General features: G+C 75.5%; 49 protein-coding genes and 1 pseudogene. 25 read left to right on the top strand and 25 right to left on the bottom strand.

Translation table 11 applies throughout. The features are described 5' to 3' along the window. Window positions 1–380: 380 nt before the first annotated feature. The 5 genes from O7628_RS03305 to O7628_RS03285 all read left to right on the top strand — a co-directional run bounded on the left by O7628_RS03305 (window position 381) and on the right by O7628_RS03285 (window position 4034). A complete protein-coding gene (locus tag O7628_RS03305) occupies window positions 381–734 on the top strand; it encodes a hypothetical protein (protein WP_091278453.1) in 354 nt (117 codons plus the stop codon). Continuing rightward, entirely contained in the window at window positions 731–1816 is a 1086-nt protein-coding gene (locus O7628_RS03300; RefSeq protein WP_278128243.1) for an oxidoreductase, read from the top strand. Before O7628_RS03305 ends, O7628_RS03300 begins: the two co-directional genes overlap by 4 nt. A gap of 87 nt (window positions 1817–1903) precedes the next feature. Continuing rightward, on the top strand, window positions 1904–2473 hold the full coding sequence (locus O7628_RS03295; RefSeq protein WP_043967222.1) for a type IV toxin-antitoxin system AbiEi family antitoxin domain-containing protein: 570 nt from the start codon (window positions 1904–1906) through the stop codon (window positions 2471–2473). Further along, on the top strand, window positions 2470–3456 hold the full coding sequence (locus tag O7628_RS03290; RefSeq protein ID WP_278128240.1) for a nucleotidyl transferase AbiEii/AbiGii toxin family protein: 987 nt from the start codon (window positions 2470–2472) through the stop codon (window positions 3454–3456). The genes O7628_RS03295 and O7628_RS03290 overlap by 4 nt, the downstream gene beginning before the upstream one ends. A gap of 227 nt (window positions 3457–3683) precedes the next feature. Beyond that, entirely contained in the window at window positions 3684–4034 is a 351-nt protein-coding gene (locus O7628_RS03285; protein WP_074474845.1) for a DUF2203 domain-containing protein, read from the top strand. Between the two features lie 7 nt (window positions 4035–4041). Here the strand turns inward: O7628_RS03285 and O7628_RS03280 are convergent, their stop codons facing one another. After that, entirely contained in the window at window positions 4042–4989 is a 948-nt protein-coding gene (locus O7628_RS03280; RefSeq protein WP_074474846.1) for a threonine/serine dehydratase, read from the bottom strand. Between the two features lie 110 nt (window positions 4990–5099). Further along, complete coding sequence (locus O7628_RS03275) at window positions 5100–5933, bottom strand: exonuclease domain-containing protein (RefSeq protein ID WP_278128239.1); 834 nt, start codon at window positions 5931–5933, stop codon at window positions 5100–5102. A 224-nt stretch (window positions 5934–6157) separates the two neighbouring features. Between O7628_RS03275 and O7628_RS03270 the strand changes: the two genes are divergently transcribed. Continuing rightward, the gene (locus O7628_RS03270; protein WP_278128237.1) at window positions 6158–6961 is read left to right on the top strand and encodes an SGNH/GDSL hydrolase family protein; all 804 of its coding nucleotides are present in this window, start codon (window positions 6158–6160) and stop codon (window positions 6959–6961) included. Window positions 6962–7028: 67 nt separating this feature from the next. Here the strand turns inward: O7628_RS03270 and O7628_RS03265 are convergent, their stop codons facing one another. Beyond that, window positions 7029–7517 carry a glutathione peroxidase gene (locus tag O7628_RS03265; RefSeq protein ID WP_278128235.1) on the bottom strand — a complete coding sequence of 163 codons (489 nt, stop codon included), beginning with the start codon at window positions 7515–7517 and terminating at the stop codon, window positions 7029–7031. Window positions 7518–7678: 161 nt separating this feature from the next. Between O7628_RS03265 and O7628_RS03260 the strand changes: the two genes are divergently transcribed. The 4 genes from O7628_RS03260 (at window position 7679) to O7628_RS03245 (ending at window position 12525) form a co-directional block, all read left to right on the top strand. Continuing rightward, window positions 7679–9301, top strand: a complete 1623-nt coding sequence (locus tag O7628_RS03260; protein WP_178065877.1) for a glycosyl hydrolase family 18 protein — start codon at window positions 7679–7681, stop codon at window positions 9299–9301. A 202-nt stretch (window positions 9302–9503) separates the two neighbouring features. Continuing rightward, on the top strand, window positions 9504–9989 hold the full coding sequence (locus O7628_RS03255; RefSeq protein ID WP_278128234.1) for a hypothetical protein: 486 nt from the start codon (window positions 9504–9506) through the stop codon (window positions 9987–9989). 90 nt (window positions 9990–10079) lie between these two features. Next, entirely contained in the window at window positions 10080–11486 is a 1407-nt protein-coding gene (locus O7628_RS03250) for a 3-deoxy-7-phosphoheptulonate synthase class II (protein WP_074474852.1), read from the top strand. Next, a complete protein-coding gene (locus O7628_RS03245) occupies window positions 11479–12525 on the top strand; it encodes a GntG family PLP-dependent aldolase (RefSeq protein ID WP_278128233.1) in 1047 nt (348 codons plus the stop codon). Before O7628_RS03250 ends, O7628_RS03245 begins: the two co-directional genes overlap by 8 nt. A 32-nt stretch (window positions 12526–12557) precedes the next feature. Here O7628_RS03245 and O7628_RS03240 read toward each other — a convergent pair whose 3' ends face one another. Both O7628_RS03240 and pknB read right to left on the bottom strand, forming a co-directional pair. Then, a complete protein-coding gene (locus tag O7628_RS03240; protein ID WP_278128232.1) occupies window positions 12558–13427 on the bottom strand; it encodes a deoxyribonuclease IV in 870 nt (289 codons plus the stop codon). Next, on the bottom strand, window positions 13424–15409 hold the full coding sequence (gene pknB / locus O7628_RS03235) for a Stk1 family PASTA domain-containing Ser/Thr kinase (RefSeq protein ID WP_278128230.1): 1986 nt from the start codon (window positions 15407–15409) through the stop codon (window positions 13424–13426). The genes O7628_RS03240 and pknB overlap by 4 nt, the downstream gene beginning before the upstream one ends. 177 nt (window positions 15410–15586) lie before the next feature. Here pknB and O7628_RS03230 point away from each other — a divergent pair, with 177 nt between their 5' ends. Next, window positions 15587–15979: an Rv2175c family DNA-binding protein gene (locus O7628_RS03230; RefSeq protein WP_278128228.1), complete on the top strand. Its 393-nt coding sequence runs from the start codon at window positions 15587–15589 to the stop codon at window positions 15977–15979. A 162-nt stretch (window positions 15980–16141) separates the two neighbouring features. Here O7628_RS03230 and O7628_RS03225 read toward each other — a convergent pair whose 3' ends face one another. Beyond that, window positions 16142–17224 carry a polyprenyl synthetase family protein gene (locus tag O7628_RS03225; protein WP_278128226.1) on the bottom strand — a complete coding sequence of 361 codons (1083 nt, stop codon included), beginning with the start codon at window positions 17222–17224 and terminating at the stop codon, window positions 16142–16144. A 393-nt stretch (window positions 17225–17617) separates the two neighbouring features. On the opposite strand from O7628_RS03225, the gene O7628_RS03220 reads away from it, so the two are divergent. After that, entirely contained in the window at window positions 17618–19171 is a 1554-nt protein-coding gene (locus tag O7628_RS03220; RefSeq protein WP_278128224.1) for a non-reducing end alpha-L-arabinofuranosidase family hydrolase, read from the top strand. 120 nt (window positions 19172–19291) lie between these two features. Here O7628_RS03220 and O7628_RS03215 read toward each other — a convergent pair whose 3' ends face one another. Further along, window positions 19292–19705, bottom strand: a complete 414-nt coding sequence (locus tag O7628_RS03215) for a helix-turn-helix domain-containing protein (RefSeq protein ID WP_278128222.1) — start codon at window positions 19703–19705, stop codon at window positions 19292–19294. A gap of 284 nt (window positions 19706–19989) precedes the next feature. Here O7628_RS03215 and metF point away from each other — a divergent pair, with 284 nt between their 5' ends. After that, complete coding sequence (metF, locus tag O7628_RS03210) at window positions 19990–20907, top strand: methylenetetrahydrofolate reductase [NAD(P)H] (RefSeq protein ID WP_278128220.1); 918 nt, start codon at window positions 19990–19992, stop codon at window positions 20905–20907. Window positions 20908–20950: 43 nt separating this feature from the next. Next, window positions 20951–21640 carry a CDP-alcohol phosphatidyltransferase family protein gene (locus tag O7628_RS03205; RefSeq protein ID WP_278128218.1) on the top strand — a complete coding sequence of 230 codons (690 nt, stop codon included), beginning with the start codon at window positions 20951–20953 and terminating at the stop codon, window positions 21638–21640. A gap of 105 nt (window positions 21641–21745) precedes the next feature. Here the strand turns inward: O7628_RS03205 and crtI are convergent, their stop codons facing one another. The 10 genes from crtI to O7628_RS03155 all read right to left on the bottom strand — a co-directional run bounded on the left by crtI (window position 21746) and on the right by O7628_RS03155 (window position 30937). Continuing rightward, complete coding sequence (gene crtI / locus O7628_RS03200) at window positions 21746–23236, bottom strand: phytoene desaturase family protein (protein WP_278128217.1); 1491 nt, start codon at window positions 23234–23236, stop codon at window positions 21746–21748. An 11-nt stretch (window positions 23237–23247) separates the two neighbouring features. Next, window positions 23248–24375 (bottom strand): glycosyltransferase family A protein, encoded by a 1128-nt coding sequence (locus O7628_RS03195; protein WP_278128216.1) that lies wholly within the window; start codon window positions 24373–24375, stop codon window positions 23248–23250. Further along, window positions 24372–25214, bottom strand: a complete 843-nt coding sequence (locus tag O7628_RS03190; protein WP_278128215.1) for a carotenoid biosynthesis protein — start codon at window positions 25212–25214, stop codon at window positions 24372–24374. Before O7628_RS03190 ends, O7628_RS03195 begins: the two co-directional genes overlap by 4 nt. Further along, a complete protein-coding gene (locus O7628_RS03185; RefSeq protein WP_278128214.1) occupies window positions 25211–25837 on the bottom strand; it encodes a GNAT family N-acetyltransferase in 627 nt (208 codons plus the stop codon). The genes O7628_RS03190 and O7628_RS03185 overlap by 4 nt, the downstream gene beginning before the upstream one ends. After that, a complete protein-coding gene (locus O7628_RS03180) occupies window positions 25834–26571 on the bottom strand; it encodes a monooxygenase (protein ID WP_278128213.1) in 738 nt (245 codons plus the stop codon). The genes O7628_RS03185 and O7628_RS03180 overlap by 4 nt, the downstream gene beginning before the upstream one ends. Next, window positions 26568–27056: a YbaK/EbsC family protein gene (locus O7628_RS03175; protein ID WP_074474476.1), complete on the bottom strand. Its 489-nt coding sequence runs from the start codon at window positions 27054–27056 to the stop codon at window positions 26568–26570. Before O7628_RS03175 ends, O7628_RS03180 begins: the two co-directional genes overlap by 4 nt. Window positions 27057–27121: 65 nt before the next feature. After that, window positions 27122–27934 carry an FAD:protein FMN transferase gene (locus O7628_RS03170; RefSeq protein ID WP_278128211.1) on the bottom strand — a complete coding sequence of 271 codons (813 nt, stop codon included), beginning with the start codon at window positions 27932–27934 and terminating at the stop codon, window positions 27122–27124. Window positions 27935–27951: 17 nt separating this feature from the next. Further along, window positions 27952–28428 (bottom strand): FMN-binding protein, encoded by a 477-nt coding sequence (locus O7628_RS03165; RefSeq protein ID WP_278128209.1) that lies wholly within the window; start codon window positions 28426–28428, stop codon window positions 27952–27954. Window positions 28429–28448: 20 nt separating this feature from the next. Continuing rightward, entirely contained in the window at window positions 28449–29849 is a 1401-nt protein-coding gene (locus tag O7628_RS03160) for a ferredoxin reductase family protein (protein WP_278128207.1), read from the bottom strand. Window positions 29850–29953: 104 nt separating this feature from the next. After that, the gene (locus tag O7628_RS03155) at window positions 29954–30937 is read right to left on the bottom strand and encodes an EamA family transporter (protein WP_219824940.1); all 984 of its coding nucleotides are present in this window, start codon (window positions 30935–30937) and stop codon (window positions 29954–29956) included. 421 nt (window positions 30938–31358) lie between these two features. On the opposite strand from O7628_RS03155, the gene O7628_RS03150 reads away from it, so the two are divergent. The 8 genes and pseudogenes from O7628_RS03150 to O7628_RS03115 all read left to right on the top strand — a co-directional run bounded on the left by O7628_RS03150 (window position 31359) and on the right by O7628_RS03115 (window position 42068). After that, the gene (locus tag O7628_RS03150) at window positions 31359–31808 is read left to right on the top strand and encodes an SAV_6107 family HEPN domain-containing protein (protein ID WP_074474473.1); all 450 of its coding nucleotides are present in this window, start codon (window positions 31359–31361) and stop codon (window positions 31806–31808) included. 86 nt (window positions 31809–31894) lie between these two features. Continuing rightward, window positions 31895–32635, top strand: a pseudogene (locus O7628_RS03145) (hypothetical protein); the annotation flags it as partial. 149 nt (window positions 32636–32784) lie between these two features. Next, window positions 32785–34560, top strand: a complete 1776-nt coding sequence (locus O7628_RS03140; RefSeq protein ID WP_347405143.1) for a DNA polymerase Y family protein — start codon at window positions 32785–32787, stop codon at window positions 34558–34560. A 90-nt stretch (window positions 34561–34650) separates the two neighbouring features. Continuing rightward, window positions 34651–38145, top strand: a complete 3495-nt coding sequence (locus O7628_RS03135) for an error-prone DNA polymerase (RefSeq protein WP_278128203.1) — start codon at window positions 34651–34653, stop codon at window positions 38143–38145. A 67-nt stretch (window positions 38146–38212) separates the two neighbouring features. Further along, complete coding sequence (locus O7628_RS03130; RefSeq protein ID WP_278136191.1) at window positions 38213–38980, top strand: methyltransferase domain-containing protein; 768 nt, start codon at window positions 38213–38215, stop codon at window positions 38978–38980. Continuing rightward, window positions 38977–40194, top strand: coding sequence for an alkaline phosphatase family protein (locus tag O7628_RS03125; RefSeq protein ID WP_278128201.1), 1218 nt, complete (start codon window positions 38977–38979; stop codon window positions 40192–40194). Before O7628_RS03130 ends, O7628_RS03125 begins: the two co-directional genes overlap by 4 nt. A gap of 100 nt (window positions 40195–40294) precedes the next feature. Then, complete coding sequence (locus O7628_RS03120) at window positions 40295–41554, top strand: DNA polymerase IV (protein ID WP_278128199.1); 1260 nt, start codon at window positions 40295–40297, stop codon at window positions 41552–41554. 115 nt (window positions 41555–41669) lie between these two features. Further along, window positions 41670–42068 (top strand): DUF3040 domain-containing protein, encoded by a 399-nt coding sequence (locus O7628_RS03115; protein ID WP_043967266.1) that lies wholly within the window; start codon window positions 41670–41672, stop codon window positions 42066–42068. Between the two features lie 431 nt (window positions 42069–42499). Here O7628_RS03115 and O7628_RS03110 read toward each other — a convergent pair whose 3' ends face one another. The 3 genes from O7628_RS03110 to O7628_RS03100 form a co-directional block, all read right to left on the bottom strand. Next, window positions 42500–44977: a DUF3488 and transglutaminase-like domain-containing protein gene (locus O7628_RS03110; protein ID WP_278128196.1), complete on the bottom strand. Its 2478-nt coding sequence runs from the start codon at window positions 44975–44977 to the stop codon at window positions 42500–42502. 67 nt (window positions 44978–45044) lie between these two features. After that, window positions 45045–46343, bottom strand: a complete 1299-nt coding sequence (locus tag O7628_RS03105; protein ID WP_074474467.1) for a DUF58 domain-containing protein — start codon at window positions 46341–46343, stop codon at window positions 45045–45047. A gap of 2 nt (window positions 46344–46345) precedes the next feature. Continuing rightward, window positions 46346–47401, bottom strand: a complete 1056-nt coding sequence (locus O7628_RS03100) for a MoxR family ATPase (RefSeq protein WP_278128193.1) — start codon at window positions 47399–47401, stop codon at window positions 46346–46348. A gap of 484 nt (window positions 47402–47885) precedes the next feature. Between O7628_RS03100 and leuS the strand changes: the two genes are divergently transcribed. Next, complete coding sequence (gene leuS, locus O7628_RS03095; protein WP_278128191.1) at window positions 47886–50723, top strand: leucine--tRNA ligase; 2838 nt, start codon at window positions 47886–47888, stop codon at window positions 50721–50723. Between the two features lie 75 nt (window positions 50724–50798). Here the strand turns inward: leuS and O7628_RS03090 are convergent, their stop codons facing one another. Both O7628_RS03090 and O7628_RS03085 read right to left on the bottom strand, forming a co-directional pair. Further along, on the bottom strand, window positions 50799–51641 hold the full coding sequence (locus O7628_RS03090; protein WP_278128189.1) for an ABC transporter permease: 843 nt from the start codon (window positions 51639–51641) through the stop codon (window positions 50799–50801). Further along, the gene (locus tag O7628_RS03085) at window positions 51638–52549 is read right to left on the bottom strand and encodes an ATP-binding cassette domain-containing protein (RefSeq protein ID WP_278128188.1); all 912 of its coding nucleotides are present in this window, start codon (window positions 52547–52549) and stop codon (window positions 51638–51640) included. The genes O7628_RS03090 and O7628_RS03085 overlap by 4 nt, the downstream gene beginning before the upstream one ends. 131 nt (window positions 52550–52680) lie before the next feature. On the opposite strand from O7628_RS03085, the gene O7628_RS03080 reads away from it, so the two are divergent. After that, window positions 52681–53859: a histidine kinase gene (locus tag O7628_RS03080; protein WP_278128187.1), complete on the top strand. Its 1179-nt coding sequence runs from the start codon at window positions 52681–52683 to the stop codon at window positions 53857–53859. Continuing rightward, window positions 53856–54512 carry a response regulator transcription factor gene (locus O7628_RS03075; RefSeq protein WP_278128185.1) on the top strand — a complete coding sequence of 219 codons (657 nt, stop codon included), beginning with the start codon at window positions 53856–53858 and terminating at the stop codon, window positions 54510–54512. Before O7628_RS03080 ends, O7628_RS03075 begins: the two co-directional genes overlap by 4 nt. A 95-nt stretch (window positions 54513–54607) precedes the next feature. Here the strand turns inward: O7628_RS03075 and O7628_RS03070 are convergent, their stop codons facing one another. The 3 genes from O7628_RS03070 to O7628_RS03060 all read right to left on the bottom strand — a co-directional run bounded on the left by O7628_RS03070 (window position 54608) and on the right by O7628_RS03060 (window position 57366). After that, complete coding sequence (locus O7628_RS03070) at window positions 54608–55339, bottom strand: VTT domain-containing protein (RefSeq protein ID WP_278128184.1); 732 nt, start codon at window positions 55337–55339, stop codon at window positions 54608–54610. 70 nt (window positions 55340–55409) lie between these two features. Then, a complete protein-coding gene (locus O7628_RS03065) occupies window positions 55410–56129 on the bottom strand; it encodes a glutamine amidotransferase (protein WP_278128182.1) in 720 nt (239 codons plus the stop codon). Next, window positions 56119–57366, bottom strand: coding sequence for a MurT ligase domain-containing protein (locus O7628_RS03060; RefSeq protein ID WP_278136190.1), 1248 nt, complete (start codon window positions 57364–57366; stop codon window positions 56119–56121). Before O7628_RS03060 ends, O7628_RS03065 begins: the two co-directional genes overlap by 11 nt. Window positions 57367–57671: the final 305 nt, after the last annotated feature.

Genomic DNA, 57671 nt, shown 5'->3' with positions numbered 1-57671 from the left:
TGTTGTCGCGGGCAAGCCTTCCGCCGCAGCGGGGACAGCTTGCGTCACGTCCCGGCGATCTCGCCATGGTCGGGCGTCTCCGTCCATCGTGGGCCGTGCTGAGCCTATCCATTCAACTCATCGCGTGAGCGCTCGACATACGCCGTGTGCATATCGGAGAGCTCCACTTGCGTGGGATGCGTGTCGACCATCTGTTGGCAGTCATGACGCTGGCTCTCGCGTGCCGCGAACCTGTCGGCATGGCCCGGGGCGGGTGCCGGCTCCGGCAGGGCGCGGCCCCCAGCGCGTCCGCCGTCCCCGCCCGCCCCGGTGCCGTCTCACCTCGCGATCCCGACGGAAGGACTCTCCATGACAACGATGCCGGGCACCTGGCGGTGGGCGTGACCGGGCTCGGGCCGTACCCCGTCGAAGCGCTCGGATCGGCGGGGGTGCGCGACGCGGTGGCCCGCTGGCTGCGGCTGGTGGCGGCGGACGCCGAGCTGGCGCCGTACCTCATCGGGGTTGATCGGGCCCGGCTCGCCGGGCACCTGGCACTGACCCTCACGGTGGCGCTCGGCGGGCCGGCGGGCGACATCGCGCGGCCGGCGGCCGGGGCGTGGCGCGGCCTGGGCCTGACCGAGGAGCAGCACCGCCGCGTGGTCGACTATCTGGCCGGGGTGCTGTGGGCGCTCGACGTGCCGGCCGGCGCGGTGGACGCGGCCCGGCGGGCCTTCGCCGACGAGGCCGGCGCGTGACCGCCGCCCTGGCCGCGTCGTGGTCCACCCTGCTGCGGTACGCCCGCGCGGCGGCCGACGACTTCTGGTGCGCGGTCGAGGAGCGCTGCCCGGGGCGGCTGCCGGCGAAGGAGGCGCCCGTGTTCCTCGCGGCGCTGGGGCGGCTGGCCTCCGGCGGCGACGACCCGGCGGGGCGGGCGGCGCTGCTGGCCGTGCTCGGCCACGCCTACCGCCGCCACCGCCTGCTGCCGCACCAGCATGCCGTGGAGGCGGCGCTCGCCGCCACCGTCGCCCGGCACGCGCCCGGCACGCCCGAGCTGGCGGCGGCGTGGGCGCAGGCCGCGCGGCGGGCGTCGGCGGCGGTGACCCGCGCCGCCGAGCGGGCCGGCGGCGGCCCGGCGTGGTGGCCGGCGCAGGTCGTCGGCCACGACCGGCCCGCCGACGGCGTCGCGATCCTGACCGTACGCCCCTGGCGACGCCTGCCCTTCCGGCCCGGCCAGGCGGTGCCGGTCTGCACCGAGCGTTGGCCCGGCCGGTGGCGCTGGTACTCCCCGGCCAACGCGCCGCGCCCCGACGGCACCGTGGAACTGCACGTCCGGGCGGTTGCGGCCGTCTCCCGCGCCCTGGTCCACGCGGTACGCCCCGGCGACCCGATCTGGCTCGGCCCGCCGCGCGACGTCGGGCTGGGCCTCGACCCGGCCTCGCGGGCGGACCTGCTGCTGGTGGCCGGGGGCACCGGGCTCGCGCCGCTGCGCTCCCTCGTCGAGCAGGTCGCCGCCGCGCCGGCAGGGCGGCGGGTGACCCTGGTCGTCGGCGCGCGCGCCTTCGTCGACCTCTACGACTCGGTCAGCCTCGACGAGCTCCAGCGCGCCCACGACTGGCTGACCCTGGTGCCGGCGTTGTCGCACGACCCGCTCGCCGGGGCGGGGGAGCGGGGCGACGCGCTGACCGTGGCCCTGGACCACTACCGGCCGGGGCAGGAGGTCCACCTGTGCGGGCCGCCGCCGATGCTGGCCGGGTCGCGGCTGCGGCTGCTCGCCGCCGGGGTCCCGGCCGAGCGCATCCACCTGCCGTTTTGTCCGTTTACGAGGTCTGAAGCCTAAGGAATTCCGGAGGAATTCCTTACAGGTCCCGCAGGGGTGTGTAGGGTTTCTCCGGTGAGGCGAGGGGGAGAGGTTGAAGAAGCGTCAATGCGTTCGTTGCCGGTAACCTTCAGCTACTCGCAGGCCCTGGAAGCCGGCCTGACACGGTGGCGGCTCTACCGATTGCGGGACCAAGGGCTGATAGAGCGCATGGGCCATGGGCTCTATCGACGCCACGACGCCGAGGCCGCAGACATCGACCTCGTCGAGCTTGCCCACCGGGCTCCGCCTGCCACCCTGTGCCTGACGAGCGCACTGGCTCGTCACGGCCTCACCGACGAGATTCCCTCCCGCATCGATGTCGCGCTGCCGCGCGGCCGACATCGACCGGCGACGGCCGCCCCGGTCGCCTGGCACGCGTTCGACCCGGCCACCTTCGAGGTCGGCCGCGCGGAGTTGCCACTCGATCCGGAGACCTCGATCGGCCTGTACGGGCCCGAGCGCAGCATCATCGATGCCCTTCGCCTCCGGCACCGCGAGGGCCCGGAGCTGGCGTACCCGGCTTTGCGTCGGTGGCTGAGACGCGACGGCGCGGCACCGGCGAAGTTGCTGGCGATGGCTCGATACTTCCCGCAGGCCGAACGACCACTCCGAGAGGCTCTGGAGATCCTGCTGTGACCGTGCGCCCGACCCGAGCCACCCCGGCCGGTCGCGCCTACCTCGACCTTCAGAATCTCGCGCGCCGCACTGGCCGCCCCACCGATGAACTGCACCAGGTCTATGCCCTGGAGGGCTTCCTCGCCCGCTTGGCCCGATCCCCGTACGCGGACAAGCTGGTCCTCAAGGGCGGCGTGCTGCTGGCCGCCTACGCCGCCCGCCGGCCGACCCGGGACGTGGATCTCCAGGGCCGATGGATTTCGAACGACGCCGAACAGGTGCTCGGTATCGTCCGTCGCATCAGCGCCCTGGACCTCGACGACGGCCTGACGCTCAATGCGGCGAGCGCAACGGCGGAAACCATCCGGGACGACGACGTCTACACCGGCGTGCGGGTCAGCCTCAGCGGCCACCTCGCCGCTGCCCGCCTGTCCTTCCATGTCGACGTCAACGTCGGCGACCCGATCTGGCCTGATCCAAAGCCGATCAAGCTGCCACGCCTGCTCGACGGTGAGATCATGGTGACGGGCTATCCGCTCTCCATGGTGTACGCGGAGAAGCTGGTGACAGCGTTGCAGCGGGGCGCGGCAAACACCCGTTGGCGCGACTTCGCCGACGTCTACCTGCTCTCCGGCCTGCACGACGTCGATGGCGACGAGCTGGCCGCAGCCGTGCAACGGGTGGCCGAGTACCGCGAGGTGACGCTCGCGCCGCTGAGCCAGGCTCTCGACGGCTACGCGACGCTCGCGCAGCGGCGGTGGGCCGCCTGGCGACGTAAGCATCGCCTCGATGATCGGTTGCCGCAGAGCTTCGACGAGGTGTTGCAGCGGGTCTTCGCGCTGGCTGATCCCGCCTTGACCCCGCTTTCCGGTGGTGGGGAAAAGCGGTCGAGAGCACGCCGTGAGGCACTGGACGAGTTGACGGCGGACGCGATCGACATGGGTGCCTACGACGAAGCGATTCGGCGTGGTCGCCAGCTCTCGCACGACCAGCCGGACGAGTGACCGCCCACCAACCTTGGAGCCTGGCCGCCTGCCGGTGCGGATGGTCTGCTGACGGCCGGGCCGGAGTGGGACGACCAACTGTCGCCCGGACCGTGGAGCAGCCGGGCGACCGTCCTTGTCCAGGCGGTGCGCAACGTGGCGCGGTGAGAATCAGTGGGGCGGGGTGCGGGCGTTGGCCGGGGCCGACACCCCTGCGCGAGACGTGACCCGTGCCCCATACTGGCGCGGTGTTCACCCTCGCTCAGGCGCGTCACCTCGTGGCCACCCTGCAACCGCGCATCGACGAGTTGATCCGGCTCCGTGCCGACCTCGCCGAGCTGCGCGCCGACCTCGCCGACGGCGGGCTGAGTCCGCTCGGCGGCCTCGCCGAGGTCAAGGGCCTGGAGGCCCGGCTGCACGGGGTCGTGGACGAGTTGCACGAGCACGACATCCAGGTCAAGAGCATCGCCCCGGTGCTGCTGGACTTCCCCGGCGAGCGGGCCGGCCGCCCGGTGCTGTGGTGCTGGCTGGAGGGCGACTCGGACGTGCGCTGGTACCACCGCGTCGAGTGCGGCTTCGCCGGCCGCCGCCGCGTGTGAAAGAGAGTCAGCGCAGGGTGGCCAGCGCCGCCGGTGAGACGTTGCCGCCGCTGAGCACCAGCACCACCCGGGTGCACGACGCGGCGCTGACCAGGCCGGTGCGCAGCGCCGCGTAGGTGACGGCGGCGGACGGCTCGACCAGGAGCTTCGTGGCGTCCAGCAGCTCCCACCACGCGCCCCAGATCGCGTCCTCGGCGACCTCCACCACGTCGTCCACGAGGGCCTGGATGTGGGCCAGGGTGTGCCGGCCGGCGAAGGGGGCGGCCAGCCCGTCGGCCATCGACCGGGGCGGCGTCGCCGGGGCCGCGCCCCCGGTGCGCAGGGCGTGCCCGACGGCGTTGGCGGTGGCCGGCTCCACCCCGACGATCCGCGCCGCCGGCGCCGCCGCGCGTACCGCCGCGGCCACCCCGCTGATCAGCCCGCCGCCGCCCACCGGCACCAGGACCAGCCCCGGCGGCGGGCCGTCGGCCAGGATCTCCCGGCCGATGGTGGCCTGGCCGGCGATGACGTCCGGGTCGTCGAACGGCGGCAGCAGGTGGTATCCGCGTTCCGCCGCGATGGCCTCGCAGGTGCCGAGCAGGTCGTCGGTGAGCACGACCTCCCCGCCGTACCGGCGGACCGCCTCGATCTTGGTCGGCACCGCGTGCGGCGGCATGCACACCACGGTGGGCAGGGCGTACGCCTGGCCGGCGTACGCCACGGCCATCGCGTGGTTGCCGGCCGAGAAGGCGGCCAGGCCGGCCGGTCGACCGGCGCGTTCGGTGAGCGCGAGCAGCGCGTTGAGCACCCCGCGCGTCTTGAAGCTGCCGGTGTGTTGCAGGTTCTCCGCCTTGACCCACAGGTCGAGGCCGTACTCGTCGCCGATGTGCGTGCAGGCCAGCAGCGGGGTGCGGACGACCCGCCCGCCGATCCGCCGCTGCGCCGCCGTGATGTCGTCCGCGCTCACCAACTGCACACGGCGCAGCCTAGCCGCCACGTCACACCGCCTCGCGCCCTCGCACCCACCACGGGGCCCGGCCGGGCCGCCCCGCGCCCCCCGGGGTCAGCCGCCGCACCCGGTCGGGGTCAGCCGCGCGGGGCCGTCTCCAGGGGCCACTCGGTGCTGACCGTCCTGTCGATGCCCCGCCGGTCGAAGGAGAGCTGGAGTCCCCGGGCCTGCTCGGCGTGCCAGCCGACCTGCGCCCGGTGCAGCGCGTCCGGCCGCATCCGGGCGATGGGCTCGTGCCGGGCGGCGATCGAGCGGGCCAGGTCGGCGGCGGCCCGCGCGTCGCTGGCGGCGTCGTGGGCGTTGTCGAGCGTGACCTCGTAGTACCGGCACAGGTCGCCGAGCTGCCGGCGGCCGTACCACCGGGGTTCGACCTGCTGGTGCAGCACGGACGGGTCGATGACGACGGCCCGGTCCCAGTCGATGGCCGGCAGGCCGTGCCGGGCCAGCTCGGTGTGCAGGGCGGTCACGTCGTACGGGGCGCAGAAGGCCACCAGCGGCGTGGCGTCGGCGATCAGCTTGGCCACCGCCGTGCCCAGCTCCGCGAGCGCCTCGCGGGCCGGGCGGCCGTCGGCGCGCACCTTCTCGTCGGTGATGTGGTGCCGGGCCGTCGCGTCGGCGGGGATCGGCACGCCCGGGTCGACGAGCCACTCCTGCGTCGTGCCGTCGCTGTGCACCAGGGCCGCGGAGACGATCCGGGTCTGCGTCGGATCGGGCAGCGTGCCCTCCAGGTCGAAGCCGACGACCGGCAGGTCGTGCCAGCCGCTGTGGCCTCCGACGGGCGGCGCGACCCGGGCCGGCACGCACCCGTCGTGGTACGTGTTCCAGACCCCGTTGGCGCTGGCGCGCCGGCCGGCGCCGGCCTCCACGTTGGCGTGGCAGGTGGCGCAGCGCCCGGCGTACTTGTTGATCATTGAGTTGTCTCCTGTGGGGTGTCGACGAACAGGAGACGATCTTCGGGTACGCGCCCGGCGGGCATCCTGCCGCACACGCCGACGAACGGGCGGATTTCCGCCTCTTGTGGACGGTCGCGTGACCCCTACCGGGCACCCCTGTTAGGGGATCGGTGATCTTCCATTTGACATGCATTCAGTGATATCTATCTCACACCACCACTTCCCACCCCCAGGAGTGCGACGTGCGGAGATCCCGTCTCGTTACCCTCGCCGTGAGTCTCGCGGCGTCCATCGGCGCCACGCTCACGCTGGCCGTCCCCGCCCAGGCCGCGCCCAGCGACCGCTACGTCGCCCTCGGCGACTCGTACGCCTCCGGCGTCGGCGCCGGCAGCTACACCTCGGAGAGCGGAAGCTGCCAGCGCAGCACCAACGCGTACCCGGCGCTCTACAACGCCAACGTCAAGCCCGCGTCGTACAAGTCGGTGGCCTGCTCCGGGGCGACCACCACGGACGTGATCAACAACCAGCTCTCCGCGCTGTCGTCGACCACCACGCTGGTCAGCGTCACCATCGGCGGCAACGACGTCGGCTTCGCCAACATCATGACCACCTGCGTGCTCGACGGCGAGAGCCAGTGCGTCGCCGCCGTGCAGGCCGCCGAGGACAAGGCGCGCGCCGAGCTGTCCGGCAAGCTCGCGAAGGTCTACAGCGGAATCCGGTCCAAGGCCCCGTCGGCGCGGGTGGTGGTGGTCGGTTACCCGGTCTTCTACCAGCTCGGCACCGTCTGCGTCGGCCTGAGCGCGAACTCGCGGGCGAAGATCAACGAGGGCATCAACCTGGTCGACGACATCACCCGCAGCGCCGCGGCCTCGGCCGGCTTCACGTTCGCCGACGTCCGCTCCGTCTTCGTCGGCCACCAGCTGTGCAGCTACGGCGAGAAGTGGCTGCACGCGCTCAACTTCGCCAGCATCGGCATCTCGTACCACCCGACGGCGGCCGGCCAGTCCGGCGGCTACTACCCGGTGTTCCGCTCCGCCGCCGGCTGACCCGACCGGTGTTCGCGCGGGCCCGGGACGGCTTTCCCGCCGTCCCGGGCCCGTCCGCGTCCGCGGCTCAGGCCGGCAGGACCTTCTCGACCGCCGCGCGCAGCTCGGGGGAGTCCGGCGCGACGGTCGGGGCGAACCGGGCCGCCACCGTGCCGTCCGGGGCCACCAGGAACTTCTCGAAGTTCCACCGCACGTCGCCGGTGTGCCCGTCGCCGTCCGCCGCGGTCACCAGCGCCGCGTAGAGCGGGTGCCGGTCGGGGCCGTTGACGTCGACCTTCTCGGTGATGGGGAAGCTGACCCCGTAGTTGACCTGGCAGAACTCGCCGATCTCGGCGGGCGTGCCGGGCTCCTGGCCGGCGAACTGGTTGCACGGCACGCCGAGCACCACCAGGCCCCGGTCGGCGTACTCGGCGTGCAGGGCCTGCAGGCCCGCGTACTGCGGGGTGAGGCCGCAGCGGGAGGCCACGTTCACCACCAGCAGCGCCCTGCCCCGGTAGCGGGCGAGGTCGGCCGGGCCGCCGGTGAGGGCGTCGATCTCGGTGTCGAAGACGGTCATGGGGCGAGGCTACCCAGGTGATCCCCGGCCGGCGTCGCGGCGGCCGTCGGCCCGGATTCCCGCGACTATCGACGCATGTGCATCTTGACGAACTGATGACGGCGTGAGTAGCGTCTCACCATCCTTTTGGAAAGTTTCCTAACTGTTTGGGGAGCCGCCACATGAAGAGATCGCTCCGCCGGGCCCTCTGGGCCGGTGCCGTGGTCGCGGTGACCGCCGCGGTGGTCCCGGTGACCTCGGCGTTCGGCGCCGGCAGTGTGACCGCCACGTTCGCCAAGGCGCAGGACTGGGGAACCGGCCATGAGACCCGGGTCACCGTCACCAACGGTTCCGCCGCCAGCGTCAGCACCTGGCGCATCGAGTTCGACCTGCCCGCCGGCACCACCATCAGCAGCGCCTGGGACGCCGACGTCACGAGCAGCGGCAACCACTGGGTCGCGGTGAAGAAGAGCTGGGCCGGCCCGCTCGCCCCCGGGGCGACCTTCAGCTGGGGCTACAACGGCACCGGGGCCTACAAGGCGCCGCTGAACTGCACCATCAACGGCGCGCCGTGCGGCGGGGGGACCACCCCCACCACCGCCCCGCCGACGACCGCCCCGCCCACCACCGCGCCCCCGACGACCGCGCCGCCCACCACCCCGCCGCCGACCACCACCCCGCCCACCGGCGGCGGCAAGAAGGTCGTCGGCTACTTCGCCGAGTGGGGCGTCTACGGCCGCAACTACCACGTCAAGAACATCCACACCAGCGGCTCCGCCGCGAAGCTCACCCACATCCTGTACGCCTTCGGCAACACCACCGGCGGGCGCTGCGCCATCGGCGACAGCTACGCGGACTACGAGAAGGCGTACACGGCGGCCGACAGCGTCGACGGCGTCGCCGACACCTGGGACCAGCCGTTGCGCGGCAGCTTCAACCAGCTCCGCAAGCTGAAGAAGATGTACCCGCACCTCAAGGTCATCTGGTCCTTCGGCGGCTGGACCTGGTCGGGCGGCTTCACCCAGGCCGCGCAGAACCCGGCCGCCTTCGCCGAGAGCTGCTACAACCTGGTCGAGGACCCGCGCTGGGCCGACGTCTTCGACGGCATCGACGTCGACTGGGAGTACCCGAACGCCTGCGGCCTCACCTGCGACTCCAGCGGCCCGAACGCGTTCAAGAACGTGATCTCCGCGCTGCGGTCGAAGTTCGGCTCCTCGGCCCTGGTCACCGCCGCCATCACCGCCGACGGCAGCAACGGCGGCAAGATCGACGCCACCGACTACGCCGGGGCGATCGGCAACCTCAACTGGCTCATGCCGATGACGTACGACTACTTCGGCGCCTTCAACGCGCAGGGCCCCACCGCCCCGCACTCCCCGCTCTACTCCTACACCGGCATCCCGCAGGCGGGCTTCAACTCCGACGCCGCGATCCAGAAGCTCAAGGGCAAGGGGATCCCGGCCGACAAGCTGCTGCTCGGCATCGGCTTCTACGGCCGGGGCTGGACCGGGGTCACCCAGTCCGCGCCGGGCGGCTCCGCCACCGGGGCGGCGCCGGGCACCTACGAGGCCGGCATCGAGGACTACAAGGTGCTCAAGAACACCTGCCCGGCCACGGGCACCGTCGGTGGCACCGCGTACGCCAAGTGCGGCAGCAACTGGTGGAGCTACGACACCCCGTCGACCATCGGCGGAAAGATGACGTACGCGAAGAACCAGGGCCTCGGCGGCGCGTTCTTCTGGGAGCTGTCCGGCGACACCACCAACGGCGAGCTGATCGGCGCGATCCGCGGCGGCCTCGGCTGATGCAAGGAAGGGCCCCCTGTTAACGCATTCTGCATAGCAAGGGTCCCCTGCAAACACCCCCGAGGCCCGGGAACCGCACGCGCGGCGGTTCCCGGGCCTCGGCGCGCGGGGGCGCGGCCCGGCGTGGGCGTGGCGCGGGGGTGATGTGTCAGACTCGCCCATCGGCGGCGTCCCCGGTGCCGGGGCCGAGAGGGAGGGACGGATGGGCGTGACGAACACCAGGGTGGCCGGCAGGGCGGCGCTGGTCGCGACACTCGCGGCCCTCCCGTTCGCCCTGCTCGGCTGCGGCGAGAGCGGGGGAGCGACCCAGCAGCCCGGCCGGGCGCCCGCCGAGGAGGCCGCCGCGAAGTCCCGGGAGCGGGTCCAGGCGTACCTCGACGCGATGATCGCCAAGGACGTGGCCGCCGGGCGCGGCCAGCTGTGCGCCCCCTCCCAGGAGGCCTTCGACGCCGCCGCGACCGGCCCGAACGGCGACTTCGCCGACCACTTCACCGTGACCGGGGCGACGATCACCGACGTCCGTCCGGGCGCGAGCGGGCAGGAGGTCAGCACGGAGATCACCGTGACCGCCGGCTCCCGCGAGGCCACCCGGCCGCTGCTGTTCACCGTCACCCGCAGCGGCGCCGACTGGTGCGTGGCGGGCGAGGCGCCGGGCGGGAACACCCCGGAGCCGTCGGTCACCCCCTGACCACGCCCCGGGTCGGCGGTGATCTTCCAACTGCCGGAAACCGTCCCCCTCGCCCGTCGGGGGCCGGGCGGTCGCCGTACGCTTTCCGTCATGCGCCATGAGTGGCATCAGCTGAGCCATCCCGCCGTGGGCAGCCCCGGCCTGCAGACCAGCCGCCCGACCGTCGACTCCGCCGAGGACGCCGCCCTCGGCCTCGACCGCTGGCGGGAGCTGCCCCGCGCGCAGGTCCCGCCGTGGCCCGACCAGGCCCAGGTCGCCGAGGTCTGCAAGGTCCTCGACACCGTGCCGTCGGTCGTCGCGCCGTACGAGGTCGACCAGTTGCGGCGCAAGCTCGCCCTGGTCTGCGAGGGCAAGGCGTTCCTGCTCCAGGGCGGCGACTGCGCCGAGACCTTCGCCGACAACACCGAGAGCCACCTGCTCGCCAACGCCCGCACCCTGCTCCAGATGGCGATCGTGCTCACCTACGGCGCGTCCCTGCCGGTGGTCAAGGTCGCCCGGGTCGCGGGGCAGTACACCAAACCCCGGTCGCTGCCGACCGACGCCCGCGGGCTGCCGGCCTACCGCGGTGACCTGATCAACTCGCTGGAGGCCACGCCGGAGGCCCGGGTCGCCGACCCGCAGCGCATGATCCGGGCGTACGCGAACTCGGCCGCCGCCATGAACATGCTCCGGGCGTACCTGGCGGGTGGGCTGGCCGACCTGCACGCGGTGCACGACTGGAACAAGGGCTTCGTCAAGAACTCCCCGGCCGGCGAGCGCTACGAGGCGATCGCCCGGGAGATCGACCGGGCCATCGCGTTCATCCGGGCCTGCGGGATGACCGAGGACGACGCGCTGCGCACGGTCACCCTCTACTGCTCCCACGAGGCCCTGGCCCTGGAGTACGACCGGGCGCTCACCCGGGTCTCCGGCACCCGGGCGTACGGGCTGTCCGGGCACTTCCTGTGGATCGGCGAGCGCACCCGGCAGATCGACGGGGCGCACATCGACTTCATCTCCCGCATCGCCAACCCGATCGGCGTGAAGCTCGGCCCGACCACCACCCCCGACGAGGCGATCGAGCTCTGCGAGAAGCTCAACCCGGAGAACGTCCCCGGCCGGCTCACGCTGATCAGCCGGATGGGCAACCACAAGGTCCGGGACACCCTGCCGCCGATCGTGGCGAAGGTCACCGCCGCCGGCGCCAAGGTGGTCTGGCAGTGCGACCCGATGCACGGCAACACCCACGAGTCCTCCAACGGCTACAAGACGCGGCACTTCGACCGCATCGTCGACGAGGTGCTCGGCTACTTCGAGGTGCACCGGGGGCTGGAGACCCACCCGGGTGGCCTGCACGTCGAGCTGACCGGCGAGGACGTCACCGAGTGCCTCGGCGGCGCGCAGGGCATCGAGGACCTGGACCTGCCCGACCGCTACGAAACGGCCTGCGACCCCCGGCTGAACACCCAGCAGTCGCTGGAGCTGGCGTTCCTCGTGGCGGAGATGCTCCGTGGCTGACGCCGTGGGTGATCGGCTGGTCGTCGACCTGCGGTCGGACACCGTGACCCGGCCCACCGCCGGGATGCGGGAGGCGATGGCCGCCGCCGAGGTCGGCGACGACGTCTACGGCGAGGATCCCACGGTCAACGCCCTCGAAGCCGAGGTCGCCGCGCTGTTCGGGCACGAGGCGGCGCTGTTCGCCCCGACCGGGTCGATGGCCAACCAGATCGCCCTGCAACTGGTGGTGCCGCCCGGCGACGAGCTGCTCTGCGACGCCGACGCGCACGTGGTGACGTACGAGATCGGCGCGGCGGCGGCGTACGGCGGGATCTCGTCGCGGACGTGGCCGGCGGCCGGCGCGGACCTCGACCCCGGCGTGGTCGCCGGGATGGTCCGGCCGGACGGCTACTTCGCGGTCCCGACCCGGGCGATCGCCGTCGAGCAGACCCACAACCGGGGCGGCGGCGGGGTGATCCCCCTGGCCACGCTGCGCGAGCTGCGCCGGGTCGCCGACGCCGACGGGCTCGCCCTGCACTGCGACGGGGCCCGGATCTGGCACGCGCACGTGGCCGACCGGGTGCCCCTGGCGGAGTACGGCGCGCTGTTCGACACCCTGTCCGTCTGCCTGTCGAAGGGCCTCGGCGCGCCGGTCGGCTCGCTGGTGGTGGGCAGCGCGGAGCGGATCGGGCGGGCACGGACGATCCGCAAGCGGATGGGCGGCGGGATGCGCCAGGCCGGGGTGCTCGCCGCCGCCGGCCGGTACGCTCTCGCGCACCACGTCGACCGGCTCGCCGACGACCACGCGAGGGCGGCCCGCCTGGCGGAGGCGCTCGCCCCGTTCGGGGTGCTCGCCTCGCCGGTGCGCACGAACCTGGTCCCGCTCGACCTGACGAAGACCGAGCTGGACGCGCGGGGCCTGGCCGCCGCGGCCCGCGCCGAGGGGGTGCTGATCTCGGTGCTCGGCCCGCGCCTCGCCCGCCTGGTCACCCACCTCGACGTCGACGACGCCGCGGTCGACCGCGCCGCCACCGTCCTGACCTCGATCCTCCGCCGCTGACCCGGCCCGCCTCCGGGGCGGGGCAGCGGGGGTCAGGGGTGTAGGCGGTTCAGGGTGGCGATGTCGGCGGCGTGGCCCTCGTGCTTCTCCGTCGGGGTCTCCACCACGATCGGGAGGCCCGCCGTGGCGGGGTGGGCCATCAGCTCGGCGAACGCCGGCTCGCCGATGCTGCCCTTGCCGATGTTCTCGTGCCGGTCCCGGGTCGAGCCGCACAGGTCCTTCGAGTCGTTGGCGTGCACCAGCCGCAGCCGGTCGGGCCCGACCGTGGCCACCAGCGTGTCGAGGCAGGCCGTCATGCCGCCCTCGGCGGCCAGGTCGTGCCCGGCGGCCCAGGCGTGGCAGGTGTCGAAGCAGACGCCCAGGCCGGGGTGCCGGTCGACCGCGTCGAGGTAGGGGCCGAGGTGCTCCACCCGGGAGGCCAGGGACCGGCCGCCGCCCGCGCTGGGCTCCACCAGCAGCAGCGGCCCGCCCGCGGCCGTGGCCTCGTCGAGCAGCGGCAGCAGCGCCTCGCGCACCTGGCGCATGGCCGCGTCGGCGTGGCCGGCGTCGACGGCGCTGCCGGCGTGGAAGACCACCCCCTGAGCGCCGATCGCCCGCCCCCGGCGCAGCGCGTGGGCCAGGGTCTGCGCGGAGCGCTCGACCGTGGCCGGGGTGGGTGAGCCCAGGTTCACCAGCAGGGACGCGTGGATGAACACGGGCACCCCGCGCGCGGCGCAGCCGTCGCGGAACAGCGCGTCCTGGGCCGGGTCGCCCGCCGGCAGCGCCCAGCCCCGGGAGTTGGACACGTAGACCTGGACGACCTCGGAGCCGGCGGCGTCGACGTACGGCAGGGCGGCCTTGGCCAGCCCGCCCGAGGTGGGGGTGTGCGAGCCGACCGGGCGGCGGGGCGCGGGCGTGCTCACAGGCACCCGATCGTGACGGGGGTGCCGGGCGGCACCTGCGAGTTCTCTCCCGGGTTCTGGTACCGGACGGTGCCGTTGGGGTTGAACTGCACGGTCACCGGGTGGCCCTGGCCCTCCAGTTGCTGCTTGGCCTGCTGGCAGGGCAGGTCGACCACCCGGGGCACGACGACCTGCGGCGGGCCCTCGCTGACGTCGAGCTTGACCTGGGCGCCCTTCTCCACGCCGGTGCCGCTGGCGGGGCTCTGCCCGAGGATCTCGTCGCGCGGCTTGTCCGACTTCTTGTAGGTCTCCACCGGCACCAGGCCGAGCTGGGCCAGGGCGGTGCGGGCCTCGGCGAGGTTCTTGCCGACCAGGTTGGGCACCGAGATCGGCGCCTTGCCCTTGCTGAGGGTGACGGTGACCTTCGCGCCGGGCTTGACCTCGGTGCCGACCTTCGGGTCGGTGGCCACCACGACGCCCTCGGGCAGGGTGTCGTCGTAGCGGGAGCCGCCCTTGACCACCACCAGTTCGGCGTTGGTCAGGTCGTCCTTGGCCAGGTCGAAGTCCTTGCCGACCACGTCGGGCACCGGCAGCCGCTCCGGGCCCCGGGACAGGGTGAGGGTGATCGTGCCGCCCTTGACGATCCGGGCCGCCGAGGCCGGCTCCTGCGTCAGCACGGCGTCGCGGGGGACCTGCTCGTCGTAGCGGGGCTCGGCGTAGCGCAGCACGAACCCGCCCCGGCCGGCCTGCCCCTCCGCCTCGGCCTTGGTGAGGCCGACCAGCTCCGGGGCCACCGTGTAGCGGCCCATCCCGAACCACCAGCCGGTGACCGCGACGACCAGGCCGAGGACCACCAGGGCCGCGAGGACGCCCTTGCGGCCGCGCGGGTCGCCCATGATCCGGGTACGCAGCGCGGCGAGCCCCGCCATCGGCCCCTCGGGCTCGGGGGTGGCCCGCCGCCGGTGCGGGCGCTGCGGTTCGGGCTCGGGCAGCCGGGCCCAGGCGGGCCGCTGCGCCGGTCGGACCGCCGCGACCGCCATGGTCGGCTGCGCCATGGCGCTGGTCTCGTCGGCCACCGGGCGCAGCACGGCGGTGTGCGTGTTGGCGTCGCCCAGGTCGTCGCGGGCCACCTGGACCTCGGCCAGCAGGGCGCCGGCGTCGGTGGGGCGCGCGCCCGGGTCGCGGCGGGTGGCCCGGGCGACCAGGTCGTCGAGCGCCCGGGGCAGGCCGGGCACCAGCGTGGACGGGGCGGGCACGTCCCGGTCGACGTGCTGCCAGGCGACGTCCACCGGGCGGTCGCCGTCGTAGGGGACCCGGCCGGTGAGCATCTCGAACAGCACGATGCCGGCCGAGTAGACGTCGGTGCGGGTGTCGGAGCGGCCGTCGGTGACCAGCTCCGGGGCGACGTACGCCACGGTGGCCATGAGCTGGTTGCCCGGCTCCTCCTCGGAGCTGGCCTCCACGGCCCGGGCCAGCCCGAAGTCGGCGACCTTGACGACGCTGTCGACGAGGTTCGCCACGCCGCCGGTGGGCGCCTCGGCGACCAGCACGTTCTCCGGCTTGACGTCGCGGTGGACCAGGCCGGCGCGGTGCGCGGCGGCGATCGCGGCGAGCATCTGCTCCATGATCGCCAGCGCCTCGTCGGGGTTGAGCCGGCGGCGCTCGGCGAGCACGTCGCGCAGGGTCCGGCCCCGCACGTACTCCATGACCAGGTACGGCAGGCCGGCGTGGGTGCCCTGGTCGTAGACCGCGACCACGTTCGGGTGGGTCAGCCGGGCGATGGTCTTCGCCTCGTCGGTGAAGCGCGCCAGGAACCCGGCCATCCGGGTCCGCGCGTCGGGGGCCTGGGTCGGGTGGATGATCTTGACGGCGACGGTGCGCTCCAGGCGCTCGTCGGTGGCGGTGTACACGGTCGCCATGCCGCCACGGGCCACGCGACCGCGAATGCGGTAGCGCCCGTCGAGCAGCGAGCCCAGCAACGTGTCGGCGACCTGTGTGTCCATCGGCAGGCAGTCTATGTCTCCGGAGGGTGGAGGTTGCACCGGATGCTACAGCCGGATGGCGGGGGTCCCACCACGCCGCGCGCGTGGACCGGCCCCGGCGCCCCCGCCGACCTGCTCGCCTGCGGGCCGAGGGGGGTGCCGCGCGCCTCCCGGGCGGGGGCGTGGCAGGGTGATCGGGTGACCGACTCCGCACCCTCCGGCCAGGCCGCCTCCGACGCCGGCCCTGCCGGCCCGACCGACCCGGCCGCCTGGCTGGCCCTGCCGGACGTCGCCGAGCGCCTCGACCTGTCGATCAGCAAGGTGCACCAGATGATCCGGGACCGCGAGCTGCTCGCCGTGCGCCGCGACGGCGTGCGCCGGGTGCCCGCCGACCTGGTGGCCAACCGCACCGTGCTCAAGCACCTGCCCGGCGTGCTCACCCTGCTCGCCGACGCCGGCTACGACGACGAGGCGGCGCTGCGCTGGCTCTACGAGCCCGACGACACGCTCTCCGGCGGCACCCCGGCGGCCACCCTCGGCGGCGACCACGCCCGCGAGGTCAAGCGCCGCGCCCAGGCCCTCGGCTTCTGACGGCCCTCCCGGTCGACCTCCGCACCCGGCCGGACACCGGCCGGTCCGCCCGGCGGGCCGGCTTGGTCGGCCGGCGGGGCGGACCAGGGCGGTCGGCCGGTGGCGTCCGGCCGGGTCGGTCGGCTGACGGACCGGACCGGGCGGGTCGGCCGGCGGGGCGGGTCAGTCGGTGCGGCGGGTGGCGGCGATGGCCAGGTCCACCAGCGCCTGCCGGGCCTCCGTCTCCAGGTCGACGGCCGACAGCGCGGCGAGCGCCGTCTCCGTCAGCGCCGCGATCCGCTCCTCGGTGCGGGCCAGCGCGCCGGTCGAGGTGATCAGCTCGCGCAGCCGGGCCACCCCGTCGGCGTCCAACTCCGGATCGCCGAGCCGGCCGAGCAGCAGGGCGCGGCCCGCGTCGTCGCTCGCCGCCACGGCTGCCGCCACGAGGTACGTCCGCTTGCCCTCGCGCAGGTCGTCGCCGGCCGGCTTGCCGGTCTGCGCCGGGTCGCCGAACACCCCGAGCACGTCGTCGCGGAGCTGGAACGCCTCGCCCAGCGGCAGCCCGTACGCCGAGTAGGCCGCCCGCACGTGGGCGGGCGCGTCGGCCAGCGCCGCGCCCAGCAGCAGCGGACGCTCGACGGTGTACTTGGCCGACTTGTACCGGGCGACCTTGCCCGCGCGCTCCACCGACGTGTCGCCGGTGACCTGCGTCAGCACGTCGAGGTACTGCCCGACGGTGACCTCGGTGCGCATCTCGTCGAAGACGGGCCGGGCCCGGGCGACGACGCGCGGGTCCAGCCCGGCGGAGTGCAGCAGCTCGTCGGACCAGACGAGGCACAGGTCGCCGAGGAGGATCGCCGCCGCGTCGCCGAAGCCGTCGGCGTCGCCGCCCCAGCCGGCCCCCCGGTGCCGGGCGGCGAACCGCCGGTGCACCGCCGGCTCGCCGCGCCGGGTGTCCGAGCGGTCCATCAGGTCGTCGTGGATCAGTGCGCTGGCCTGCACGAACTCCAGCGCGGCCAGGGCGGTGACCACCTGGTCGGCGTCGCCGCCGCCCGCGCCCCGGAACCCCCAGTACGCGAACGCGGGGCGCAGCCGCTTGCCGCCGCCCAGCACGAACGCCTCGATCGCCTCGGCCACCGGCACCAGGGCCTCGTCGACGGCCGTCAGCCAGGTGCGCTGGCCGGCGAGGAAGCCGGCGAGGGCCGTGTCGATCCGCTGGCGCAGGCCGGCCCGGTCGACGGGGGATACGGGAGCAGCGTGGTTCACGCCCCGACGCTATCGGGTCGCCCGGCGGCTGCCGCATCGGCGGTGCGTGGCGTGTCACCGGCCGCTCGTGCCGGGGCACCGGGGCATCCGGGGGACGGGACGCCGCGGGGCCGACGATCCGGGGCCGGCGGCCCGGAGCCGATCCCGCCGGGTGGGCGCGCCGCCGACGGTGCGTGACGCTCGCTCGGGTATCGAACATTACGACTTGACGAACGGCGTGTTATCGCTCACAGTCGATGGTCAAGGACGACGACGCCCACGGCTGCCGGGCAAGCCGCTTCGTTGGTCTTGGATTGGCGTGCGCCAGGCCTGCGTACGTGATGTTAGCGCTCACATCATCGACGCGCGCGGCCGTCCCCGCGCTGCCCATCTCTGGTCATCTGAAGGAGGATCATGTCTGCCATTGGTGGATCGCCATCGATCGCACCGCCGCCGCAGCGGCGACGCGGGTGGCTGTCTCGGGTCGTCGCCGCCGGCGTGTCGACGGTGGTGCTCGGCGTGGCCGCCGCTGCCGCGGTGTCGACGCCCGCCGCCGCTGCTTCGGTCGACACGAACGCGTGGTACGTGTTGGTCAACCGCAACAGCGGCAAGGCCCTGGACGTCTACAACCTCGCCACGAGCGACGGGGCGCGGATCACCCAGTGGACGCGTAACAACGGCAACCAGCAGCAGTGGCAGTTCGTGGACTCCGGCGGCGGCTACTACCGGCTGAAGTCGCGGCTGTCCGGCAAGGTGCTGGACGTCTACAACTTCTCCACCGCCAACGGCGGCAGCATCGTGCAGTGGAGCGACCTGAACGGCACCAACCAGCAGTTCCGGCTGGCCGACTCCGACGGGGGCTACGTCCGGTTCATCAACCGGAACAGCAACAAGGTCGTCGAGGTGCAGGGCGCGTCGACCGCCGACGGCGGCAACATCGTGCAGTACGACGACTGGAACGGCAGCAACCAGCAGTGGCAGCTCGTCCGCGTCGACGGTGGGACGAACCCCACCACCCCGCCGCCGACGACGCCCCCGCCGGGCGGCACGTGCAACCTGCCGTCGACGTACCGGTGGTCGTCGACCGGCCCGCTGGCGCAGCCGAAGGCCGGCTGGGCGTCGCTGAAGGACTTCACCATCGCTCCCTACCAGGGCAAGCAGTTGGTGTACGCCACCACCCACAGCAGCAGCGCCACCGGCGGCTGGGGTTCGATGAACTTCGGCCTGGTCGACAACCTCAACCAGCTCGGCTCGGCCCCCCAGAACACCATGAGCCAGAGCACCGTGGCGCCGTCGCTGTTCTACTTCGCGCCGAAGAACATCTGGGTCCTCGCCCACCAGTGGGGCCCGACGGCGTTCTCGTACCGCACGTCGACCAACCCGGCCAACGCCAACGGCTGGTCGGCCCCGCAGCCCCTGTCGACCGCGACGATCACCGGCTCCGACACCGGCGTGATCGACCAGACGATCATCGGCGACGACCAGAACATGTACCTGTTCTTCGCCGGCGACAACGGCAAGATCTACCGCCAGATCATGCCGATCGGGAACTTCCCGGGCAGCTTCGGCTCCAGCTACACGACCATCATGAGCGACACCTCGGAGAACATCTTCGAGGCGCCGCAGGTCTACAAGGTGCAGGGCCGTAACCAGTACCTGATGATCATCGAGGCCAGGACCAGTTCCTGGGAGCGCTACTTCCGCTCGTTCACGGCGACCAGCCTGAGCGGCACCTGGACGCCGAACGCGACGACCTACAACAACCCGTTCGCGGGCAAGGCCAACAGCGGCGCCACCTGGACCAACGACATCAGCCACGGCGAGCTGCTGCGCACCAGCGCGGACCAGACGAACACGATCGACCCGTGCAACCTGCAGCTGCTCTACCAGGGTCGTTCCCCCAGCTCCGACGGAGTCGACTACGGCCTCCTGCCGTACCGGCCGGGTCTGCTGACCCTGCAACGCTGACCGCGTGAACCGACGCTGACTGCGTGAGTTCGGTCGAGCGGTGGGTCCGGCGTAGGCCGGGCCCACCGCTCGACCGTTCGGCGTCAGTGGCGTCAGTGGCGAGTCAGTGGCGGCAGGGCGTCAGGCGGGCCGGTCGGGCCGGCTGCGCCGCCGGGCGGGGCGGGTGGCGTGCCGGGGCGGGCGCAGCCGCTCCGGGCCCGTCGGCCGCAGGCCGGCGCGGGGCGTCGGGCCGCCGGCCGGTGGGCGTGCCGGGGCGGCCGGCAGCGCCCGGCGCGCGTGCCGGGCGTGCCCGGCGGCGTCGGCCAGCAGCTCCGCCGGCACGGCCAGGACCACGGCCAGCCAGCCCAGCCAGAAGCCCCCCGGCACCCGGAGCTGCCGCTCCCAGCGGGACACCTCGTGCCGGCTCAGCGTGGGCACGCCCGAGGCGGCGCACAGCTCGGCGGCGAGGGCCTGCTGGCTGCGGCCCCGGGCCCGCCGGAGCCGGGCGAGCAACGGCCCGAGCGGCTCCGGGCCGGGCGGCGTGGGCGGCGTCATGGGTCCTCCGGCAGGGTCGGCGCGAGGGCGGCGTCGACCCGCGCACCAGGCGGGACCGGCGCGCCGCCGGTCGGTGCTGACCCCCGCGCGGGCCCCGTCCGCGCTACGCCTGTCTACCCCGGGGGTACGACGTTCCGCCCGGCCCGCCGCCGCGCCGCGACTCCGTGCCGTGTCCGTGCCGCGACCCCGTGTCGTCTCGCGCCCGTCCCGCGTGGCGGTCGGGGGCGGTCGCGTCAGGTGGGAAGGTCCTGGGTGCGGTGCCGCCCGGCCGCTAGAGTCGGACCATGGCTCTCGGTCTACCATCGGTCCTCCCCAACCCGCAGCCGGCGATCGGGGAGCTGATCCGTGACCGTCAGCCCACCTTCTCGTTCGAGTTCTTTCCGCCCAAGACAGCCCAGGGCGAGCGGCTGCTGTGGCAGGCGATCCGCGAGCTGGAGCCGCTGCGTCCCTCGTTCGTCTCGATCACCTACGGGGCCGGCGGGTCGACCCGGGACACCACGGTCGCGGTGACCGAGCGGATCGCCACCGAGACCACCCTGCTGCCGATGGCGCACCTCACCGCCGTCAACCACTCCGTCGCCGAGCTGCGCAACGTCATCGGCCGGCTGGCCGGCGTCGGGGTGCGCAACGTGCTCGCCGTGCGGGGCGACCCGCCCGGCGACCCGGGCGGCGAGTGGGTCCGCCACCCCGAGGGGGTGCTCTACGCCGAGGACCTGGTGCGGCTGGTGCGCGACTCCGGTGACTTCAGCGTCGGCGTGGCCGCCTTCCCCTACAAGCACCCCCGCTCACCCGACGTGGCCAGCGACACCGCGCACTTCGTGCGCAAGTGCCGGGCCGGGGCGGAGTTCGCGGTCACCCAGATGTTCTTCGACGCCGACGACTACCTGCGGCTGCGGGACCGGGTGGCGGCGGCCGGCTGCGACACCCCGATCCTGGCCGGGGTGATGCCGGTCACCCAGCTCAGCACCATCGAGCGGTCCGTGCAGCTGTCCGGGGCCCCGTTCCCGCCGGCCCTGGCCACGCGCTTCGCCGAGGTGGCCGACGACCCGGAGGCGGTCCGCCGGCTCGGCATCGAGCAGGCGGCCGAGATGTGCCGGCGACTGCTCGACGAGGGCGTGCCCGGCATCCACTTCATCACCCTCAACCGGTCCACGGCGACCCGCGAGGTCTGGCAGCAGTTGCAGGTCGGCGCGCAGGTGTGACCCCAGTGGCGCGACACCACAGCGCCGGTGCGACGGTTGTTCCGTGGTGGGCACTTCGCTGAACTGGGACGAGTACGCGACGGCGTGGGCGCGGCTGCACGGGGGGTTCGACCCCCGGGCGGCGGCCCCGGTGGTCCGTGCCTGGCTGCGGTTCGCCTACCACGTCGGCTATGTGCTGGGCCGGCTCCGGGTCACCCCGACCGCCGTCACCGTGGCGGGGGTGCTGCTCTGCCTCTGCGTGCCGCTGTTCGCCGTCCGGCCGGTGAGCGGGCCGGTGCTCGCCGCGCTGTTCGTGCTGGCCGCGTCCGTGGCCGACAGCGTCGACGGCGCGGTGGCGGTGGCCACCAACCGCACCACCCGGCTCGGCTACGTCTACGACTCGGTGGCCGACCGGCTCGGCGAGGCCGCCTGGTTGGCCGCGTTCTGGCTGGTGGGCGCGCCGGGCGCGCTGGTCGCCGCCGCCGGCGGGCTGTCCTGGCTGCACGAGTACGTCCGGGCCCGCTCCGTGTCGGCCGGGATGCGGGAGATCGGCGCGGTCACCGTGGGGGAGCGGCCCACCCGGGTCTGCGTGGCCCTGGTCGGGCTGCTGCTGTCCGGCCTGGCCGGGCTGATCGACCCGGACCTGACCGCCGGCACGATCACCATGGCCACCGCCGTCTGGGTGCTGCTGGCCGGCTTCGGGCTGGGGCAGCTGCTCGCCGCCGTCCGCCGCGCCCTCATCGAGGCCGGCTGACCCCTCGTCGAGGCCGGCTGACCCGCCGCAGCGGGGCGTTAAGCCGCAGCGGGGCGTTAAGAAGGGGCCCCTGCTCTACAGAATGCGTTAACAAGGTGCCCCTCCTTACCCCCAATCCGGGCCGATGGCGTCGGCGACGATCTGCGCGGAGAGGGTGACCATCGGCAGGCCGCCCCCGGGGTGCCCCGAGCCGCCGACCAGCCACAGCCCGGCCGCCGGCCCCCGGTTCGCCGGCCGCAGCAGCCCGCCCGCGGTGCCGTAGATCGCGCCGCCGGGCGCGCCGGTCGCGGCGTCCAGGTCGGCCGGGGTGCGGACCTCCCGGAACACCAGCCGGTCGCGCACGTCGACGCCGCGTTCGGCGAGCACGTCGAGGACCCGGTCGGCGTACGCGTCGGCCAGGCCCGGCCGCCGCCAGTCCACCGCGCCCGTGGCGGTGCCGTGGCGGGGCGCGTTGACCAGCACGAACCATGCCTCGTGCCCGGCGGGGCGCACCGCCGGGTCGTCGGCGACGGTGACGAAGACGGTCGGGTCGGAGGCCGGCCGGGCCCGCACGCCCCGCCCGGGGTGGCCGAAGACCGCGTCGAACTCGGCGTCGTAGTCGCGCGGGAAGAACACGTTGTGGTGGGCCAGGCCGCTCTCGCCGGCCACCCCGAGCAGCAGCACGAAGCCGGCGAGGCTGCGGTCGGTCAGCCCGGCCAGCCGGCGCGGGCTGGGCAGCAGGTCCCGGTAGAGGGTCAGCGCGTCGACGTTGGCGATCACCACGTCGGCGGGCACGGGCGCGGCGACGCCGGCGAGGCGTACCCCGTGGACCCGGCCGCCCGCCGCGTCGATCCGGGTGACCGCGGTGCCGGTCTGCACGACCACGCCCAGGTCCAGGCAGCGGGTCAGCAGCGCGTCGGCGAGGGTGCCCAGGCCGCCGCGCAGGTACCAGCCGCCGAACGCCAGCTCCGCGTACGGGACGGCGACCAGCGCCGCCGGGGCCCGGCGCGGGTCCGCCCCGGTGTAGGTGGCGTACCGGTCCAGCAGCATCCGCAGCCGGGGGTCGGCCAGGTGCCGGCGGCCCAGCCCGCGCAGGGTGCGCCCGGGGGCGATGGCGGCGAGGTCGCCCAGCCGCCAGGCCAGCGCGGCCAGGTCCAACGGCGAGTCGATGGGCCGGCGCAGGATGTCGCGCTGCGAGGCGCCCCAGACCCGGGCGGCGCGCCGCCACAGCCGCTGCCAGTCGGCGGCGGCCCGGTCGCCGAACGCCGCGCCGACGCGGCCGGCGAACTCGGCCGGGTCGGCGCAGGAGTCGAGGGCGGGCCCGCCGCCGGGGAAGACGTGCCGGACGATCGGGTCCAGCGGGGTCAGGTCGAGATACTCGTCGAGCTTCGCGCCGGTCGCCTCGAACAGGTCGTGGAAGACCTCCGGAAGGGTGAGCAGGCTGGGCCCGGTGTCGAAGTGGAACGCGCCGGCCGGGGTGTCGTGGACGTACCGGCCGAGCTTGCCGCCGACCGTGCCGGCCTGTTCGAAGACGGTCACCTCGTGCCCGGTGGCGGCCAGCCGGGCGGCGGTGGCCAGCCCACCCACCCCGGCACCGACGACCACGATCCGCGCCATGACGTGCCCTCCTAGCTGACCGGGCGACCCCGCCAGGACAGGCGACGCCGCTTCCGCAGATGGTACGACCGCGCGGTCAGCCAGCCGAGGACCACGACCGACACGGGGTGGCCGAGCGCGTCGGGCCACCACCGGCCGCCGGTGGCGCGGGCGCTGACCGCCCGCCCGGCCACCCCGAGCAGCCAGGCCAGCGCCGCCACCGCCGCCACCGCCGGAGCGCCCGCGACCAGGGCGGCCAGCGCGACCAGCGGGGGAGCCGTGTAGAGCAGCAGCAGCGCCGCCAGCACGGCCGCCGCCGCCGTCGGGTGGCCGAACGAGGCCCACAGCGACTTGGTGTAGCCGTCGCGCAGCTGCGGCCAGTCGTCGTACATGCGGCAGGTGGCCAGCCGGGAGCCGTCGGCCAGGGCGATCCGGTCGCCGGAGCGCTTGACCGCGCGGGCCAGCTCGATGTCCTCCAGCACCCGGTCGGCCACGGCGGCGTGGCCGCCCGCCGCCGCGTAGCCGGCCCGGTCGACCACGAGGAACTGCCCGCCGGCCGCCGCCAGCGACGGCCGCGGCGAGCGCTCCATCGCCCGCAGCGGCAGGAAGGTCAGCCACAGCCACTGCAACAGCGGCTGCACCAGCCGGTCCGCCGGGGTCCGGGTCACGATCTGCGGGTACGGCGACAGCAGCGTCACCCGCGCGGCGCGCAGCTCGGCGACGGCCGCCGCCACCGCGTACGGGGCGAGGACGACGTCGGCGTCGACGAAGGCCAGCACGGTGGCGGCCGGGTCGGCGCGGGTGGCGAGCTGGTGGCAGGCGTGCGGCTTGCCCAGCCAGCCCGGCGGCGGGGCGACGCCGGTGAGCAGGGTGACCCGGTCGTCGCCGCCGGCGACGGCGCGGACCACGTCGGCGGTGCCGTCGGTGGAGCCGTCGTCGAGCACCACGATGCGCAGGCGGGGCACGCCGCGCTGGGCGAGCAGCGACTCCAGGCACGGGGTGACCCGGTCGGCCTCGTCGCGCAGCGGCAGCAGCACCGCGACGGCCTCGGCGACCTCGACGGGCCCGCCGGCCGGGCGGCGCAGCCACCGGGTCGCGTTGACCCAGGTGTGCGCGGTGAGCGCGGCGACGGCGGCGAGCAGCAGCAGGACGCCGGTCATGCGGTCGCGTCGGCGGGCGGGCCCTGCTGGGGCTGCCGGTCCTGCCGGCGGTCGCGGTCCTGCCGGTCCGGTCGGCGGTCGCGGCCGAGCGCCAGGGCCAGCGGGACGGCGGCGACCGCCATGCCGGCCGCGCCCCACGCCGCCGACGCGGGCAGGCCGAGGAACACCGCGTGCGCCAGGATGCTGGAGGCGTACGTCCACAGGTAGAGCGCGAACATCGGGGCGTCGCCGGGGCCGGCCCGGTCGACGGCCGGCCCGGCCAGCGGGCGCAGCGCCGCCATCAGCAGCACCGCGAACAGCAGCCAGCCGAGGTAGTTGCTGACGGGCACGCCGGGCAGGCCGGGCAGCGCGGGGGTGGCGTCCCGCCACACCCAGTAGCCCTCGGCGACCATCTGCGGGTCGAGGAACAGGTCCCACGCGGCGAGCCCGACGGCGGCGAGGGCCACCCGGGCGACGCCGGGGGCGACGAGCCGGGCCGCCGTGAGCCACGCGGGCCAGGCCATCCAGGTCCAGGCCAGGGGGATGACCAGCGGCACCCCGGCCAGCTTCGGGCCCAGCTCGCCGGAGTAGTCGTAGCTGCCGAACGGGAAGCCGGTGGCCACCCCGAGCGCCTCGATGGCGAAGCCGCCCCCGGTGGCCACCGCGACCAGCGCCGCCGCCGCGCGGGGCCCCCGGGTCAGCAGCGCGTGGCCGACCGAGAGGGCGTAGCCGAGCACGACGGTGGCCACGGTCAGCCCGGCCCGGGTGGCGTCGGCGGTGAGCGGGTAGCAGATCTGGGCCAGGACCAGCGCGCCCAGCCCCACCCAGGGCAGCAGCGGCCGGAGGCCGGTCCGGGTCACGGCGCGGCCGGTCCCGATGCCGGGCCGGCCTGCGCGGGGGCGCCGGAACCCGCCCGGTCGGCCGGGCCGGCGGCCGGGGCCGGCGGGGTGAGCGGGAGGTCCCGGCCGAGGATGCCGAACGGGCGCTCGTCGCCGGGGAAGTGGAAGTGGCGCAGCACGTCGACGAAGCCGAACCGGCGGTACAGCCGCCAGGCCCGGGACCGCTGCTCGTCGGCCTCGGGCGTGGAGAGCAGGGTGGTGCCGCCCGGCGCCATGGTGAGCAGCGCGGTGAGCTGCCGGGTGCCCAGGCGGTGCCCCTGGGCGGGCGGCCGGACGTGCAACTCGACCACCTCGAAGCAGTCGGTGAGCCAGCGCCGCCGGTCCCCGGCGGTCAGCGCCCGGTGCACCTGGTCGTGCCACCACTGGCCGGGCGTGCCGAGGTAGCCGTACCCGAAGCCGGCCAGGTGCCCCTCGGAGGTGAGGCTGGCCACGGCGCGGAAGCCGGGGCGGCGCACGTGGGTGGCGATGTAGCCGCGCCGCGCCTCCAGCAGGTCGGACCGGTAGTTCATCGCCTCGCCGTAGACGGCCACCACGTCGTCCAGCCGTCGGACCAGGTCGTCCGGCGTCCAGCGCACCAGCCTCATGCCCGTCCATCCTTCGCCGTTGCCGCGTCGCCGTCGGCGACCCACCCCAGCACCGCCCGGTCGCCGACCACGTCGCGCACCTCGAACCGCGCGAAGAGCTCCTCCGCGTACCACCCCTCGGTGGGGGTGCGCGCGATGGCGGCGCGGTGCTCGGGGTGACGGTACGCGAACGCGACGAGGTCCGCCGGATCGCGCCACACGCTGACCGTGCCCTGCCAGCCCAGCGGGGCCTCGCCGACGCCGAACCGGGCCAGCAGGCCGGGCGCGGCGTGCAGGGCGGCGGCCACCGGCGGGACGGCCCGCCAGAAGGTGGCCGCCCGGCGGGCCCGCAGCCGGGCCCGGGTCAGCGCCAGCACCGGGCCGGCGACCCGGCCGCCGGACGGCTCGCCGAAGGGCCGCCGCCCGGACCACTCGCCCCGGCTGGTCAGCGGGCGCAGGTCGACCCGCGCCGCCGAGCGGGCGACGCGGGCCCAGGAGCGGCCCACCGGCGAGGCGTCGAAGCCGGCGGCGTCGGCCGCGCGGTCCCAGACGGCGAGGGCCGCCCAGCGGGTCGGGTCGGCGTCGCCGGGGCCGAAGCCGGTGCCCGTCCCGGTGCCGAGCAGCTTGCCGAACCGGACCCCGGGGGTGCGGCGCAGCCGGGCCGGGTGCGTCGCCATCCGGCCCAGCGCGCCGGGCAGGGCCGCCCGCCCGATCCGCCAGACGTGCAGGGTGACCAGCTCGGGGACGCCGCTCACGCCACCTCGGTCGCGGTGCCGGCGGTGATCCGCAGCAGCTCCGCGTACGTCGTGGGGAAGACCGCCTGGGGCACCCCGCCGGCCGCCCAGACCTCGTCGTGGCCCGCCAGGGCCACGTCGACGAGGGTGCGCAGCGGCCCGGGGTGGCCGAGCGGGGCGACCCCGCCGATCGGCTGGCCGGTGTGCGCGCGGACGAACTCGGGGGTGGCCCGGCGCAGGTGGGTGAACCCGAGGTGCGCGGCCAGGCCGGCGGCGTCCACCCGGTGCGCGCCGGAGGTGAGCACCAGCAGCGGCGCGCCGTCGGCGTCGAAGACGAGCGAGTTCGCGATGGCGCCGACGGCGACGCCGAGCGCGTCGGCCGCCGCGGCGGCGGTGTGCACCGCCTCGGGCAGCAGGCGGACCTCGCTGGGCCGGCCGGAGCCGTCCCGCGCGCCCGCGGCGTCGAGGGCCTCCTGCACGGCCCGCACGTTCGGGTGTGGCTGCATGCCGCCCATTCTCCCCGCCCCCGCCGGGCCCGGCGCACCCACCCACCCGCGCCCCCGCCGGCCGGCTACGCCGCGGCGGCCCACGCCGTCGGCCGGGTCCCCGGCCAGCCGGGGGTGGCCCGGATCCGGCCGTCGGCGGTCACCAGCAGGGCGGCGTACCCGTCGAGGGTGGCCAGCCAGTCCAGGGTGTCCGGGCCCCCGGCGACGGCCGCCGTGGCGTACACGTCGGCCCAGAGCAGGTCGGGGCCGACCACGGTGACCGCCCGGACGGCCCCGGCGGGCCGGCCGGCGCGCGGGTCGGTGATGTGCGTGCCGCGCCGGGCGGTGCCGGAGGTGGCGACCGCGCCGGACGCCCGCTCCAGCACGTCGAGTAGGTGCCCGGGGCGCTGCGGGTCCTCGACGCCGACCCGCCACGCCGGTCGGTCGGGCGCGGCGCGCAGCAGCACGTCGCCCCCGGCGTTGAGGCACACGTCGTGGTCGGGCAGGTCGGTCAGCCACCGGGCGGCCCGCGCGACCGCCCAGCCCTTGACCAGCCCGGACGGGTCGAAGCCGACGCCGCCGCGCGGCAGCGGCAGCCGCCGGGCGTCGAACCGGCCGTCGGTGCGCAGCCGGGCCCGCTCGCACAGCTCGACGACCTCCCGCACCGCCGGTTCGGCGGTGGCCGGGTCGGGCGACCGGCCGTCGAGCCGGCCGAGGACGCTGTCCGGCCGGTACGTGCTGAACGTGTCGTCGGCCGCCCGCAGCTCGGCGAAGAACGCCTCCACCCGGGCGGCGACGGCGGCGTCGCGCACCCCGGGCCCGCGCAGGTGCACGCTCACCGGCAGTCCCATCACCTGTTCCACCCAGGCCCGCCGGCCCGGCTCGGTGGTCGTGGCCATCGTGTTCACCTTCCCGCTCACAGGTGGGCCGCGTCGATGGCGGCCTGGAGGGACTCCCGGTAGCCGTCGCTGGTGACGGTGGCCCCGGAGACCGTGTCGATGTCGGCGCTCTGCGCGGCCAGGGCCGACTGCCGCAGGATCGGCACCGCGTAGTCGTTGATCTGCTGGTCCCGGTGGTTGCCGTCGGGCACCTGGAGCGTGGTGACGTCGGTGATCTTCCCGCCGGAGACGGTGATCCGGACCTGCACCGGCCCCCACCGGGTCTGCGCCACCGACCCGTCGTACCGCCCGGCGTCGGTGCCGGACGAGCCGGTGTCGGCGTCGGTGCCCGACGGGCCGGTGTCGGTGCCGGCCGGGCCGGTGCCGGCGTCGCCGCCCGTGCCGGCGGCGATCGCGCTGCTCTCCCCGCCCACCCCCATCGTGCTGGTCTTGTAGCTGAACAGCAGCACCAGCGCCGCCACGGTGGACAGCAGCCACACGGTGATCCGTCGCATGGAAACCCCCTTCGCGCCTGTCACCAGGCAAAACGTTCGTGGTGGGTGTGCTCGTCGGGCACCCCGGCGGCGCGGGTCGCGGCCCGCGCCGCGTCGACCCAGCCGTCCGGGCCGCAGAGGAAGACGTCGTGGTCGGCGATGTCGGGGGAGAGCCGGCGCAGCGCCTCGGCGTCCGGCGTCCCCTCCGCGTACGCGGGCAGCCAGGCGGGTCGCCCGGCGCGCGGGCCGACCAGGTGGTGCACCACCACCCCGCGCTCGGCCGCGAGCCGGTCCAGCTCCGCGCGGAAGGCGATCTCCTCCCCGGTACGCGCGCGGTAGAGCAGCACCGCCTGCCCCGGTGCGTACGGCAGCTCCCACAGCAGCGCCAGCAGCGGGGTGACGCCGACCCCGCAGGCGAACAGGGTGATCCCGCCGCCGCGCCAGTGCTCCCCGGTCAGCCGCCCGTACGGGCCCTCCAGCAGCACCCGGGTGCCGGGGCGCAGGGCGGCCACCCGGGCGCTGCCGTCGCCGAGGTCCTTCACGGTGATCCGCATCAGGTCCCCCGCCGGGGGCGCCGACAGCGAGTACGGGTGGGCCCGGGACCAGCCGGGGCCGTCGAGGAACCGCCAGGAGAAGAACTGCCCCGCCCGCACGGGCAGCCGGTGCAGGTCGCGCCCGCGCAGCCACACCGAGGTCACCCCCGGCGCCTCGGGCACCACCGCCGCCACCTCGACCCGGTGCCGCAGGGAGCGCCACGCCGGCAGCCCGAGCCGGAACACCAGCACGCTGCCCAGCGCCAGCAGGTAGACCGTCCACCAGTACGCCCGCGCGGCGGGGGCGGCGACGAAGTCCGCGCCGGTCCAGAGCTGGTGCGGCAGGGCCAGCGCGATCCCCAGGTACGCGTACAGGTGCAGCAGGTGCCAGGACTCGTAGCGCAGCCGGCGGCGGGCCGCCCGCACCGAGGTGGCCACCACCAGCACCAGCAGGCCCAGCGCGGCGGTGGCCAGCAGCATCCCCGGGTAGCCGGTGACCAGCAGCCAGGACTGCGTGACGACGTCCTCGCGGGCGGTGCCCGCGTACCCGATGGTGGTCAGCGCCACGTGGGCCAGCAGCAGGTGGAACGAGGCGAAGCCGGCGAGCCGGTGCCAGCGGGCGATCCGGTCCTGGCCGAAGCGCCGCTCGACCAGCGGCACCCGGGCCATCAGGACCACCTGGATCAGCATCAGGTCGGCGCTGAGCAGGCCGGTGAGCCGGCCGGCGGAGGTGAGGCCGCCGGCCACCCCGGACAGCAGCTCCTGCACGCCCCGGTCGGCCGTCCAGAGGGCGGTGACCACGAGCAGGCTGAGCACGGCGGCGACGCCCGCCGCGTCGGCCCACCAGCCGGGCGCCCCCGGCGGGACGAGCCGGGCCGGGGCCGGTCGCCCGGCGACGGCGGCGCTCATCCGACGATCGTTTCGGTACGGCTGACGTTCATGGTCCCCACCCTGCGGCGGTGACCTCGACCGGTCCTTTGCGAAGCCTGTGCGCGTCCTGGGAGTCGCGGCGGTCAGCGGCCGGCGGCGGGCGCGCCGGTGACCACGGCGTCGGGCGCGGGCGGCACGGTCTGCCGTCCGGGCGGGGCCGACCGGGCCGTCTCGGCCAGCGCCACCCCGAGCAGCACCAGCGCGCCGCCGCCGAGCTGGGCGGCGTTGAGCGTCTCGCCCGCGCCGATGACGACCCAGGCGACCGCGGCGGCGAGCACCGGCTCCACCATGCCGACGATCCCGACGCTGGTCGCGGGCAGGTGCCGCATCGCGCCGGCCACCAGCAGGTACGGCACGACCGAGCCGAGCACCACCACGTACGCGCAGAGCAGGGCGACCGGCACGCCCCCGGCGCGGCCGGTCAGCGGCTCCCAGCCCCCGGCGCCGGCGGTGACCGCCCGGGTGAGCAGCCCGGCCACCGCGGAGCCGCCGAACGCCCAGGTGCACAGCGACAGGGTGTCCCGGCCCTGCACGCCCCGCGCCCCGAGCACGTAGTAGCCGGCCAGGAAGACCGCCGCGCCCACCCCGGCGAGCACGCCCAGGCCGTCCAGGCGCAGCCCGCCCCACACCTCGGCCACGCAGCCCAGCCCGACGAGGCTCAGCGCCAGGCCGACCCAGAGCCGGGGGCGGACCCGGTGCCGCTGGCCGAACCGCGCCCAGAGGGCGACCAGCAGCGGGGCGGAGTACTCGAACAGCAGGCCGATCCCGACCGGCAGCCGGGAGATGGCGACGAAGTAGAGCATCGGCACCAGGAAGAAGCCGGTCAGGCCGTACCCGAGCAGCAGCGGGAGCTGCCGGGGGGTGACCCGCAGCCGGCGCGCCCCCGGCCGCAGCGCGACGCTGAGCAGCAGCAGGACGACGACCGCGCCCAGGGCGCGCAGCAGGGTGAGCTGCTGCGCGTTCAGGCCGGCCCGGAGCACCAGCTTGGAGACCGTGCCGTTGACGGCGAACAGGGCTCCCGAGCCGAGCACCATGGCGACACCGAGGGCGGGGCGGGGAGTCGTCACCAGCAGAGGCTAGCGTCGCCGTCTGTTTCGGCACGCCGGCCTGCCACACGTTGCGTTTTCGTCGGGCGCGGGGTGTACTGTCAGCAGTAGTTAGAACGAGTGTTCGATTGCCTCGAACGTTCGTTCCAACCACCCGGGGTGGTGTTTCGCGGCGCCGGCCCCGGGCGGTGCGGCTCCGCGGGCCGCACCTGGGTCCCGGGCAGTCGCGAGTCCGGGCCCGTCAGGCAGGAGCGTCGCCCGCCGCCCACGACCCCCGGGCGGCGGGCGACGAACCCGCCGGCCGCCGGCCGGGTGTGGTGTGGGGAAGCGTCCACACCCGGCCGGCCCCACCCGGTGCGTCTTCCTCCGCACCACCCGACCCGGCCCGTGCCGGCGGCCCCGGCCGCCGTGCCCGGCCCCGGCCACGTGGAGGAGACAGCCCATGCCGACCAACTCGGCCCAGCCACCGACGGTGCCGGCGCACGTGCTGCCGAACCGCACCCCGGCCCAGCTCCTCGCGGTGGCCCGGCACGGGCTGGCGGAGGCCGCCCGCACCCGCCCCGACGGCCTGCGCTACGCCGCGGCCCACCTCGCCGCCCTCCGCGCCGCCGCGGCCGTGCTCGCCGCCCGCGCCCGCCCCGCGCCGGCCCGGCGACACCGCATCACGAGCGTCTGGGTCCTGCTCTGCACGGTCGCCCCCGAGCTGGACGAGTGGGCCGCCTACTTCGCCGCCGGCGCGGGCAAGCGCGCCGCCGCCGAGGCCGGCATCCCCCGGGTGGTCAGCGCCCGGCAGGCCGACGACCTGCTCCGGGCGGCCGAGCAGTTCGTGACGGTGGTGGAGACCTCCCTCGGGCTGGCCCACCAGCCGGAGCTCGACGGCCTCGCCGCCTGACCGCGACACCCACCCAGCACAGCACTTTGGCACAGCACTTCGGCACTTCGGCAACGACGGGCGAGGCACGACAGGGGGTAGGTCCGATGGCGGGCCGCATGGTGGTCGGTTCCGCCGCACTGGCCGGCCTGGTCCGTCCGGCGAGCGCGCCGGACCCGGCCGGGGCGCACCGGACACTGCCGGTGGCCGCCGAGCTGACCGGCCTGCTGCCCAGCCGGGGGCTGCGCCGGGGCAGCACGATCGCGGTCGCCGCCGGCCAGCCCCGGCGCAGCGGCGGCACCTCCCTGGTGCTGGCGCTGCTCGCCGAGGCGTCCCGGGCCGGCTCGTGGTGCGCCGTGGTGGGCGTGCCGACCTTCGGCGCGGGGGCGGCGGCCGAGGCCGGCATCGCCCTGGACCGGCTCGCCCTGGTGCCGCAGCCCGGGCCCGACTGGCCGACCGTCGTCGCCGCCCTGATCGACGGGGTGGACGTGGTGGTCGCCGCCGTGCCGGCCACCGTCTCCGCCTCCGTGGCCAGCCGGCTGGCCGCCCGGGCGCGGCAGCGCGGCAGCGTGCTCGTCCCGTACGGCCGGTGGGACGGCGCGGACGTCACGTTGCAGGTGGTCCGGGGCGTCTGGGAGGGGCTGGGCCAGGGCCGGGGCCGGCTGCGGCGGCGCGAGGTCACCATCTGTGCCCGGGGGCGGGGCGCGGCGGCCCGGCCCAAGGAGATCAAGGTCTGGCTCCCCGGTGACGCGCTGACCCGGGTCGTCCCCTGCCCGCCCGTCGCGCCGGGCGTCTCCGCCACCGGCCGCTCGGCCGCCGGCCGGCTCCGCCCCGTCCCGCCGTCGCTGCCGTCGGTCGCCCCGCCGCCGCCTCCGTCGGGCGTCCCGTCCTCGTCGGCTGTCCCGTCCTCGTCGGCTGTCCCGTCCTCGTCGGGCGTCCCGTCCTCGTCGGCGGGCGCACCGCCCCGCCGTGGCGCGCTCACCGTGGTCGGTCCCGCGTGACCGGTGCGCCGGTGCGGACGCTGCTGCTCTGGTGTCCCGACTGGCCGGTGCTCGCCGCCGAGATCGTCGACGGGGTGCCGGCCACCGGGGCGGTGGCCGTGCTGCACGCCAACCGGGTGGTCGCCTGCTCCGAGGCGGCCCGCGCCGAGGGCGTCCGCCGGGGCCTGCGCAAGCGGGAGGCGCAGGCGCGCTGCCCCCGGCTGACCGTCGTCGACCACGACCCGGGGCGGGACGCCCGGGCCTTCGAGCCGGTGGTCGCCGCCGTCGAGGAGCTGGCCGCCGGCGTCGAGGTGGTGCGCCCCGGCACCTGCGCGCTGGCCGCCCGGGGCCCGGCCCGCTACCTGGGCGGCGAGGAGGCGGCCGCCGAGCGGATCATCGAGCACGTCGCCCAGACCTGTGCGGTGGAGAGCCAGGTGGGCATCGCCGACGGGGTGTTCGCCGCCGGCCTGGCGGCCCGTGCCGGGCAGGTGGTGCCCCCCGGCGGCACCCCCGGCTTCCTGGCCGACCTGCCGGTGGAGGCGCTCGGCCGGCCGGCCCTGGCCGACCTGCTGCGCCGGCTCGGCGTACGCACCCTGGGGGGCTTCGCCGCGCTGCCGGCCGGGGACGTGCTGGCCCGGTTCGGGTTCGACGGCGCGCTGGCCCACCGGCTCGCTGCCGGCCGGGACCACCGGCCGTTGGCCGTCCGCCGGCCCCCGGTGGACCTGGCCGTCACCGCCGACCACGACGAGCCCGTCGACCGGGTCGACGCCGCCGCCTTCGCCGCCCGTGCGCTGGCCGAGCGGCTGCACGACCGGCTCGCCGCGCACGGGCTGGCCTGCACCCGGCTGGGCATCGAGGCGGTCACCGCCCACGGCCAGGAGCTGCACCGCGTGTGGCGGCACGACGGGCTGCTCACCGCGGCGGCCATCGCCGACCGGGTGCGGTGGCAGCTCGACGGCTGGCTCACCGGCAGCGCCGGCCGCCCCGGCGCCCGCCCGACCCGCCCGACGGCGGGGATCATCCGGCTGCGCCTGGTGCCCGACGGGGTGCTCGCCCGGGCCGACCTGCAACCCGGGCTGTGGGGGGAGACGGGCGAGGAACGCGAGCGGGCGCACCGGGCGCTGAGCCGGGTGCAGGGCCTCCTCGGCCCCGAGGCGGTGGTCACCGCGGTCCTCGGCGGCGGCCGGTCACCGGGCGACCAGGTGCGGCTGGTGCCGTGGGGCGACGAGCGGCTGCCCGCCCGCCCCGGCGAGCCGACCGGTCCCGCTCGGGTCGGCGAGTTGGCTGGCTCTGCCCGGGTCGGCGAGCCGATCGGCCCTGCCCGCCCCGGCGGGTTGGCGGGCCCGGTCCGGGCCGGTGGGGCTGGCGGGCCGGGCCGTGCTGACCGGTCCGGTGGGGCTGGCGGGTTCGACCGGTCCGGTGGGCCTGCCCGGGGCGGGGCGGCCTCGTCGGGGCGGGGCGCGTCGCCGCCGTGGCCGGGTCGGCTGCCGCCGCCCTCGCCGGCCGTGGTGCTGCCCGCCCCGCTCGCGGCGACCGTCCACGACGCGGCCGGCGAGCCGGTCGGGGTCAGCGCGCGGCTCCAGCTCACCGCCGCCCCGGCGCGGCTGGCCGTCGGCGCGGCCCGGCCGGTGGAGATCGTCGGCTGGGCCGGCCCGTGGCCGGTGGACGAGCGCTGGTGGTCCCCGGCGGAGTCCCGCCGCCGCGCCCGGTTCCAGGTGTGCCTGGCCGACGGGGCGGCCCTCCTGCTGGCGGTCGAGTCCGGCCGGTGGCTGGTGGAGGCGATCTATGACTGACCGTCGGAATCTCCCTGCTGCGGATCTTGGAAGTTCGTGGCCCCTCCAGGGGCCGGAAACTTCCAAGATCTCCGTGGCTCGGGGTGCGCGGTGAGCTTTCACAACCCCGGCGTGGGGTGGAGGGAGCTGGAGCGGGTGCTCTCGGGCCGGGCCGGGCCGGGTCCGGGCGGGTCAGGGCGGGCCGGGGCGGATCGGGGCGGCGGGGAGGGCGAGCAGGGCGGCGCGGGCGGGGCGGGCGGGCGACGCCTGTGGGCCGTGGACCCGCCCGTGGTGGATCCCCTCGCCGTCGACGCCGACGGGGGCGACGGCCCCGCCTGGAGCCGCCACCGGGGCCGGTACACCCCGCCGGAGCCATCCCGCGCTGGCGGCGACCCGGGAAGCGGCGGCCCCGGCACCGGCACGGTGCCCTACGCCGAGCTGCACGCGCACAGCAACTTCAGCTTCCTCGACGGGGCCAGCCATCCGGAGGAGCTGGCCGAGGAGGCGGCCCGGCTCGGGCTCACCGCGCTCGCCGTCACCGACCACGACGGCTTCTACGGCGTGGTGCGCTTCGCCGAGGCGGCCCGCGCGCTGCGCCTGCCGACGGTCTTCGGCGCGGAGCTGTCCCTCGGGCTGCCCGGCCCGCAGAACGGCGAGCCGGACCCGCTCGGCGCGCACCTGCTGGTGCTGGCCCACGGCCACGAGGGCTACGCGCGGCTCGCCGCGACCATCTCCCGGGCCCAGCTGCGCGGCGGCGAGAAGGGCCGCCCGGTCTACGGCGAGCTGGAGGAGGTCGCCGCCGAGCTGCGCGACCACGTGCTGGTGCTCACCGGCTGCCGCAAGGGGCACGTGCCGGCCGCGCTGCTCACCGCGGGCGTCGACGCGGCGGCCCGGGAACTGGACCGGCTCACCGCGCTGTTCGGCGCGGAGACGGTGGCGGTGGAGCTGACCGACCACGGGCACCCGGTCGACGGCGACCGCAACGACGCGCTCGCCGAGCTGGCCCGCGCCGCCGGGCTGCCCACGGTGGCCACGAACAACGTGCACTACGCCACCCCGGGCCGCCGCCGGCTGGCCACCACCCTGGCCGCCGTGCGGGCCCGGCGCAGCCTCGACGAGATCGACGGCTGGCTGCCCGCCGCCGGCACCGCCCACCTGCGCGACGGCGCGGAGATGGCGGCGCGGTTCACTGCCTACCCGGGCGCGGTGGCGCGGGCCGCCGAGTTCGGCGCGGAGCTGGCGTTCGACCTGCACCTGGTCGCGCCGAAGCTGCCGGCGTACCCGGTGCCGCCGGGGCACACCGAGATGAGCTGGCTGCGCGAGCTGACCATGGCCGGGGCCCACGAGCGGTACGGGCCGCCCGCGGCGCACCCGGAGGCGTACGCGCAGCTCGACCACGAGCTGCGGATGATCGACGAGCTGGGCTTCCCCGGCTACTTCCTGGTGGTCTACGACATCGTCGCGTTCTGCCGCGAGCAGGACATCTACTGCCAGGGCCGGGGGTCGGCGGCCAACTCGGCGGTCTGCTACGCGCTGCGGATCACCAATGTGGACGCGGTGCGGCACCGGCTGCTGTTCGAGCGGTTCCTCGCCCCGGAGCGCGACGGGCCGCCCGACATCGACGTGGACATCGAGTCCGACCGCCGGGAGGAGGTGATCCAGCACGTCTACGCCCGCTACGGCCGGGAGCACGCCGCCCAGGTCGCCAACGTCATCTCCTACCGGCCCCGGTCGGCGGTGCGGGACGTGGCGAAGGCGTTCGGCTTCTCGCCCGGCCAGCAGGACGCCTGGAGCAAGCGGATCGACCGCTGGGGCTCGGTCGCCGCGGTCGACGCCGAGGACGTCCCCGAGCAGGTCGTGACGTACGCCAACGAGTTGGCTGGTGGCTCGGGGAGGTGGGCGGGGTTCCCGAGGCACCTGGGCATCCACTCCGGCGGGATGGTGATCTGCGACCGGCCGGTGATCGAGGTCTGCCCGGTGGAGTGGGGGCGGATGCCCGGCCGCAGCGTGCTCCAGTGGGACAAGGACGACTGCGCCGCCGTCGGGCTGGTCAAGTTCGACCTGCTCGGCCTCGGCATGCTCTCCGCCCTGCACTACGGCTACGACATGATCGGCGAGACCCTCGACCTGGGCGACATGACGCTGGACGACCCCGAGGTCTACGCCATGCTCTGCCGGGCCGACTCGGTGGGGGTGTTCCAGGTGGAGAGCCGCGCCCAGATGGCCACCCTGCCCCGGCTCAAGCCCCGCGAGTTCTACGACCTGGTGGTGGAGGTGGCGCTGATCCGGCCCGGCCCGATCCAGGGCGGCTCGGTGCACCCGTACATCCGGCGGCGCAACGGCCAGGAGCCGGTGACGTACCCGCACCCGCTGATGCGCAACGCGCTGGAGAAGACCCTCGGCGTGCCGCTGTTCCAGGAGCAGCTCATGCAGCTCGCCATCGACCTGGCCGGCTTCGACGCGGCGGAGGCCGACCAGCTGCGCCGGGCGATGGGGGCGAAGCGGTCGGTGCAGCGGATGGCGCGGATCGCCGACCGGCTCTACGCGGGGATGGCCGAGCGGGGCATCGCCGGGGAGCTGGCCGACGACGTCTACCGCAAGCTCACCGCGTTCGCCAGCTACGGCTTCCCGGAGAGCCACGCGATGAGCTTCGCCTACCTGGTGTACGCCAGCTCCTGGCTCAAGCGCTACCACCCGGGCCCCTTCCTGGCCGCGCTGCTCAACGCCCAGCCGATGGGCTTCTACTCGCCGCAGACCCTGGTGGACGACGCGCGGCGGCACGGCGTGCAGGTGCGCCGGCCGGACGTCAACGCCAGCGGCGCGAAGGCCGTGCTGGAGTCCACCCCGGACACCCGGTGGGGCAGCGCGCCGGGCGAGCCGCCGCACGCGTGGGGGCTGGGCGGTCCGGCGGTGCGGCTCGGGCTGGGCGGGGTGCGTACCCTCGGCGATCCGGTGGCCGAGCGGATCGAGGCGGAGCGGGCGGCGCACGGGCCGTACCGTGACATGCCGGACCTGGCCCGGCGCGTCGGCCTCACCGCCGCGCAGCTGGAGGCGCTGGCCACCGCCGACGCCTTCGCCTGCTTCGGGCTGACCCGGCGGCAGGCGCTCTGGGCGGCCGGGGCGGCCGCCCAGGACCGGCCGGGCCGGCTGCCGGGCACGGTGACCGGGGCGACCGCGCCGACGCTGCCCGGCATGGACGCGGTGGACCGCCTCGTCGCCGACGTCTGGGCGACGGGCCTGTCGCCGGAGAGCCACCCGGCCCGGTTCCTGCGCGACCGGCTCGACGCCCTCGGCGCGGTGCCGATCGCCCGGCTGGGCCGGGTGGAGCCGGGCCGGCGGATCCGCGTCGGCGGGATCGTCACCCACCGGCAGCGGCCGGCGACCGCCGGCGGGGTCACCTTCCTCAACCTGGAGGACGAGACCGGCATGCTCAACGTCACCTGCTCGCCGGGGCTGTGGCAGCGCTACCGGCAGGTGGCGCGCACCAGCGCCGCGCTGGTGGTGCGCGGCCGGTTGCAGCGGCACGAGGGGGTGACCAACCTGACCGCCGACCGGCTCGACCCGATCGAGGCGCCGGTCGCCCCGCCCTCCCGCGACTTCCGCTGAGGTGTAAGGAGGGGCACCTTGTTAACGCTTCCTGCATAGCAGGGGCCCCCTGTTAACGCCGCCGGGGCTGACTAGGCTCGACCGTGTGGAGCAGACCAGTGCCCGGTTCACCGGCCCGCCGTTGACCCCCCGTACCGCCGTCATCTGGTCGGTGCTCCGCGCCGAGCTGGAACGTCGCGCCGGCGACCGGCTCACGGTCCTCGACGTGGGGGGCGGCACGGGCGGCTTCGCCGTGCCGCTGGCGCAGGCCGGGCACGGGGTCACCGTGGTCGACGCCAGCCCCGACGCGCTCGCCGCGCTCACCCGCCGGGCCGCCGAGGCCGGCGTCGCCGACCGGGTGCGCGCCGTGCAGGGCGACGGCGACGCCCTCGCCGGGCTGGTCGAGCCGGCCAGCGTCGACCTGGTGCTCTGCCACTCCGTGCTGGAGGTCGTCGACGACCCCGCGCCCGTGGTGGCCGCGCTGGTCACCGCGCTGCGCCCGGGCGGCGCGGCGAGCGTCCTGGTGGCCGGGCAGGCCGCGGCGGCGCTCGGCCGGGCGATGAACGGCCACCTCGACGTGGCCGCCGCCCTGGCCGCCGACCCGGCCGGCACCGCCGGGCCCCGCGACACCCTGCGGCGGCGCTACGACGCCGACCGCGCCGCCGCGCTGCTGGCCGCCGCCGGCCTCACGGTCGAGGAGATCCACGGGGTACGCGTCCTGGCCGACCTCCTGCCCGCCGCCGTCGCGGACGGCCAGCAGGCCGCCCTGGTCGAGCTGGAGCGGGCCCTGGCGGCCCGGCCGCCGTACCGGGACCTCGCCGCCCAGCTGCACCTCTTCGCCCGCCGCCCGGCATGACCGCCGCCGTCCCGCCCCCGCCCGGTGAGCCAGCGCGGGGGGCCGTCCCGGCCCCGCGCCCGCCGGCCGATCCGCTGGCCCCGGTGCCGCCCCGCTACGGCGGGGGGAGCCTGGCCGACGTGCTGCCCAGCGCCCTGGCGGTGCTCGGCGTGCCCGGGGCCGTCGACCTGCTCGGCCTGACACCGGCGCTCGCCGGGGTGCGGCGGGTCGCGGTGCTGCTGGTCGACGGGCTCGGCTGGTACCAGATCCCCACCGCCGCCCCGCACGCCCCGACCCTGGCCGGGCTGGCCGCGACCGTCGGCCGCCCGCTCACCTGCGGCTTCCCGTCGACCACCCCGACGAGCCTGGTGACGTTGGGCACCGGGGCCGCGCCCGGCGCGCACGGTGTGCTCGGATTCCGGGTGCGGGTGCCCGGCACCGACCGGGTGCTCAGCCACATCGAGTGGACCGGCGACCCGGAGCCGCTGCGCTGGCAGCCCGTCGCCACCCAGCTCGAACGCGCCCGCGCCGCAGGGGTCGCGGTGACCGTGGTGAGCCGCCCCGAGTACGCCGGCAGCGGGCTCACCCTCGCCGCCAACCGGGGCGGGGACTACCGGGGCGCGGCCGACGCCGACGCGCTGGCCACCGCGATGCTGACCGCGCTGCGCGCCGGGGCCGGGCCGGCCCTGGTCTCCGGCTACCACCCCGACCTGGACCGGCACGGCCACCTCTCCGGCGTCGACTCGCAGCCGTGGCGGGCCGCCGCGACCGGGGTGGACGCGCTGCTCGCCCGGCTGGTCGACGGGCTGCCGCCGGACGCCGCGCTGCTGGTCACCGCCGACCACGGCCAGCTCGACGTGCCGCCGGCCGACCGGATCGACTTCGACGCCGACGACCGGCTGCGGGCCGGGGTGCGGGTGCTCGCGGGGGAGCCCCGGGTCCGCTACCTGCACGTCGTGCCGGGAGCGGCCGACGACGTGGTGGCCGCCTGGTCGGCCGTGCTCGGCGACGCGGCCCGGGTGCTGCGCCGCGAGGAGGCGGTGGCGACCGGCTGGTTCGGGCCGGTGCCCGAGGCGCACCTGGGCCGCATCGGCGACGTGGTCGTGGTCTGCCTGGGCACGTCCGCCGTGGTCGCCACCCGCTCGGAGCATCCCATGGACTCCCGCCTGGTGGCCTACCACGGGTCGGACACGGCCGCCGAGATGACCATCCCGCTGCTGGTGGTGCGCGGCTGAGCGGGGCACCTGCGCGCCCGCGCGGTGCTGAGCGCGGCCCGGCCGGCGGGACCGGCCCCGGGGGCCGCGGCGTGTCGTACCCGGGGGCTAGCCTGCGGGCATGGGTCGCAGTCAGTCGTTGCCGCGCGGCGGCGACCCGCGCTTCGGGCCCGACGGCGACGACTCCGGCAGCCCGATCCTGCACGTCGACATGGACGCCTTCTACGCCTCGGTCGAGGTGCGCCGCCGCCCCGAGCTGCGGGGCCGGCCCGTCGTGGTCGGCGGGGTCGGCCCGCGCGGCGTGGTCAGCGCCGCCAGCTACGAGGCCCGCCGGTACGGCGTCCGCAGCGCCATGCCGATCATGCGTGCCCGGGCGCTGTGCCCGCACGCGGTCTACCTGCCGCCCGACTTCGCGCAGTACACGGCGGCCTCCCGGGCGGTGATGCAGATCCTGCGGGACGTCACGCCGCTGGTCGAGCCGCTCTCGCTCGACGAGGCGTTCCTCGACGTGGCCGGGGCCCGCCGGTTGTTCGGGCCGCCCGCCGAGATCGCCCGGGGCATCCGCGCCCGGGTCGCCGAGGAGCAGGGGCTGACCTGCTCGGTGGGGGTCGCGCCGAGCAAGTTCGTGGCCAAGCTCGGCTCCACCCGGGCCAAGCCCGACGGGCTGCTCGTGGTGCCGGCCGACCGGGTGCTCGACTTCCTGCGCCCCCTGCCGGTCGACGCCCTGTGGGGCGTGGGGGAGCGCTCCGCCGAGACGCTGCGCCGGCTCGGGCTGGCCACCATCGGCGACCTGGCCGAGGCGCCGCGCGGCATGCTCCGCAAGGCGCTCGGCGAGGCCGCCGCGGCCCACCTGCACGAGCTGGCCTGGGGGCGCGACCCGCGCCGGGTCAGCCCCGAGCAGGTGGAGAAGTCGATCGGCGCGGAGGTGACGTTCGACGCGGACGTGGCCGACCCGCTGGAGATCCGCCGGGCCCTGCTCGCCCTCGCCGAGAAGGTCGGCGCCCGGCTGCGCCGGGCCGGGCAGGTCGGCCGCACGGTGTCGATCAAGGTGCGCACGGCCGACTTCCGCACGGTCACCCGGTCCCGCACCCTCGACGTGGCGACCGACACGGCGCGGGAGATGTTCGACACGGCCTGGGCGCTCTACACCGTCCTCGACCCCGGTGAGCGGATCCGCCTCGTCGGGGTGCGGATGGAGGGTCTCGCCCCGGCGGGCGAGACGCCGCAGCAGCTGACGCTGGGCGCGCCCGAGCGCGGCTGGCGGGAGGCGGAGGCCGTGGCGGACGCCGCCGCTGCCCGATTCGGGCGTTCCGTCATAGGTCCGGCGAGCCTGCTCGGCCGGCGCGATCCCGGGCGAACCGAAAATCCGCCCCGCCCATAGGTCGTCCCGCTTTCCGACGCGCGACCCCCCTCGTAGACTTGTCGTTAAGCAGCCGGTTGGCTGCCACGGTCTGTCGGTCCGACCGGGCCGACCAGCGTGACCGGGGAGGAGTGCCGTGCCGCTCTCGGAGCACGAGCAGCGGCTGTTCGAGCAGATCGAGCGGTCGCTTGCCGAGGACCCAAAATTCGCCTCGGCCGTGCGTGCCAGCGATCCGCGCTTCCACGCGCGGCGTCGTCTGCTCGTCGCTGCCGGCGCGATCATCGTTGGCCTGGCTCTACTGGTCTACGGTGCGGTGATCAAGACCCCACCGCTCGCGGTGGTGGGTTTCGTCATCATGCTGGGTTCGGCGGCGTACGCGGTGCAGTCGCACCGCAAGGCGCAGTCCCCCGACCTGCACGTGGTCGGGGGGACGACCACCAGCCGACGCCGCCCGCGCGGGCGGTCCGGCCGACGGTCGTCGTTCGTGGATCGGATGGAGGACCGGTGGCGGCAGCGCCCGGAGGGGCACCGCTGACCCGGTTCCACCGCTGATCCTCGGTCCCGCCGGCCCGGCGGGACCACGCTGATCCGGCCCGCCGACAGCGGGCCGCTGCTTCCTGCCCGCACGGGTGCGTGCGGGCTTTCTCCGCGCTCTGCCATGCCCCCGTGTGTCGCCCCCCGTGCTCCGGGCCCTGCGCCCCCATGCGTCGCCCCGCGCTCCGGTGCCCCGTGCTCCGGTGCCCTGCGCCACCCTCGCGCTCCGGCCTCGGGCGCCCCCATCGGCTTGGCCGCTCCAAGATCGTGCAGTTTCCTGGTTCGAGTGGCCTCAGGACCGCCCGGAGACCACTCGAACCCTGATCGAGCGCGATCTCGCCGCCCCCGCCCCCGCCCCCGCCTCCGGCTCCGGTCCCGTCCGGCCCACCGCCCGGCTTGCCTGGTCGGGTCCCGCGACGGGGGCGCGGTGGGTCAGCGGCCCGTGCGGGTGGCCAGCAGGCGGCGCGGGCTCCAGCGCAGCAGCCGGTAGCGGGCGTCGCCCGTCCTGGCCACCAGCCGGGAGGACGCGTTGCCCAGCGCGATGCGCCAGCGCAGCAGCACCGACGGCGGCAGCACCGCCGCCAGCAGCCGGGTCCGCCGGTCGGTCCGGGTGGCGAGCGCGCCCCGGACGGCGCGTAGCGCCGGGTGCAGCTCCCCGCCCGCGAGCGGGGTGCGGGCGTACCGGGCCAGTTCCTCGGCGCGGCCCAGCAGCCGCACCGCCGTGGCGGCGGAGGCGTCCTCGCCGACGGCCTCGGTGACCAGGCGCTCGGCAGTCGCCCGCGGCGTCTCCGTCCGGTCCACCCGGACCCGGTAGTCGACCAGGGTGTCGAGCAGCTCGTCCCAGGCGGCGTGCGCGTCCGCCCGCGCCCGGTCGGGGTCCAGCACCACGGTGACGGACCGGCCCGGTTCGCCGGCCGGGCCCGTGCCGGCGTCCACCGTGGCCGGGGCGAGCGTCACCGCCGGCCGGGCGGCCCGCCGGCGGCGCAACGCCATCCGCAGCAGCGCCGGCGCGGCGAGCAGGGCCAGCAGCGCCAGCGCGCCGGCCGTCCACCAGGGCCACACCGGGGCCTGCCGGGTGGGATCGTTGCCCCCGACCGCCAGGCCGGCGTCGGTGTCCGCGTCGGCGGCGTCCGGGTCGGCGGCGTCCGGCGTCGGCGTCGAGTCGTCGGGGGCGGCCGGGGCGCCCGGCTCGGTGGCCGCCGGCTCCGGCGCGTCGGTGTCCGGGGCCCACGCCGAGCGGGTCGAGCCCTGCACGCCGTACGCCGGGGTGGCGTCGAACGGCACCCAGCCCATCCCGTCGAAGTAGACCTCCGTCCAGGCGTGCAGGTTGCGGTTGGTCAGCACGTACCCCTCGTCGGTGCGGCCGGTGCCGTTGGTGAAGCCGAACGCCACCCGGGCCGGGATGCCGGCCGACCGGACCAGCCACGCCATCGCCGCCGCGTACTGCTGGCAGAAGCCGGCCTTGTTGTTGAGGAAGTCGACGATGTCCTGGCCGCTGGTGCCGCCCTTCGTGGTCAGGCTGTAGGTGAAGCCGTTGTCCGCCGAGAAGTGGTCGTAGATCGCCCGGACCTTGTCGTAGTCGGTGCTGCGGCCGCGCACGAGGTCGGCGACCAGGGTGTCGACCTGCTCCACCGGCGGGGTGGCGGTCTGCTGGAGCCGGATCGGGTGGTCCGACGGCAGCGACGGGGCCCGCCGCAGCGCCGTCGGGGTGTACGTCGACCGGACGTACTCGAACGAGTAGCGCTTGCCGCGGGAGTTCTCCCGGTTGGAGAAGACGACCTGCTGGTTGGGGTCGTAGAGCCAGTTGCCGCTGAGCTCCTCGGTGCGCACCGGCTCGGCGTAGGCCGGCAGCAGCGGCATGTTGAGGTTCTTGGAGACCTCCACGGTGGCCTGGTACCGCGTCCGCTCGACGCCGTTGCCGGTCCCGGAGCGCTGGGTCGGGTCGGGCAGGTCCCGGGTGACGGGCCGGCCGGTCGGGTTGCGCACCCGGAACCCGTCGGGCCGCAGCTCGTCGGCGACGCCGTAGCGCAGGTAGAACGGGTTCGTCTCGGTGGTGGTCACCGTGACCATCTCGTAGACCTCGGACTGGTTGAGCTGCCCGCTCAGCGAGGCGAAGAGGTCGATGCGGCCCGGGTTGCCGCCCTGGCCGTTGCCCGACCCGGTGCCGGTGCCGGCGCCCACGGCGTTGAGCAGGCCGCCGGTCATCCCCGGCACCGCCAGCGGCAGCGCCACCGCCAGCACCACCCCGACCACGGCGAGCCGCCGCCCGGCGGCGGCCAACGGCGAGGACTCCCACACGTCGACGTCGCGGCCGTCGCCGGTGAACCGGCGGCCGAACCGGCGCACCCGGTCGACGTTGTCGGTGACCAGCAGCCACAGGTAGCCGGCCGCGCCGACCACGAACGGCACGGCGGGGACGCTGTCGACGTAGACGGCGACGGGCACCGAGTAGATGGCCAGCATCGGCAGCCCGGCCAGCGCCGGGCGGCGCAGGCCGACGGCGAGCACGTCGACCACCACGGCCACCCCGCCGATGCCGAGCACGCTGACGAACAGCAGCGGGTCGGTGTCGGGCACCTTCACCCCGTACGAGCGCATGTCCACCACGGACGCGCTCAGCAGCTCGCCGAAGTGGGCGAAGGTGCCCGGGGTCGGCAGGAACGCCACCAGCTCGGTGCCGGCGGGGAAGAGCCAGGCCAGCGCGAGGGTCAGCCCGCCGAGCATGCCCAGCACCTGCCCCCACAGCGGGGCCCGGACCAGCCGGGTCAGCGCGGCCACCCCGGCGACCACCGTGACCGCGATGGCCGCCTGGATGAGCCAGGTCCACCGCTCGAAGATGGCCGACAGCGGGGCGGCCGCGAGCAGGGTCGCGGCGGCGGCCACGAAGCCGAGGTTGCGGGTCGCGGTCACGGGGGAGCCCTTTCCGGTCATCGTCCCGCCGGATCGGGGCGGCGGGCACGCCCGACCCGGCGGATCGTCACTTGACGCCCCCGGCCACCGTCTCGGCCAGCGCGGCCCGCAGGGCGAACCCCTGCGAGCCCCGGCCGGCCTGCGGCCACAGCGCGGGCAGCCGGGCGCCGTGGTCGACCCCGACGACCCGCCATCCGCTCTGGAGCAGGGCGAGCGCGGCGGCGCCGTGCGCGTGGTCGGCCTCGGCCCGGGCCCGGGGCGGGAGGTGGAGCCAGGTGGAGCTGTCCAGCAGGAAGCCGACGCAGGTCGCGCCGTTGCCGCGCAGGCCGGCGAGCAGCTCCGCCTCGGCGGTGCTCACCGCGCCGAACAGGCCGATGATCAGGCCGCCGTCGCCGCGCTGGCGGACCTGCCGCACCAGCGTGGTGATGTCGCCGCGCGGGTCGAGGCGGACCTCCGCGAGCTGGTCGAGCAGCAGCCCGTCGCCGGCGGCCTCGGTGGCGTCGACGTCCGCGCCGTCGCCGGTGACCAGGCGCAGCTTGTAGCCGGCCTGGCGCAGGTGCACGGCGATGCTGGCCGCGGCGGAGACCGCCCACTCGAAGCTCGCGGTGGGGCCGTCGCCCCGGTGGCCGTAGCCCCGGGTGTCCAGCACCACGGTCGCCCGGCTCTCCCAGGGCTGCTCCTCGCGGCGCACCATCAGCTCGCCCGTGCGGGCCGTCGACTTCCAGTGCACCCGGCGCAGGTCGTCGCCCATCCGGTACTCCCGGGTCGCCGCGTCGTCCTCGCCGTGCACCGCGACCGAGCGGGCGCGGCTGGAGCCGCTGCCCGCGTACTCGCCGGGGAGCCGCACCGAGGGTAGCGGGGTGACCTGCGGGATCACCGTGAGCTGGTCGACGCTGGGGAACGAGCGGGTCAGCTCGCACAGCCCGAACGGGTCGGTGAGCCGGACCACCAGCGGGCCCACCTCGTACCGGCCGCGCACGTCCGCGCGGACCGTGTACGCCACGGAGCTGGCCTGGTGCGCGCCGAGCCGCTCCAGCACCACGCGGGGCCGGCTGCCCAGGGCGTACGGCAGCCGGTCCTCCAGCAGCAGCGTGCCGGTGGGCAGGCGGGACAGGTTCTGCAACCGCAGCACCACCCGGGAGCTGGCCCCGACCGGCACCCGGTGCGGGTCCAGCGACCGGTTGCAGGCCAGCTTGTAGCGGCTGCGCCCCACGTAGGCGGCGGCGAGCAGCGGCAGGACGGCGAGCAGCACGGCCACCCGGAGCAGGTCCTTCTCGCCGAGGATGAGGGCGGAGACCGCCGCGGCGAGCGCGGCGGCCAGGAACGAGCGGCCGCGGGTGGTCAGGCCCCGGAGCCCGTCGCGCACGCTCACCGCCTCCGCGGCTCGTACGGGGCGCGGCCGTTGCCGTCGGCGGCGGGCCGGTTGTCGTACGGGGAACGCTGGCGGTCGTGCGGCAGCGGCAGCCGGTGCACCAGCTCGGCGACGATCGCGTCGGTGGTGCGCCGGGCGAGCTGGGCGTCGGCGGTCGGGATGATCCGGTGGGCGAGCACCGGCACCGCGAGCGCCTGCAGGTCGTCGGGGAGGACGTAGTCGCGCCCCTCCAGGGCGGCGACGGCCCGGGCGGTGCGCAGGAGCTGGAGGGTGGCCCGGGGCGACGCGCCCAGCCGCAGGTCGGGGGCCTCCCTGGTGGCGGTGACCAGGTCCACCGCGTACTGCTTCACGGCGTCGGCGACGTGCACCTCGCGGACGGTGGCGATGAGCCGGCGCACGGTCTCGGCGTCGGAGACCGACCGCAGCTCCTGCAACGGGTCGGCCGCGCCGTGCCCGTCCAGCATGGCCAGCTCGGCCTCCGGCCCCGGGTAGCCCATCGCGATGCGGGCGGTGAACCGGTCGCGCTGCGCCTCGGGCAGCGGGTAGGTCCCCTCCATCTCGATCGGGTTCTGGGTGGCGATCACCATGAACGGGGTCTGGAGCTGGTAGGTGACGCCGTCGACGGTGACCTGCCGCTCCTCCATGCACTCCAGCAGGGCGGACTGGGTCTTCGGCGAGGCCCGGTTGATCTCGTCGCCGACGACCAGGTTGGCGAAGACCGCGCCGGGGCGGAACTCGAAGTCGTGCGTCTCCTGGTTGTAGACGCTGACGCCGGTGACGTCGCTGGGCAGCAGGTCGGGGGTGAACTGGATGCGCCGTACCGAACAGTCGATGGACCGGGCGAGGGCCTTCGCCAGCTTGGTCTTGCCGACGCCCGGGACGTCCTCGATGAGGAGGTGGCCCTCGGCGAGCAGGACGGCCAGGGCGAGCCGGACGGTGGCCGTCTTGCCCTCGATGACCTGCTCGATGTTGGCCACGATGGCCTCACTGGCGGCGCGGAACTCGTCGTGCGGCAGCAGACCGCCCACCTCGTCCCAGGTCTGTTGTGTCACGGGCCTCCTCCTCGTCGCCACGACGGCAGCTCTGTTAAGAGCACCTGGACCCGCCGTTGGGTTCGCGACGGGAGAGCCTCGTCTGCCGCAGAAATCTCACTGGCCTCTCAGGCTAACCATGTTTGTCGTGAACGCCGAACCCCGCAGGAAGTCGGTCGGTTACGCCCGGATTATTCGCCCGACGGGGGAAACGCATCGTCACCGAGCGTGAGAGGGGTGTCCCGCAGCCGGCCTCGCGGCGGCGGGCCGCGTGCCCGGCGGGCCGGCGGGGTACACTGCCCGACATGGCCGGAGTCTTCCTGCTTCTTACCGGGCCGTGCTGATGCGCTGACGCGCGACAGCACGGCGGCCCCTCCTGCGCGAGGGGCTTTTTTGTGCCCTCCGCCGGGCCAGGCCCGGCGAGCCGGGACCGCCGGCCCGGTCGGCGGGCCGACACGCCGGAGCCGGCCCGGCGACGCCGCGACGAAGCGAACGAGGAGAGACGATGAGTGAGGCGACAGCGGCGGGCGACATCCCCCCGTACCGGTACACCGCGGCCCTGGCCGAGGAGATCGAGCAGCGCTGGCAGGACACCTGGCAGCGGGAGGGCACGTTCCACGCCCCGAACCCGACCGGGCCGCTGGCCGACCCCGGCCACCCCCGGGCCGGCGCGGAGAAGCTGTACGTGCTGGACATGTTCCCCTACCCGTCGGGGGCGGGCCTGCACGTCGGGCACCCGCTGGGCTACATCGGCACCGACTGCTTCGCCCGCTACCAGCGGATGGCCGGCCGCAACGTGCTGCACGCGATGGGCTTCGACGCGTTCGGCCTGCCCGCCGAGCAGTACGCGGTGCAGACCGGCACCCACCCCCGCACCACGACCGTGGCCAACATCGAGCGGTACAAGGCGCAGCTGCGCCGGCTGGGCCTGGCCCACGACGACCGCCGCTCGGTGGCCACCATCGACACCGACTTCTACCGCTGGACCCAGTGGATCTTCCTGCAGGTCTTCAACTCCTGGTACGACGCGGACGCCCGCAGGGCCCGGCCGGTCGCCGAGCTGATCGCCGAGTTCGCCGCGGGCGACCGCCCGACGCCGGACGGCCGGCCGTGGGCCGCGCTGACCGACGCCGAGCGGCGGGCGGTCGTCGACGGGCACCGGCTGGCGTACGTCTCGGAGGCGCCGGTGAACTGGTGCCCGGGGCTGGGCACCGTGCTGGCCAACGAGGAGGTCACCGCCGACGGCCGCTCCGACCGGGGCAACTTCCCCGTGTTCAAGCGCAACCTGAAGCAGTGGATGATGCGGATCACCGCGTACGGCGACCGGCTGCTGGAGGACCTGGACGCCCTGGACTGGCCCGAGCCGATCAAGCTGATGCAGCGCAACTGGATCGGCCGGTCCACGGGCGCGCACATCGACTTCGCCACCGAGCGGGGCCCGGTGCGGGTGTTCACCACCCGCCCGGACACCATCTTCGGGGCCACCTACATGGTGCTGGCCCCCGAGCACGAGCTGGTCGACGCGCTGCTGCCGGCCGCCTGGCCGGACGGCACGCGGGACGCCTGGACCGGCGGGCACGCCAGCCCCCGGGCGGCCGTCGAGGCGTACCGCAAGGCGGCGGCGGCCAAGACCGACGTGGAGCGGCAGGCCGACACGAAGGAGAAGACCGGCGTCTTCGTCGGCGCGTACGCCACGAACCCCGTCACCGGCGGGCAGATCCCGATCTTCATCGCCGACTACGTGCTGGCCGGCTACGGCACCGGCGCGATCATGGCGGTGCCGGCGCAGGACGAGCGGGACTGGGCGTTCGCCGAGGTCTTCGAGCTGCCGATCGTGCGTACCGTGCAGCCGGCCGACGGCTTCGCCGGCAAGGCGTACACCGGGGACGGGCCGGCGATCAACAGCGCCGCGCCCGACCGCGGCCTGGACCTGAACGGCCTGGGGGTCGCCGACGCCAAGGCGGCGATCATCGCCTGGCTGGAGGCCAACGGGCACGGCGCCGGCGCGACCACCTACCGGCTGCGCGACTGGCTGTTCTCCCGCCAGCGCTACTGGGGCGAGCCGTTCCCGATCGTCTACGACGAGTCCGGGGCGGCGATCGCGCTGCCCGAGTCGATGCTGCCGGTCGAGCTGCCCGAGGTCGACGACTTCTCGCCGAAGACGTTCGACCCCGACGACGCCGACAGCAATCCGGAGACCCCGCTGTCGCGCCGCCGCGACTGGGTCGAGGTGGAGCTGGACCTGGGCGACGGGCCGAAGCGCTACACCCGCGAGACCAACGTGATGCCGCAGTGGGCCGGCTCCTGCTGGTACGAGCTGCGCTACCTGGACCCGACCAACGCCGACCGGTTCGTCGACGCGGAGAACGAGCGGTACTGGATGGGCCCGCGCGCCGAGGGCGACTGCGGCGGCACCGACCTGTACGTCGGCGGGGCCGAGCACGCCGTGCTGCACCTGCTGTACGCCCGCTTCTGGCACAAGGTGCTGTACGACCTGGGCCACGTGTCCAGCTTCGAGCCGTTCCGCAAGCTGTTCAACCAGGGCATGATCCAGGCGTACGCGTACACCGACGCCCGGGGCTCCTACGTGCAGGCCGAGGAGGTCGTCGAGCGCGACGGCGCCTGGTTCCTGGGCGAGGAGGAGGTGCGCCGCGAGTACGGCAAGATGGGCAAGTCGCTGAAGAACGTGGTGACCCCCGACGACATGTGCGCCGCGTACGGCGCGGACACCTTCCGGGTGTACGAGATGTCGATGGGCCCGCTGGAGGTGTCCCGCCCGTGGGAGACCCGGGCGGTCGTCGGGTCGTACCGGTTCCTGCAACGGGTCTGGCGGGCCGTCGTCGACGAGCAGACCGGCGCGCCGCGGGTCACCGACGACCCGGCCGACGAGGCCACCCGGCGGCTGCTGCACAAGGTCGTCGACGGGGTCCGGGGCGACATGGAGGGGATCCGGTTCAACACCGCGATCGCCAAGCTGATCGAGCTGACCAACGCGCTGACCCGGCTGCCGGCCACCCCCCGCGAGGTGGCCGAGCCGCTGGTGCTGATGCTGGCCCCGTTCGCCCCGCACGTCGCCGAGGAACTGTGGCGGCGGCTGGGCCACGACGCCTCCCTGGCGTACGCGGACTTCCCGACCGCCGATCCGGCCCTGCTGGTCGCCGAGACGGTGACCTACCCGGTGCAGATCAACGGCAAGGTGCGCGGCCGGGTCGAGGTGGGCGCCGACGCGTCCGAGGACGACGTGCGCGCGGCGGCGCTGGAGGCGGTGGCGGGCGCGCTGGCCGGCAAGGCGCCCCGCAAGGTCATCGTGGTGAAGGGCCGGATGGTCTCGATCGTCGCCTGAGGTGCAAGGAGGGGCCCCTTGTTAACGCATTCTGCATAGCAGGGGCCCCTTCCTAACGCCCCGCTCGGCGGTGGGTCAGGGCTCGCGGTGGTGCACGACGGCCATGGCGACGAGCGCGGCGACGACCGGCCAGGCGGCGAAGACCGCCCATGCTCCCCCGACCGTCGGGGGATAGCCCTCGAAGTTGGGGAACGGCACCATCCCCACCAGCCGTTCCCAGGCGGCCCACGGCAGCGCGTTGTGCAGCGCCGCGGTCCACCGGTGTCGCATGTCGAACGCCAGCGGCAGCAGGAGCAGCACCGCCGTGGTGGTGACGATCGCCGGTGCGCTGTATCTGACGAGGGCGCCGATGCCCAGCCCGGTGAGCGCGCAGACCGGCACCAGCAGCGCGGACCCGGCGACGGCGCGCAGCGCCCCGGGGTCGGCGATGGACGCGCCGGCGGGCAGGTCGGCGAGGATGGCCTGGGAGATCCAGAAGGCGCTGCCCGCGGTGACCGTCCCGACCACGGTCATGACCGCCGCCAGCACGGTGACCTTGGCCGCCGCGACCGCCCACCGGGCCGGCACCGCCGCGAACGTGGTGCGGATCTGCCCGCTGGCGTACTCGCCGGCGATCATCACCGCGCCGACGCTGCCGGCGGCGAGCATGACGAACAGCCAGCCCTCCGCGGGGAAGGCATCGTAGATCGGGTCGAGGGCGGCGCGGTGCTCGGCGGAGTAGCTCGGCCAGTTGCGCCGGTCGGCGAGGGCCGCCCGTACGCTGAACAGCATCGCCGACACCACGATCACGGCCAGCGAGCCGTAGGTCGAGCGCAGCGACCAGAGCTTGATCCATTCGGCGGCCAGGAGATCGGTGAACCGAGCCCGCCCGCCGGCGGGACGGGCGACGGTGACACTGGACGGGGTCCGGCTGCTCAACGGTGTGCTCCTGCCTGGTATTCGACGCGGTCGGCGGTCAACGCCATGAAGGCCTCCTCCAGGGAGGCGGTGCGGGTGGCCAGTTCGTGAAGCGTCACCCCGTGCCCGGACGCCAGGTCACCGATCCGGGCGGCGGTCAGGCCGGTGACGGTGAGGGTCCCGTCGGCCGCCGCCGAGACGGTGCCGCCCGCAGCGCGGAGCGCCGGGCCGAGCGTCGCCGCGTCGGGCGTACGGACGGAGACCTGCACCTGGCCGCTGCGGGCGGCGAACTGTGCCAGGCTCTCGTCGGCGATCAGCTCGCCCCGGCCGATGACGACGAGGTGTTCCGCCGTCTGCTCCATCTCGCTCATCAGGTGGCTGGAGACCAGGACGGTGCGCCCCTCGGCGGCGAGTCGCCGGAACAGCCCGCGCACCCAGCGCACCCCCTCCGGGTCGAGGCCGTTGAACGGCTCGTCGAAGAGCAGCACCGGCGGGTCGCCGAGCAGCGCGGCGGCGATGCCGAGCCGCTGCCTCATGCCGAGGGAGAAGCCACCGACCCGACGCCCTGCCACCTCGGCCAGTCCCACCTCGTGCAGCACCTCGTCGACGCGGGACCGGGCGATGCCGTTGCTGCGGGCGAGCGCGCGAAGGTGCGCCCGGGCGCTCCGCCCGCCGTGCACGTCGCCCGCGTCGAGCAGCGCGCCGACGTGGCGCAGCCCGCGCGGCCGGTCGGTGAACGGGGCGCCGTCCACCAGCGCGGTGCCGGCGGTGGGCCGGTGCAGGCCGAGCACCAGCCGCAGGGTGGTGGACTTGCCAGCGCCGTTCGGGCCGAGAAACCCGGTCACCTGCCCGGGGCGGACGGTGAGGGTCAGCCGGTCGACGGCCGTCGTGCGGCCGTACCGTTTGGTGAGGTCACGTATTTCGATCACGCCGTCGACGGTGCCGCACGACCGGCGGTGGATCGTCGTGCCACCGACCACAACCGCCGGCCGCGGGTCCGCCCCGGGGCGTACGCCCACGGGCCGACGACCGTGGGCCGCCCACTGGCTACGGTGTGCTCATGCAGGCCGTCGCCCCCCGTCTCCGTCCGCGCCCCGTCGCCCGATGGCTGCGGGCCGTCCTGCCCTGGGCCGGTGTCGCCCTGTTCCCGGTCGCGGTGCTGCACGCGTCGACGGCGGGAGCGGACCCCGACGGCAGCGTCGCCGACCTCCCGTTGCGCTATCTTTCCCCCGCCCTGGTGGTCCTTCTGCCCGCCGGCCTGCTCGGCCGCCGTCCGCTGCTCGCGCTCGCCCTGACGCTCGTCGGCGCGTCCGTGCTCACCGTGTCGACGAACGCCTGGGAGGAGGGCTATCGGGCCGGCGTCTGGTACCTCACGTTCCTTGTCGTCGACCTGATGCTGGGGTTGGTCGTGGCACGCAGCCCGGGCCGGGTCGCGGTACCCGTCGTGGTCGTGGTGCTCGCGGTGCAGGTCACGGCGGCCTTCGTCAACCCGGTCTCCGATCCGGTGGACCGGGCCGCGACCTCGGTGCTGGCGGTGGCCGTCGCGTGGCTGGCCGGCGGCGCGGCGTGGGCCCGCCGCCGGCACGCGGAGGAACTGCGCGCGCAGACCGCCGCCGAGGCGATCACCGCGGAGCGGCTGCGGATCGCCCGGGATCTGCACGACCTGGTGGCACACAGCGTCGGCGTGATCGCCATCCAGGCCGGCGTCGGTGCCCGGGTCATCGACACCCAGCCGGGGGAGGCCCGCGCGGCGCTCGCCACGATCGAGCGGACCAGCCGGGAGACCCTGACCGGACTACGCCGCACTCTCGGCGCGCTGCGTGGGCCGGAGGGAACGACGACCCCGCTGGATCCCGCGCCCGGGCTCGCCGGCCTCGACCGGCTGGTCGCCGCGGCGGCGGACGCGGGGGTACGGGTGGAGGTGCGCCGCGACGGGTTGCCCCGGCCGCTGCCGGTGGAGGTCGACCTGGCCGCGTACCGGATCGTGCAGGAGGCGCTGACGAACGTGGTGCGGCACGCCGGCGTCGGGCAGTGCCGGGTCACCGTCACGTACCCGTCGGACGGGGTCCTCGTCGAGGTGGTCGACGGGGGCCGGGGCGCCCGGCTCGGGGGTGCGGGGCACGGCATCGTCGGCATGCGGGAACGGGTGGCGCTGCTGGGCGGCGACTTCGCCGCCGGACCGCGCCCGGAGGGCGGGTTCCGGGTCGCCGCCCGGCTGCCGACGCAGGGGGACGCGTGAACATCCGCGTCCTGCTCGTCGACGACCAGCCTCTGATCCGCGCCGGCCTCCGGGTGCTCATGGCCGACGTCCCCGACATCGACGTGGTCGGCGAGGCGGGCACCGGTGCCGAGGCGGTGCGCCTGGCCCGGGAGGTCGCCCCCGACGTGGTGCTGATGGACCTGCGGATGCCGGGTACCGACGGGATCGCCGCCACCCGGGAGATCACCGCGGGCGGCGGCCCGACCCGGGTGCTCGTCCTCACCACGTTCGACGACGACGCGCACGTGCACGCGGCCCTGCGGGCGGGCGCGAGCGGGTTCCTGGTCAAGGACATGGCGCTGGAGGAGATCCTCGGCGCGGTCCGGGTCGTGGCGGCCGGGGACGGGCTGATCGCGCCCGGGGTCACCCGGCGGCTCATCGCCGAGTTCGCCCGTCGTCCCGATCCGAGCCCGCGGCCCCGCCACCTGACGGGCGTGACCGACCGGGAGCGGCAGGTGCTCACCCTCGTCGGCCTGGGACTGTCCAACGCGGAGATCGCCGAGCGGTTGGTGATCAGTCCGGCCACGGCCAAGGCCCACGTGGCCCGCCTCTTCACGAAGCTGAACGCCCGGGACCGGGTGCACCTGGTGATCGCCGCCTACGAGGCGGGCCTGGTCGCCCCCACCCCCTGACCCACCCCCTGACCCACCCCCGGATCCCGCGATCTTGCGGTTCGGGCCCTCGTTTCGTCCCTTTAGTGCGAAATGTCGGGGCCGCAACTGCAAGATCAGCGGGGGGAGGGGGCCGCGCGGCGGCGGCGTTCCGCGCGCCACCAGCGGTGCAGCAGCACCGCGCTGGCGATCAGGCCGAGGCTCGCGGGGGCGGCGGCGTACCAGTTGACGTCGCCGGGGGAGCTGGCCGCCGCGCCGAGCGCCGCGTAGCCGAACGCTGTCGGGGCGGAGGCGAGGACGCTGCCGGCGAGGTACGGCAGCACCCGTGCCCCGGTGGTGCCGTAGCCGTAGCTGACCAGGCCGTACCCGGAGATCGGCAGCAGCCGGACGGTGGCCACGCCCAGCACGCTCTGCCGGGCGAACCAGCCGTCGAGGCGGGCGAGCCGCCCGCGGACCCGTGCGGCGACGAACTCCCGGCCCAGCGCCCGGCCGACGGCGAAGCCGAGCGCGGCGGCCAGCAGCGCCGCGCCGAGCGCGTACGCCGCCCCTTCGAGGGGGCCGAAGATCGCGCCGATGGTGAGCGTGACGAAGGTGCGCGGCACCAGGGCGACCAGCAGCAGCGCCCCGCCGACGATCGCGGCGAGCGGGGCGTAGCCGCCGAGGGGGTCGGCGAGCCGGGGCAGCGCCCCCGCCTCCGGGCGGGGCAGCACCGGCAGCAGCGCCGCCAGCCCGGCGAGCAGGAGCAGCAGCAGGGCGAACCGGCGCGCCGCCGGCTGCCCGAGCAGCCGCCGGGCACCCGGGAGGATCCGCCGGACGGCCGGCAGCAGCCGCCGGGGGGCCGGTGTCATGGGCGGCGGGGCCGCGGCCCGGACGGGTGGGGACGGCCCACGCGTTCAGCTCGCCGCCGGGCGGCCCGGGTCATGCCCGGGCGGCGGCCACCGCGGCGCGGCGCTCGGCGCGGAGCCGGTCGGCCCAGGTGTCGTCCAGCGGCGGGAGCTGGTGCGCGCCGGTCGCCCAGCGCAGCAGCAGGTCGGCCAGGGCGGGGTTGCGGGCCAGGGCCGGCCCGTGCGAATACGTGCCGAGCAGCTTGCCCCGCCACGCGCCCTCGGTCGCGCCGTCGTTGCCGACCCCGGCGGTGACCCGGGCCAGCGGGGACACGCCCGGCCCGAGGTGGGTGCGGCCGCCGTGGTTCTCGAAGCCGGTGAGCGCCGGCACCCCGAGGCGGGGGTCGATCTCGCCGGCCAGCTCCCCGACGGCCCGCGACGGGCCCCGGTCGGAGGAGAGGTCGAGCAGCTCCAGCCCGGCGCACTGGACGCCCTTGGCGAAGAACGAGGTGCCGAGGAGCTGGTAGCCGGCACAGACGCCGAACACCACCGAACCCTGGGCGACGGCCCGGTGCAGACCGCCGTCGGCGCGCAGCCGCTGCGCGCCCAGCGCCTGCGGGCCGTCCTCGCCGCCGCCGATGAGGTAGATGTCGGCGGTGGCGGGCAGCTGCTGGTCGGAGCGGACCTCCAGCACCTCCACGGGCATGCCGCGCTGCTGGGCCCGGCGGGCCAGGATCAGCATGTTGCCCCGGTCGCCGTAGGTGGACAGCAGGTCGGGGTAGATCCAGACGATACGCAGGCTCTCAGTTGACACGGTCCAGCTCCGCTCGGATGTCCTGGAAGGCGGTGTAGTTGGCGATGACCTCCAGCCGGCCCGGCGGAACCGACCGGACCGCCTCGCCGAACGTGCGGACGTGCTGGAAGGGCACGCCGTTGACGTCGAGGCGGACCGCCAGGTCGTACGCCCGGTCGCCGGTGATCAGCACCTGCCGGCCGCGCAACGGGGCGAAGTCGACGTCGAAGAGCCAGGAGGTGTCCAGCCCGTCGGGGTCCCGGGCGTTGATGGAGAGCAGCGTCGGCGCGAAGTCGGCCATGTCGAACGCCTCCAGCCAGCTCGCCGGGTTCTTCGCCAGCAGCAGCCGGATGTTGCGCCCGTCCCGGTCGACCTGGGCGTAGCGGCCGGCGACCGAGGTGACCGCGCCGAGCCGGGAGACCGCGTCGACCGGCCGGACGCCGAACTCGGCGGCGACGGCGAGGGCGGTGGCGGCGTTGCCGAGGTTGACCTTGCCGGGGAGCTGGAGCATCACCTTGTGCCAGGCGCCGGTCGGGTCGAGCACCCCGTCGTCCTCGACGGCCCACTGCGGCTCGGGCCGGCGCAGCGGGCAGGCGCTGCACCACCACTGGTCGCCGTTGCGCGCGATGGTGTGCCCGCACTCGGGGCAGACCCACGAGTCGTCGTGCCAGCGCTGGCCGGCGCTGAACCAGGTGACGTGCGGCGGCCGGATGCCCCGGGCCGGGTCGCCGGGCGGGGTGGCCGCCCACACGACCATCGGGTCGTCGGCGTTGGCGATCACCCGCACGTCGGGGTGGTTGACCAGCGCCGCGCGCCAGAGCTGCGCCATCATGGCGACCTCCTTGGCCCGGTCGAGCTGGTCGCGGGAGAGGTTGAGCAGCGCCACCACGTGCGGCTCGGTGGCCTCCAGGACCTGTGCCAGGTAGTGCTCGTCGACCTCCAGCACGGCGTACGGGGTGCTGCCGGCCTTGGCCAGCGCCGAGGTGTGGCCGGTGGGCATGTTGGCGCCGAAGGAGTTGGTGGCGACCCGGCCGAGGACGCCGACCGCCGCCGTTGTCAGCCGGGTGGTGGTCGTCTTGCCGTTGGTGCCGGAGACCAGCGCGATGGCGCGCCCCGCCGAGAGGTGGGCCAGCAGGTCGGGGTCGATCTTCAGGCCGATCCAGCCGCCGATCACCGAACCGTCGCCACGACCCGCGGCCCGGGACAGCGCCGCGGCGGTCCGCGACACGGAGCTGGCCACCTTTGCCCGCAGGGGCATCTTCGCGTCCGTCACGCGAGCGAGGTTACCGGACCGCCGCCCCCGCCAGATCGCCGCCGACGGCGAACCGTTCGGCCGGGGCGCCCGGGCGGACGGCCGGAACGCGCTCGACCGGATGGAGTCGATCTATGTCGGGTAGTGGACGCCGGGGTGGGGGCGGTGCGGCCCTCCACTTCGCTCCACCCCTTCTGACGTGCGGTTTTGTCGGCGACGGCGACGCGCCGCGCCGGCGAATCTGGTTGCAGGTGGAGGGAAGTGGAGTAGAGTGGGGACCAATGGTGAGGCCGGGAGGGCCCACCGGCCCG

It is taken from the genome of Micromonospora sp. WMMD956, from assembly GCF_029626125.1.
Taxonomy (GTDB): Bacteria; Actinomycetota; Actinomycetes; order Mycobacteriales; family Micromonosporaceae; genus Micromonospora; species Micromonospora carbonacea.
This window is presented reverse-complemented; position numbering and strand designations above follow the sequence as displayed.

Excerpts from the sequence above, each read along its gene's own strand:
- O7628_RS03295 (WP_043967222.1), top strand. The coding sequence starts at position 1,904 with ATGCGTTCGTTGCCGGTAACCTTCAGCTACTCGCAGGCCCTGGAAGCC.
- O7628_RS03275 (WP_278128239.1), bottom strand. The coding sequence starts at position 5,933 with ATGATCAACAAGTACGCCGGGCGCTGCGCCACCTGCCACGCCAACGTG.
- O7628_RS03265 (WP_278128235.1), bottom strand. The coding sequence starts at position 7,517 with ATGACCGTCTTCGACACCGAGATCGACGCCCTCACCGGCGGCCCGGCC.
- O7628_RS03260 (WP_178065877.1), top strand. The coding sequence starts at position 7,679 with ATGAAGAGATCGCTCCGCCGGGCCCTCTGGGCCGGTGCCGTGGTCGCG.
- O7628_RS03255 (WP_278128234.1), top strand. The coding sequence starts at position 9,504 with ATGGGCGTGACGAACACCAGGGTGGCCGGCAGGGCGGCGCTGGTCGCG.
- O7628_RS03250 (WP_074474852.1), top strand. The coding sequence starts at position 10,080 with ATGCGCCATGAGTGGCATCAGCTGAGCCATCCCGCCGTGGGCAGCCCC.
- pknB (WP_278128230.1), bottom strand. The coding sequence starts at position 15,409 with ATGGACACACAGGTCGCCGACACGTTGCTGGGCTCGCTGCTCGACGGG.
- O7628_RS03220 (WP_278128224.1), top strand. The coding sequence starts at position 17,618 with ATGTCTGCCATTGGTGGATCGCCATCGATCGCACCGCCGCCGCAGCGG.
- O7628_RS03215 (WP_278128222.1), bottom strand. The coding sequence starts at position 19,705 with ATGACGCCGCCCACGCCGCCCGGCCCGGAGCCGCTCGGGCCGTTGCTC.
- metF (WP_278128220.1), top strand. The coding sequence starts at position 19,990 with ATGGCTCTCGGTCTACCATCGGTCCTCCCCAACCCGCAGCCGGCGATC.
- crtI (WP_278128217.1), bottom strand. The coding sequence starts at position 23,236 with ATGGCGCGGATCGTGGTCGTCGGTGCCGGGGTGGGTGGGCTGGCCACC.
- O7628_RS03195 (WP_278128216.1), bottom strand. The coding sequence starts at position 24,375 with ATGACCGGCGTCCTGCTGCTGCTCGCCGCCGTCGCCGCGCTCACCGCG.
- O7628_RS03185 (WP_278128214.1), bottom strand. The coding sequence starts at position 25,837 with ATGAGGCTGGTGCGCTGGACGCCGGACGACCTGGTCCGACGGCTGGAC.
- O7628_RS03175 (WP_074474476.1), bottom strand. The coding sequence starts at position 27,056 with ATGCAGCCACACCCGAACGTGCGGGCCGTGCAGGAGGCCCTCGACGCC.
- O7628_RS03170 (WP_278128211.1), bottom strand. The coding sequence starts at position 27,934 with ATGGCCACGACCACCGAGCCGGGCCGGCGGGCCTGGGTGGAACAGGTG.
- O7628_RS03165 (WP_278128209.1), bottom strand. The coding sequence starts at position 28,428 with ATGCGACGGATCACCGTGTGGCTGCTGTCCACCGTGGCGGCGCTGGTG.
- O7628_RS03160 (WP_278128207.1), bottom strand. The coding sequence starts at position 29,849 with ATGAGCGCCGCCGTCGCCGGGCGACCGGCCCCGGCCCGGCTCGTCCCG.
- O7628_RS03150 (WP_074474473.1), top strand. The coding sequence starts at position 31,359 with ATGCCGACCAACTCGGCCCAGCCACCGACGGTGCCGGCGCACGTGCTG.
- O7628_RS03125 (WP_278128201.1), top strand. The coding sequence starts at position 38,977 with ATGACCGCCGCCGTCCCGCCCCCGCCCGGTGAGCCAGCGCGGGGGGCC.
- O7628_RS03120 (WP_278128199.1), top strand. The coding sequence starts at position 40,295 with ATGGGTCGCAGTCAGTCGTTGCCGCGCGGCGGCGACCCGCGCTTCGGG.
- leuS (WP_278128191.1), top strand. The coding sequence starts at position 47,886 with ATGAGTGAGGCGACAGCGGCGGGCGACATCCCCCCGTACCGGTACACC.
- O7628_RS03080 (WP_278128187.1), top strand. The coding sequence starts at position 52,681 with ATGCAGGCCGTCGCCCCCCGTCTCCGTCCGCGCCCCGTCGCCCGATGG.
- O7628_RS03070 (WP_278128184.1), bottom strand. The coding sequence starts at position 55,339 with ATGACACCGGCCCCCCGGCGGCTGCTGCCGGCCGTCCGGCGGATCCTC.
- O7628_RS03060 (WP_278136190.1), bottom strand. The coding sequence starts at position 57,366 with ATGCCCCTGCGGGCAAAGGTGGCCAGCTCCGTGTCGCGGACCGCCGCG.